Origin of the sequence: Rhodococcus sp. MS13 (genome assembly GCF_013277835.1) — a bacterium.
Lineage (GTDB): Bacteria > Actinomycetota > Actinomycetes > Mycobacteriales > Mycobacteriaceae > Rhodococcus_F > Rhodococcus_F erythropolis.
The window spans coordinates 340,199-397,869 of sequence record NZ_VBTL01000011.1 but is presented as its reverse complement, the minus strand read 5'-3'; the positions used below and the strand labels follow the sequence as shown (position 1 = coordinate 397,869).

The window sequence follows — 57,671 nt, the reverse complement described above, 5'->3', positions numbered from 1 at the left end:
GCACGAAGACATCGAGACCGATGTCCTCCTGCAGACGGATTGTGCGCTCGATCTCTTCCTGGATGCGCTTGTAGTAGTCGTCCCACTCCAAACGCCCCTGGCCGAGTTCGTAACGAGCCTGGCGAATCGCGTCGGTCTGCGGGAACGAACCCAATGTCTGGGCCGGAACCAAGGGCAGGTTCAACCGTTCCTGCTGGGCTTTACGACGCTCCTCGTACGGTGCACGCACACGATCTTCGGGCTTGATCGCGTTGACCCGAGCACGGACAGCGTGCTTGAGCTTGAAGTGCACCTTCGTCGGACGCTTACGCCACTTGTCCGAAGGACCTTCGGTGAGTGCCTTCGCCAGGGAGACGACCTCGCCGACCTTCTGCTTCGCAAAAGCCAGACGGTCTGCGACGTCTCCTGGAATGTCGTACTCGGAGAGCACGTCGTACGGCACGTGCAGCAGCGACGACGACGTGGAGACGACGAGGTCGGGCACAACGTCCTTGAGTTCGTTCAGGTACGTCAAGGTGTTGAACCGGTCGACGCGCCAGACGTTGCGACCGTCGACGACGCCCGCGTAAATGCGCTTGCGCTTGATGTTCGGCACCGCGGCCAGTTCCTCGGCCGTGATCTTGCCGTGCACCAAGTCCAGACCGAAGGCCTCGATCTTGGTGGGCGCCAAGATGTTGAGGGCTTCGCCGAACTTGCCGTACGGACCCGTCACCAACAGGCGTGGGCGGAGCGGAGCCGTCGACAGCTTCTCGTACGCACGTCCAAGAGCGGCTAGCTCCTCGGGGGTGCGGTCCTCGGTCACCGAAGGCTCGTCCAACTGAACACAGGTGGCACCGGCCTTGGCGAGCTGCTCGAAGAGCTTCTCGTACTCGGGCAGGAGCGCGTCCAACAAGTCGAGCGGGGTGAAGTTCGGATCGGACTTCTCGGTGGCAGGTCCGACCTTCGAGAGCAGAAGCAGCGAGACGGGCCCCATGATGACGGGGCGCAATTCGATGCCGCGCGCCTTAGCGCGTTCGAACTCGTCGAGAAGTGCCTCCGAGTTGAGCGAGAACACCGTGTTCGCGTCGATCTCGGGCTGACGGTAGTAGTAGTTCGTGCCGAAGAAGCGCACCAGCTCGAGAGGCGGGAAGTCCGGGCGACCGCGGGCCATCGTGAAGTAGAAATCGAGCGGATCGAGGGCGCCCTCGAGCGGCTTGAACCGCTCCGGCACTGCGCCGAAGAGCAGCGCATTGTCGAGGACGTGATCGTAGAAGGAGAAGGTGTTGCCCGGAACCTGGCTCAGTCCCGTCGCAGCCAGTTCACTCCAGGTCGATTCCTGGAGTTCCTTGGCGACCGCGAGAAGTGCGTCCTTGTCCGAAGTGCCGTGCCAGTAGGACTCGAGGGCGCGCTTGAGCTCACGGCGCGGCCCGATGCGCGGATACCCCAGGACGCTGGAGCCGAATGCTGCAGTGCTGCTGGACATGCGGTCGACCTTTCTAACCGAGGGGCGCGAGCGCCCTGTGCGCGTTTATGGAGTCTCTACACTCCACAAACGCGCACAGGGGCTTTGGGCCTTAGCTTGCCTGCTTGGTGGAGCGACCGTTGTCGGCGTATTCGTAGAAGCCCGCGCCGGACTTCTTGCCGGTCAATCCGGCTTCGACCATACGCAGGAGCAGCGGCGGAGCGGAGTACAGCGGCTCCTTGAACTCTTCGTACATGGAGTCGGCGATGGACTTGACGGTGTCGAGTCCGACCAGGTCCGTCAGAGCCAGCGGACCCATGGGGTGCGCGAGGCCGAGAACCGTTGCCTTGTCGATGTCTTCCTTCGTAGCAAAGCCCGACTCGACCATGCGAATCGCCGAGAGCAGGTAGGGCACCAGGAGTGCGTTGACGACGAAGCCGGAGCGGTCGGCACTGCGGACGACCTGCTTGCCGAGGATGTCGCTGGCAAAAGCCTCGGCGCGCTGCGAGACGGAGGCACTGGTCTTGAGCGTCGTCACCAATTCGACGAGTGGCAGAACCGGGACCGGGTTGAAGAAGTGCATACCGATGACTCGCTCGGGACGCTTGGTCGAGATGCCGAGCTTCATGATCGGGATCGACGACGTGTTGGATGCGAGAACCGCATCCGGGTCCGTCACGACCGCGTCGAGCTCGGCGAAGATTTCGCTCTTGATCTTCTCGTCTTCGACGACGGCCTCCACGACGAGCTGGCGGTCCGCGAAATCTCCCAGATCGGAGGTGAAACGCAGACGCCATGCGGCCTGCTCACGCTCACGTTCTGTGATCTTTCCGCTGCTCACACCGCGGTCGAGCGAACGCAGGATGCGTGAACGCCCGGCTGCTGCAAGCTCGCGAGTCTGCTCGAAGACCAGAACATCGACATGTGCGCGGGCGCACACCTCGGCGATTCCGGCACCCATGATTCCGGCGCCGATAACGCCGACGCGCTGAATTTTTTCGCTGGTCACGTCAGCTCCTTGTTTGTCTCGTGGAGTTTGTCTGGTGAAGGTGTTGTAAAAGAAGCACTTCGAACTGCGTCGACGCTGGTGGCCGACGCAATCGGAACTGCCTTGAAGACGAGAGAAAGTAGTGCGGTGATACAAGCAGGGGAGAGACCCGAAGCCGAGCCTCTCCCCCACCCGAAGTCAGTTCTTAGTGGAACTGGCCCTCTTCGGTGGAGCCCTTGAGAGCTGCCGTCGAGGTGTTGGGGTCAACGGTGGTGGCGATGGTGTCGAAGTAGCCGGCGCCAACCTCACGCTGGTGCTTGATGGCGGTGAAGCCACGCTCTTCGGCAGCCTTGAACTCGCGCTCCTGCAGGTCGACGAATGCCGTCATGCCTTCGCGGGCGTAGCCGTAGGCCAGGTCGAACATGCCGTAGTTGAGCGAGTGGAAGCCTGCCAGCGTGATGAACTGGAACTTGAAGCCCATCGCGCCGAGCTCCTTCTGGAACTTCGCGATGGTCGCGTCGTCCAGGTGCGCCTTCCAGTTGAAGGAAGGGGAGCAGTTGTAGGCCAGGAGCTGGTCCGGGAATTCGCTGCGAACGGACTCGGCGAACTTCTTTGCAACCTCGAGATCCGGCACGCCGGTCTCCATCCAGATGAGGTCTGCGTACGGTGCGTAAGCCTTGGCGCGAGCGATGCAGGGCTCGATGCCGTTCTTGACGCCGTAGAAGCCTTCAGCCGTGCGGGTTCCGTCGAGGAACGGGCGGTCACGCTCGTCCACGTCGGAGGTGATGAGGGTTGCAGCCTCAGCGTCGGTGCGGGCGATGATGACGGACGGAACGTCCGCAACGTCGGAAGCCAGGCGAGCCGAGGTCAGGGTGCGGATGTGCTGCTGCGTGGGGATGAGCACCTTGCCACCGAGGTGGCCGCACTTCTTCTCCGAAGCGAGCTGATCCTCCCAGTGGACACCGGCAGCGCCGGCGCCGATCATGGCCTTCTGCAGCTCGTAAGCGTTGAGAGCGCCACCGAAGCCGGCTTCGGCGTCGGCAACGATCGGAGCGAGCCAGTTGCTGACGGAGGTGTCGCCCTCGGTCTTGGCGATCTCGTCGGCGCGCAGCAGTGCGTTGTTGATGCGACGAACGACGGTCGGAACCGAGTTGGCCGGGTAGAGGCTCTGGTCCGGGTACGTGTGGCCCGAGAGGTTAGCGTCGCCGGCAACCTGCCAACCGGAGAGGTAGATGGCCTTCAGGCCGGCGCGAACCTGCTGCACAGCCATGTTGCCGGTAAGTGCACCGAGGGAGTTGATGTAGTCCTCGTTGTTCACGAGATCCCACAGGATCTCGGATCCGCGACGAGCGAGGGTCTGCTCCTCGACGACGGTGCCCTGGAGCTTGACGACCTGATCGGCCGTGTAGTTACGAGTAACGCCCTTCCAGCGAGGGTTGGTGTCCCAATCCTGCTGGAGCTCAGCTGCGGTCTTCGGGGTGCCGGTGGTCGACATCAAGACTCCATCTCTTTGATCTGCTGGTCCGGCCTGTTGTGAGCAGTACGTGCGTACTACTTCACATACTTGCCAGGCCCTTCTTGTGTACTTACCGAGAATGGCACATCGAAAAAGTGCCGTCTACCTGTTGCTAATGCCAATCTTCGCTACCTTTTCAACACACTTTGCTAAGTCTGTGAAGATTCCTACACGGCTGGTACTACCCAATCGGACAGGTTCCGTACTGGCGAGTAGCAAAGAAACCGCAGGCTGTGAACGAAATGCACTCAACTCCGCCACTTGCAAATTCCGGCAGTTCGCGCGGCACTCGGAACAGGCCCATCCGCTACTTCGGAGCCAACTTCACGACTCGCAAGTGACCGCAATCACTTCGTGGCAACAGGCTTCGCTCGGGCAATTCCAGGGATCCACCCGTCGGAAAGCCACAGACAACCCATTCGCCGGCCATATGCTGTCGAACCATGACTTGTCGTTCGACGCCCCCGACCGGGCGATAAAGCGGTGCCGGACAACTATCAGCGGCCACCGAACAACCAGGCATGGTCGCAATCCGGTCCACAGCCGCCGCAGTTGGGCTACCGGGCCGCGCCGCAGTCGTATCCCCCGCCCCAGGGATTCCCGCCTGCACCGCCACGTGGAAATCCGCCGCCGCGTCGGCCCGGCTGGGTGATTCCGGTATCCGTAATCGGAGTCATCACTGTGTTGGCTCTCTTCGGCGGGCTTGCCTGGGTCCTCTGGCCGAAGGACGTCCCAAACTCAGCCGCCGGTGGCGCGGCCCAGACCACCATCACCGCCGCGAACACACCCGGCACCACGACAACCGCTCCCAGCACGACATCCCCGACGACCACACGCGCCGCGAACTTCCCGGCCGGTGCGTCCGCCTGCCCCGGCGGGCAGCCGGCCGGAAGTTACAAGGAGTCCGCGACAAGTGGGGGCAAAACTTCGTGCGAGTTTGCCGAGGCAGTTCGGATCGCCTACGGAAACTCCGGTGCCGCCGGTGCCTCCAGCACCGTGTCCGCACGTAGTCCGGTGACCGGCAAGGAGTACACGATGGCATGCAAGGTGACCTCCGGCATCGTCACCTGTACCGGCGGAGACAACGCGGTTGTGTACTTGCGCTGACGGGCGCAATTGCGGCATCGGCAACCCGGCGCGTGTCGTTCCAGTGTCGCACTTACGGATCCTCCGATAGCGTGACCGCATGCCTCTGTACGAGTTTCGCTGTACCGGCTGCGGCCCGCTCGAGCGGTCGTTCGCGATGGCCGAAGTGCCCCAGTCGATCAGCTGTCCCCAGTGCAGTCTCGAGTCGAAGCGTGTTGTCTCGTCTCCCCGTTTGAGTCACAGCTCGTCAACTGCGATGGGTCTACTGGACAGCACTGCCCGATCAGCTCACGAGCCTGCCGTGGTCAGTGGGTCACTACCCGGCCGTGGCCGACAATCTGCCCCGACGACGTCCAATCCGTTGCACCGCAAGCTACCTCGCCCCTGACCGTCCTCACCGCGCGTCCTGGCCGTGAGTCCCGATCCGACCCGAAAGTCCTGCCGCCACGAGTTTTCCGTTTCTTCGAGAATGAGGAGTGCATATGCCTGAACTGCTGTTTCCACTCGATTCCGCCAAGAAATTCACCGACCAGGCGATCGTCGGCCACAATCGGTGGCACCCGGACATCCCGGCGGCGGTGACGGTGAAACCCGGTGATGCGTTTCGTGTCCATTGCCGCGAATGGTTCGACGGCGCAATACACAACGACGACTCGGCCGACGACATTCTCAATGCACCACTGACCACGGTCCACACGCTGTCCGGCCCCTTTTCCGTCGAAGGCGCGAAGCCCGGCGACCTCCTGATCGTCGACATCTTGGATATCGGGCCTATCCCCCAAGAAGATTCGGGTCCGTTGGCCGGCCAAGGCTGGGGGTACACGGGCATCTTCCCTCGGAACAACGGCGGCGGCTTCCTCACCGAACAGTTCCCCGACGCGTACAAAGCCGTCTGGGATTTCTCCGGCCAAACGGCGACGTCGCGTCACATTCCGCACGTCTCGTTCACGGGCATCGTCCACCCGGGACTCATGGGCACGGCTCCGTCGGCAGCCTTGCTCGCCAAGTGGAATGCCCGCGAGGGCGCCCTCATTGCCACCGATCCCAATCGGGTTCCCCCGCTTGCACTTCCGCCCGAGCCCCGCGATGCAGTACTGGGAACCTTGACCGGTGACGAGTACACACGCGTAGCCGGCGAGGCGGCTCGCACCGCTCCCCCGCGTGAGAACGGCGGAAACCAGGACATCAAGAACCTCACCAAGGGCAGCCGAATCTTCTATCCGGTGTTCGTGGACGGTGCGAATCTGTCGGTCGGCGATCTTCACTTCTCCCAGGGCGACGGTGAGATCACTTTCTGCGGTGCCATCGAGATGGGCGGCTTCATCGATCTTCGTGTGGACATCATCAAGGGCGGAATGGATACCTACGGCGTTTCCGAGAACGCCATCTTCATGCCGGGCAACACGGATCCGCAGTATTCCGAGTGGCTTGCGTTCTCGGGCACTTCCGTCACGTTGGACGGCGAACAGAAGTACCTGGATTCACATCTGTCCTACCAGCGTGCGTGCCTGCATGCGATCGAGTACCTGACCAAGTTCGGGTACGCGCCGGAGCAGGCGTACCTGCTGCTGGGTGCGGCACCGATCGAGGGCCGCCTGTCTGGCGTCGTGGATATCCCCAACTCGTGTTCGACGGTGTATCTCCCGACTGCGATCTTCGACTTCCCCCTCGCACCCTCGTCGAGCGGACCGTTCCAGATCGATCCCGGAATCGGCGCTCCGCGTTCGGAGAACAGGGTCTAGGCCTCCGGCCCCGTGAGTGGTTGAGGAGTGTGAGGACTCCTTAACCACTCACAGGGGGTACCGGTGCGAATTCTGCAAACCCACCTTTGCGAAGCCGGACTGTCACTCGTATCCTGGGAAAATGTCGAAAACCTTTGTCGGTGTCCGGCTCCGCCAACTGCGGACCGAGCGCGGGTTGAGTCAGGCTTCGCTGGCCAAGACGCTGGAGATCTCGGCAAGCTATCTCAATCAGATCGAGCACGACGTCCGGCCACTCACCGTGCCGGTCCTCCTGCGAATCAGTGAGGTCTTCGGTGTCGACACCACCTTCTTCTCCCCACAGGACGACACGCGCCTGATCGCGGAAATGCGTGAAGTTGCCCTCGATCAGGAGATGGGCATCGACGCCGACGCCCACGAAATCGCGGAGATGGTCTCCACGCACCCGGGCCTGGCCAAGGCGATGGTCAACATGCATCGCCGCTTCCGCAACACGACGGCGCAACTCGCCGCAGCGACGGAAGACCGCTTCTCGGACGGCAGCGGCAGCGGTTCGATCACCATGCCGCACGAGGAAGTGCGCGACTACTTCTATCAGCGGCAGAACTACATTCACGATCTCGACACCGCGGCCGAAGAACTGACTGCCCGGATGCGCTTTCATCGCGGCGACGTCGCCGGCGAGATCGCCAGACGCCTCGAAACCGTCCACGGCGTGCAGATCGTTCGACGAGTCGACCTGGGCGAGAACATACTTCATCGTTACGACCCGGATACCAGGGTCCTGGAAATCTCCGCACGGCTCTCCGGCGGGCAACAGGTCTTCAAGTTCGCGACAGAACTCGCGTACCTCGAGCACGGCGATCTGCTCGACTCGTTGGTGGCCGAAGGCAACTTCACCAGCGAAGCGTCGGTCTCTTTGGCGCGACTTGGATTGGCCAACTACTTCGCGGCGGCCACCGTGCTCCCCTACAGCCAGTTCCACGACGTCGCCGAGGACTTCCGGTACGACATCGAGCGCATGTCCGCCTTCTATTCCGCGAGCTACGAGACGATCTGCCACCGCCTCTCGACTCTGCAGCGCCCCAAACTTCGCGGGGTTCCGTTCATGTTCGTCCGTGTCGACCGTGCCGGAAACATGTCGAAGCGTCAGTCCGCCACCGGATTCCACTTCTCCACCAGCGGCGGTACGTGCCCGCTGTGGAACGTCTACGAGACGTTCTCGTATCCGGGCAAGATCATGCCCCAGATCGCACAGATGCCCGACGGCCGCCGATACCTCTGGGTTGCTCGCACGGTCGAACGTCGAGCGGCTCGATACGGACAGCCCGCAAAGATCTTCGCCATCGGATTGGGATGCGAGATTCGACACGCCCACCGACTCGTCTACAGCGACGGTCTGGATCTGGACGAGTCGAATCCGGGAACGCCGATCGGCTCGGGCTGCCGTGTCTGCGAACGCCTCAACTGTCCGCAGCGTGCCTTCCCGCCGTTGGGTAAAGACCTCGACATCAGCGAGCACCGGAGTTCGATTTCGCCTTACGTGATTCGCTGACCGCGCTAACGCACGTAGTTGCGTAGGAACGCGACTGTGCGATCGAACGCGATCATCCCGTCCACGGTATCGAGGTCGAACTGATATTCGTGGTCCAGCGCAGGCTCGTGATCGTCGGGGTAGAACAGTGCGTCTACTTCGACGCCCAGATCGGCGAGCCGTTCTGCCATGGGTTTCGACTGGCTGGCGGTCAGTGGGTCGACATTTCCGCCGGTGATGAACGTCGCTGGAAAGTCCGAGGTCACATGGCCCAGTGTCGACATCTGACCCACTGCAGTCGACCCGTCGAAGTCCCTCGTTCCGAGATACCCCCACAGCGACTGCTTGTCGACGCCCCAACCGAAGTACTTCCCCTGCGACAGCAGGGGTTTCAGATCGAAGACCCCACAGTCGAGGACAACTCCGCGTATCTGCTCGGGACGTAATGCCGGCTCCACACCCATTTCCGACGCGTAGTCAGGGCTGGTCATGACCGTCGCCAACTGACTGGACAACTGCGCGCCTGCCGAATCTCCCGCAAGAAAGAGATTGTTCGAATCGACATGCAACCTGTCCGCATTGCTCACGATAAATCGATACGCGTCGTTCAGTTGATTCACTGCGGTGGGGTAATACGCATCTGGTCCCAGTGAGTAGTCCACCGAAATCACTGTGAAGCCTTGATTTGCCAACAGTTTGTAGTAACCGTCGGCATCAGTTCTCGATCCTGATATCCAGCCACCCCCGTGCACCCAGACCACCGTGGGTAGCGCCGAAGAGGACACCGACGGGTAGTAAACGTCCAGTTGTGCATCGTCGTCGCCGTCGCGGTACGACTGATCGAGAATCGAGACGATTCCTGACGGTGCATGCCTGTCGAGTTGTGCGTGAGTCGCTTCGGAGCCACCCGCTGACATCCACCGTACGAGGAGAACTCCTGGCCACGGACTGACGATTGCCGCGGTTACCCCGGACAGCAGAATGACGACGAATACCGCCGCGATTCCGCCAATGCGCCTTCGCCGTCTGTCGGGGGAAGACGCGCGCACAACAACTCCTGGGGTCGGATCGGATTCACCCAGGCTAGACCAAAAGGACTAGTCGAGAATTCCCCGGCAACACACCCGCGGCGCTTTGTCTGAAATGACCATTTCTTCAGCGTCTCAGCATCATCCGACAACTAGCGGGTGTGTGCGTCGAGAAACTGAACCGTGCGATCGAGGGCAGTGAGACCGTCGGCATTGTCCAGATCGAACTGATACTCGTGACCGAGCGCCGGAACGTGATCGGCCGGATAGAACAGTGTGTCGACCGCAACTCCCAACCCCGTCAATTTGTCAGCCAACGGTTTCGACTGAGAATCTGTCAAAGGATCCGCGTTGCCGCCGCTGATGTAGGCAGGCGGAAATTGAGCGCTGACGTAGTTCAAGGTCGACATCTGATCCGCTGCGTCGGTACTCATGAAGTCACGCACGCCGGTATACGCCCAGAGGGACCGATCAACCCCCCAACCGATGATGCCGGGTCCGCCGACCATGTTCCCGACGTCGTAGATTCCACAGTTCAGGATTACTCCACGTAACTGATCCGGCCGCAGCGACGGGACCACGCCCACACGGTTCGCATACGCGGGATCAGTGACGAGAGTGGCGAGCTGACTCGAGAGTTGCGCTCCCGCAGAATCACCGGCGAGAACGACCGTCGTCGGATCAACATGCAGCCGTTCCGCATTCGCGACGACGTACGCGTGAGCGTCGTTGAGCTGCCGCACCGCTGTCGGATAGTGGTGCTCAGGTCCGAGTGAGTAGTCCAGGGACACAACGGTGTAGCCACGAGAGGCCAGCAACTCGTAGTACGGCGCGTAGTTGGACTTGCTTCCCGAGATCCAGGCACCGCCATGAGTCCAGATCACCGTAGGCAATGCGGTCGTCGTCGCTGCGGGAAAGTAGACATCCAGGTATGCGTCGTCGTCTTCGGCGCGGTACTGCTGGTCCTTGATCGAGTCGACGCCTTCGGGCGCGTGCTTCTCGAGCGCCTCGGTGACTTTCACGGCATCACGATCGAAGACCCATCGTACGGTGAGTGCGCCAGGTCTCGGGCTCAGAACGAAGGCCAGAACCACGGCTCCGACCAGAACGAACACAATTGCCAGAGCCCACAGCAAGCGCCTGCGCCACCGATGCGGTGAAGGGTTCGTCATCGGGTTTCCTTCACTCTCGGCAAAATGTCCGGATCAGCGTAACGCGACGCCGGTACTGTCAGGCGCGATCAGCCGAGTTCAGCGATCCGCCGCTGCGCGAGTGCCTTGACTTCGCCCTTGGCTACTTTGCCGCCTGCCGCCATCGGCAATTCGGCGACCGTCATCACGTACTCAGGTATGTACTCGCGGGTCACTCCTCGGCTCTGCAGCCAGGCGGTCAGGTCCACCGAACTCAGATCGTCATCGGCGGACACGACGACCGCACAGACCTTCTCACCGAACAGCGGATCGTCGACTCCGACCACGGCGACCAGTTCCACCGAAGGATGCGCGCGCACGTACTCCTCGACCTCGACCGCGGAAATGTTCTTGCCGCCTCGAATGATGATGTCGGCTTTGCGCCCGACCACACGCACCCGCCCGGTCTCGTCGATCTCGACGATGTCGCCGAGAAGCATCCAACCGTCGTCGGTGTACAACTCGTCGTTTGCATCGACGTCGCCCCAATAACCCTGGCACATCAGCGGGCCGTTGACCGCAGGCTGACCGCGACGGACGGAGCCGGTCACTTCCTTTGCCGCATCGTCGAATACACGAACTTGCATGCGATCGATGACGTGGCCGCACGTCTTCAGTCGGGTATCGGAACCGTCCGAAACCGTCGTCACCGAGACGGCGCCGGTTTCGTTTGATCCGTAGAACTGCAGGACAGCCGCTCCGGTACGTTGTTCGAAGGCCAGTGCCTCCGAATACGGCACGGCTTCACCACCGGTGAACATGAAACGAAGTGACGAGAGATCGGCCGATTCCGCGGCCTCCGAACGCAACAGCATCTTGAATTGTGTACTCACACAATTCAAAGCAGTCACCCGTTCGCGCTCGATCAACTCGATCATCACCGAAACGTCGAAGCGTTCCATGACGACATTGCGAGCACCGAGTAGCGCCGGCAGGAAATGCGAAGTCCAGAGGCCGAATCCGAAAGGTGCCGGAACCGCGCCGAGGAACACCTCATCCGGACCGATCGCCGCCGCCTCGGCGGCAATCTCGGAGAAACCAACCCAACGATCCTCGGTTTGTGTGACCAGTTTGGGTAGGCCCGTTGTGCCGGACGTCGAGTTCAGCATCGAAACGGCTGACGTGACAAAACACGGACTGGTTGCGGGGAACTGCTTTAGCTCGACCGGCAACGAGGTGAGTTCGCCGTTTGCACTCACGCGTTCGAAACTCACGTCGGCGCGTTCGTCGGCGAAGACGACGTCCAGTCCGGGATGCTCTGCCCGCAGACTCGCCACGAGTTCGGCGGTATCGACGCCGCGCAGCGTGCGAGTGGTGACGAGTACGGAGGCTTCCGAGCGGGCGATCAGATGAGAGATCTCGCGAATGCCCGAGCGCGAACCGATTCCGACGGCGACGCGGCCGGTACGAAATGCTGCGCAGAGAGCCGCATGGAATACAGCGGTGTCGGGGAGCAACACGGCTACATGTCCGTATCCCTCACCAGCTAGATCCAGCGCCGACGCGATCGCATCGGCAGCCGCGTCGTACTGTTTCCACGACACCCTCGATTCCGGAGTGACGAAGGCGGTTTCGTCCGGGATGGTCTCAGACCAATGCCTGACCATTTCGCTGATGCTGACGCCGGCGAACCGGTCCGGATTCGTGGCGAATTCACCGACGGTGAAGTCGAGTGTCTTCGTTTCAAGCATGATCGTCGATCATCTCCCGTCGGCGCTGAGTACGCCCATCGATTGTTTGTACGCGTTGTCCAGTGTCGCTGCGGAATCGCATTCGCGGACGAGTTCGCCGCGCTGCATGACATATCCGCGGTCGACAACCGAGTTCAGTGCAGTAAGTGCCGGTTCCGTCACGATGACGGTCACACCCTCGGCGGCCAGACCCCCGACCAGCGCTCGCAGCTCCGCGACGATTTTCGGTGCCAGTCCTGTCATCATCTCGTCGAGGAGCAACACCTTCGGGGTTTCCAGAAGGGCCCGCCCCAGAACCAACATCTGCTGCTCACCACCGCTGAGGACCCCGGCATAACTCTCGGAGCGTTCACGCAGGATCGGGAACCTCTCGAAAGCTGTTTCCACGGCTTCGGCTTTCAATCCCAGCAGGTCTGCGCCGACGCGTAGGTTCTCGCGAACGGACATTCGCATGAACAGTTGCCTGCCTTGGGGTACGTAGGCAAATCCGCTGCGGACACGATCCAGTGCCGATAATTTCTGGATCTCTCGACCATCGAATTTGATTGTCCCGGTGGCGGGAACCGAGCCGTAGATGGATCCCGCCAAGCTGGTCTTGCCCGCACCGTTCGGCCCGACGATCGCTGTCACTTCACCGGCGGGGGCGACAAGGGAGACTTCCCGGACGGCGACAGCGGATCCGTATCGAACTGTGACTCTGTCGAGTTCGAGCATGTCAGGCGCCTTCCTCGTATTCGGAACCGAAATAGACTTCTCGCATCGCGTCGCTGGCCAAGCACTCCTGCGGTGGTCCGTAGAACGCCACTGATCCGAAATTGAGCAGCACGATCTTGGTGGCGAGCGCCGCGATGAGATCGACGTTGTGATCGACCAGGACTACTCCTTTGCCCTGCGCGGCAATCGATCGCACGGCACCGGAGATGGCAGCGATGCCGTCGTGATCCGCGCCGGCAAACGGTTCGTCCAACAGGAGAACATCGGGTTCGGTCGCCATCGCCCGCGCCACCTCGACCAGACGCTGCGCCCCCAAACTGAGATCCCCGCAAGCACTCTCGACGTCGGTGACCGAGTATCGCGCAGCAATCTCCCGGGCCCGCTGTGCTGTCCGGTCCCAGTTCTCGAAAGGTCCTTTGATCGCCCACCACAGCGAGTGCAGAGGTGAGGTGATCTTGTGCCCGTACAGTCCCGGGATGATGTTGTCGACGGCGTCGAGTTCCGCCGCGAGCTGCGGATGTTGAAACGTGCGCGAGAGCCCTTGCCGTGCACGGCGCTCCGACGGCCCGGTCAAGGCAGCACCCGCGAGCGCGACGGTTCCGGAATCTGCTTGCTGTGTGCCGAAGATGCAGTCCACCAGTGTGGTCTTGCCTGCCCCGTTCGGGCCGACCAGTCCGATCACCTCTCCCGGTCCGACGCTGAACGAGACATCGTCGACAGCGCGGACGCCGCCGTAGGACTTGTGGAGCCCGCTCACTTCGAGTAGCCGAGTCATCGATTGCCACGCTCCTTGTACAGACGGTTCATTCGACCCAGAACGTTCTGACTCCACCCGATCACCCCACCAGGCGCGACGATGAGGATCACCAGGACGGCTCCGGCAAGCAGGAGTTCGCCACTTCCCTGGTACCCGGGCATGTTCAGCGTCACGATCACCACGATCAATGCACCGAGCGGAGCACCCCACGCCGAACCGCGACCGCCGATGATCGGCATGAAGATTGCAAGGAAAACAATACTGAGAGTGAAGGTTTCAGGAGTGACAGCTTGCACCGACACGGTGAAAAGCGATCCGCCGGTCGACGCGATCGCGGCACCGATCGCCAGCGCCACGACGGTCAGGTGCGCAGGATTGACGCCGGAAGACCGTGCGACATTACGATTGTCGCGGGCAGCTTGCAACATCAGCCCCCACACCGATTTCCGGAGTCGATCGACAGCGACCGCGATCAGACACACGAACAAGATCGCGAACACGACCAATGCGTAGCGCGGTGGCTCCCAGCCGAACATCGTCACAGTCTCGACACCCGAGATCCCGGCCGATCCGCCGGTGAAACTCGGTCCGTCGATCAACCAGTGCTCGAAAGCGATACCGAACAACAAGGTCACCGCGGCAAGGTAGAAGCCGGAGAGTTTCTGCGTTGCCAAGCTGAGAAGTACTGCAACCGCTGCAGCGGCGAGGGCGCCGAGAATCCATCCCCACCACATCGACAACCCGGTCCGAACCGAGATCAGCGCAACGGCATACGCGCCGATCGCCGCATACGCGCTGTACGCCATCGACAGTGATCCCGCGAGCACGAATGGCACGTACATGCCGAGTGCGATCAGCGAATACGTCGCAGCGAGGAACACCAGATCCTGCCGGTACAGACTCGGCCCCATCCACAGCAGCACGGCAGCAACCACGACCACGGTGATCAGCGCTTCTCGTGACACGGCGAGCATCCTCGTCCGGGGACCGCCGGATGTAGCGGGCGGATTTGACGTCAGCGGACTGGTAGAAAGCGAGGCCATCAGACGCGAACCTTCCTCGAGAGCAAGCCTTCCGGACGGAAAGCGAAGAACACCAGGGCAATCAACAGAATCGCGGTTTGAGCAGCACTCGCACCGAAGTAGTACGGGGCGAATACCTGGACGACGCCCAACACCATTCCGCCGATCAGCGGAGCCCAACTCCGGCCGGTACCACCGATGACGAGTGCGATGAATGCCGTCAGCGTCCATGACAGACCGCTCGTGAACTGAACACCGGCCTTGGGAGCGAACAGAAGTCCGGCGACGGCGGCAATCACACCCGCGAGGGTGAACGCGATGAGGCGTACCCGATCCACCGGCAAGCCCAGGACGCGGGCGGCATCCGGACTGTCGCCGACGGCGCGAAGCAGACGGCCCGAGGTGGACCGGTTCAGCCACAGTCCGATACCGACGAAGATCCCGGCAGTTCCGACGACGAGTACAACGGTCGAACTGTCGACGGTGGCACCGAGCACCGATATCGGATCGAAGTCGAAGATCTTCTGCCCGGGAAGTGGTGTGCGGCCGAAGACAGTGCCGGCGAGCTGCTGGATCCCGAACAGTACTGCGGTCACAGCCACCAACGCCGGTAGTTCCCCACGACCCGATCGCTTCTGAACCTGTTTGACCACAAGCTTTTCCGTCAGGATCGACAGCGCCACCGCTACCGCGATCCCTAGCGGCATGGCAATCCAGAGAGCGAGCCCGTAATTGATCGCGACCCAACTCGACGCCATGGCCGCAGCCATCGCATACGGACCCATCGCAAAATTGAAGAAATCGGCGCCGACCACCACGAGATACATTCCGAGGGCTATAAGTGAAAAGAATGCACCGATCTCGATGGCAGCGAGCCACAGTTGTGCGTCTGTCATGTCAAGGCTCCTCGGTTATCCACACGGGGGTTGGTAGGAATCCCACGGATGGGCCGGCTTGTTGTCCTCACCGAATTCGACGAGCACCAGTCCGCAGAGGCTGTCCGGAGCCAGGTGATCCTGCGAGGAGAACGACAGTGTCAATCCGTCCTGGCCGAAGCTGGCGGGAAGTGCCGAAACCTGTTGAAGAGCATCACGAACGGCCGTCCGATCTCGGTGGTCGCCGGCAATTTCGATTGCCTCGGCCAACATCATGACGGCGTCGTACGCCTGTGCGTCGTAGGCAGTCAGTTGATAATCAGGCCCCTTCACCGCCTGCACCTTGCGACGCAGTTCGGCGGTTCTCGGGTTGTTCTCACTGAGCGAGCCCATGTACACCATGCCGCTCAACGCCTTCGGGTCCGCCAAAGCCCAAGATGCGGGCTGGTTCCCGATGGAAGCGAGCGAGAAGCGTTGCGTCTGTGGGGTGATCTTCGACAGGGTGTTGTGCGCGAGGATTTCGAAGTGCCCGCCGATACTGGCGACCAGAATCGCGTCCGGTTCGGTTTCCGCGAGACGTGAGACCTGTGCGGTGATGTCCGCGGCATCGACCGGCGCCTTTTCAACGCCCGTCACTCTCGCGCACTTCTCGAGCGCCGGCCGCAGGGTCTTGATGATTCCGTCGATGGACGCACTCGCGTCACCGAGAATTCCCAGGGACTTGTACCCCATCTTCTCGAAAGCCCCGCAGTACACCTGGGCGTACTGCTTCAACGAGTTCGGAATCATGAACGAGTAGTCGTTGTCGGGCGCCGAGGCAAAGGCGTCGCTGAGAACGACCGGAGCTATCGCGGGAATCTTCGACTGCTGGAGAATCGACTTGGCCTGCAGCACCGACCCGCTGCCGGTGGCGAGGATGACCGCACTTGATCCGTGATCGACCAACTTCCGAATGATCGACGGGGTCTTGGTGGGACTGCTCTCGTCATTCTCGACAACCAATTCGACCTGCTTGCCGTTGATTCCGCCGGCCTGGTTGATCAGGTCGACAGTCATACGCACGGTCTTGCCGGCGATCGTGCTGTACGACGCACCGGGCCCGGTGGAGTCCTCGTCCAAACCGATGACGATGGTGTCTTCGGGAATGACACCGGCAGATGCGCACGCGCTCGCCCCGAGGACCACTGCCGCGCAGACGGCAATCGCCTTTCCGAGTCTCACATCAATCTCCCGTCCAAACTCTGCTTGGTAAATCAAACAAGCGCTTGATTTACGAGTGTGGACAGAAGTATGCACTGGGTCACACCGATAGTCAAAATTCGAACTACACGCACAGGAACTGCGGTGTTACGGCTTCTGCAGCTGCCGGATCGAGGAGCTGAGTTCGCGAATGACGGACTTCAATTCGTCGACGTCCGAACGGAGTTCGGCCATTTGGGAGTCCGAACGGAGTTCGGCAAATTCGGAGGCAGGAGATACGGTCTGCGCTTCCTTCTTCGCCGTGCGCCGCGCAATGCGTGCCACCGGCTCGCCGTCGACGGAACGTGCGGCGAAGCCGTCCAGGAAAACCGAAATCAGATTGCGCTGCAGATCATCCGCCAACTCGGAAAGCTGCGGGCGATACTGCGCGACGGTGGACCAGACGGATTCACGCAGGAGACGGTGAAACTGTTCGGGATCGATGTCTTCCCGAAACTCCGCGTCGGCAATTCCGCGAGCGATAGCCGATCGCCAGTAGCTGTGTGCCTTCTGAACCAGGATGGTGATGGGCGCGTCCGCCGGTTGCGACGAAAGTATGGCTTCTCCCTGATAGACCTCCGTGGCATACGGGTGATCCACCGCCGAGGCAAAAGACACCGAGACCATCGTTGCCAGGCGATCTCGGGCCGAACCTCCCGGCTCGATCGAGTCTTCGTACCTGACGTTGAGGTCTTCGAGAAACCGGACGACGATCTCGTTGGCTATCGCATCCTTGGAGTCGAAGTAGTGGTAGAGGCTGCCGGAGAGAATCCCGACTTCGTCGGCGATGTCGCGTACCGTCGTCGCGGCGATTCCGCGCTCACTGAACAGCTTGGCCGCATGAGCGAGTATTTCGTCCCGTCGGGTCGAGCGCACGAGAAGATCCTTCCGACGTTCCGATCGTCAAGCGAGTGCTTGATCAATTTCTCGTCGATGCTAACACCGCACCCTCGCTGACCTGCGGTGTGAGGTCCTGGACATCCAATCGAAACACCGGACACACACTTGTCACCGACAGTCATTCCACCGCAACAACTTCCACCTACTCTGTGCACTCGACGAATACAGCGTTGTATACGCACTCCGGATACAGATCTGTCAGAGCCATTGTCTGCCAGAGCCATCGACACGAAAGGCCCGTACATGCGAACCTTCTCGAAGCGCACCCTTGCCGCGCCGGCCGCTCTCGCCGCGCTGGGCTTGGTTCTCACCGGCTGCGGAAGCAAGGCGACAGACACCGCATCGGGAGATTCGACGGCTACGTCGTGCGTCGACACCTCGGGGGACACGATCAAGGTCGGTTCTCTGAATTCACTCTCGGGCACCATGGCCATCAGTGAAGTGACGGTCCGCGACTCCATCTCGTTGGCGGTGCAGGAGATCAACGATTCCGGCGGTGTGCTGGGCAAGAAGATCCAGATCGTGGCAGAGGACGGCGCGTCGGAGCCGACAGTGTTCGCCGAGAAGGCCGAGAAACTGATCAGCAGCGATTGCGTCGCAGCAGTTTTCGGTGGCTGGACTTCCTCGAGCCGCAAGGCCATGCTGCCGGTGTTCGAGGACAACAACTCCCTGCTCTACTACCCGGTCCAGTACGAGGGGCTGGAAGATTCGAAGAACATCTTCTACACGGGTGCAACGACCAACCAGCAGATCATCCCGGCTCTGGATTATCTGAAGGAGAAGGGCGTCAAGTCGCTGTATCTGGTCGGCAGCGACTACGTGTTCCCGCAGACCGCCAACCGCATCATCAAGGCCTACGCGGCAGCGAACGGCATCGAGATCAAGGGCGAGGATTACACGCCATTGGGTTCGACCGACTTCTCCACCATCGTGAACAAGGTCCGCACAGCCGACGCCGATGCCGTGTTCAACACACTCAACGGTGATTCCAACGTCGCGTTCTTCCGTGAATACTCGAATGTCGGCCTGAAGCCCGCCGACATGCCCGTCGTCTCCGTCTCCATTGCGGAGGAAGAGGTCGGCGGTATCGGAGTCCAGAACGTCGAAGGCCAGCTGACGGCGTGGAACTACTACCAGACCATCGACTCCCCCGAGAACAAGAAGTTCGTCGAGGCGTACAAGGCGAAGTTCGGCCAGGACAAGCCCACGTCCGATCCGATGGAAGCGGCATACACCTCCGTCTACCTCTGGAAGAACACAGTCGAGAAGGCCAACTCGTTTGCGGTCAAGGATATTCAGGACAACGCCGACGGTGTGACCTTCCAGGCACCCGAAGGACTCGTCACCATCGACGGCGACAACCATCACATCACCAAGACTGCCCGAATCGGCGAAATCCGTTCCGACGGACTGATCTACACGGTCTGGGATTCGGGACAGCCGATCGAGCCGGATCCGTACCTGAAGAACTACCCCTGGGCCGAGGGACTCGGCAGCTGATCGACGAAAGGCGGAATTGACGGAATCGACGAGTAGAGAGGTGGAGCGTCTGTCATGGATGTTGTGATCGGACAGTTGTTCACGGGTTTGAGTATCGGATCGATTCTCCTGTTGGCAGCGTTGGGATTGTCTCTCACGTTCGGGCAGATGGGTGTCATCAACATGGCACACGGCGAGTTCATCATGGCCGGCTCGTACACCGCATACGTAGTGCAGCAGGTGATCTCGAATGCAACGGGATCGTTGATCATTTCTCTGCTCGTCGGTTTTGTCGTCGGCGGACTGATGGGTGTCGTGCTCGAAGTGGTACTGGTATCGCGGATGTACCACCGACCCCTCGATACCCTGTTGGTGACATTCGGCGTCGGATTGATTCTTCAGCAGTTGGCGCGCGACATCTTCGGCGCGCCCGCAGTCAATGTTTCGGCGCCGAGCTGGCTTTCGGGCGGGGTCGATATTTTCGGCGCCGTGGTACCGAAAACCCGCATCTTCATTCTGGTGTTGGCGATCGCAGCGGTGATCGCGCTTTCGGTCGCACTGAAGCAGTCGTCGATGGGTCGACGCATCCGGGCCGTCGTGCAGAATCGCGATCTGGCCGAGACGAGCGGAATCTCTTCTCGTCGTACGGACATCACGACCTTCTTCCTCGGTTCCGGACTCGCCGGCGTCGCGGGTGTCGCGTTGACACTCATCGGTTCCACCAGCCCGACCATCGGCCAGTCGTATCTGATCGACGCCTTCCTGGTTGTTGTCGTCGGCGGTCTCGGTCAGATGAAGGGAGCCGTGATCGCAGCCTTCGCCCTCGGCATCTTGAACTCGTTCATCGAGTACTCGACGACGGCGTCGATCGCGAAGGTGATCGTGTTCGTCATCATCGTCGTCTTCCTTCAAGTTCGGCCGCAGGGCCTGTTCGCAGTCAAGACGAGGAGCCTCGTATGAGCATCCTGAACAATTCCCGAATTCGGGTGTGGGGCGGTTTTGCACTTGCCGCGATCGTGCTGTTCGCCATCGCTCCGGCTGTGCTCTCGGACTTCAGGCTGTCACTGTTGGCCAAATTCCTGTGCTTCGCCATAGTCGCTGTCGGCATCGGCTTGGCTTGGGGCAGAGGCGGAATGCTCACGCTCGGCCAGGGCGTCTTCTTCGGAATCGGCGCATACGTGATGGCGATGCACCTCAAGATCGCCGATGCCGAACTCAAGGGCGACGCGGTACCGGACTTCATGTCCATCGCGGGCAAGACCGAACTTCCGGGATACTGGCAACCGTTCGCCTCGCCATTCGTGGCGATCTTCGCCATCCTTTTCCTGCCGGCCGCTGTTGCCTTTCTCCTCGGACTCGGTGTGTTCAAGCGGAGAGTCAAGGGCGCATACTTCGCGATCCTCTCGCAAGCACTCGCCGCGGCTTTCGCGATCCTCTTGATCGGCCAGCAGTCGATCGGTGGCAGCAACGGCCTCAACCGCTTTCGCACGTTCTTCGGTTTCAACCTCAACGATCCGGCGAACAAGCAGATGTTGTTCTTCATCGCCGCCGGAGTTCTTCTCGCATCGGTCGCTCTGATTCGCCAGCTGATGAACTCCCGATACGGCGAACTCCTCGTCGCCGTCCGCGATCAAGAGGAGCGCGTACGTTTCCTCGGATACGATCCGGCGAACATCAAACTGGTCGCCTACGTGACCGCGGCGTTCCTCGCCGGTATCGCCGGTGCGCTTTTCGTTCCGATCGTGGGCATCATCTCCCCCGCCGACGTCGGGATCGTTCCGTCAATCGCCTTCCTCATCGGGGTCGCGATCGGTGGCCGCGCAACGCTTCTGGGTCCGGTACTCGGTGCGATCGGCGTCGCTTGGGCGCAGTCGACATTCTCGGAGAAACTCCCTTCGGGATGGATCTACGCACAAGGGTTGATGTTCATCGTCGTGGTCGGGTTCTTCCCGGCAGGTGTGGCCGGATTGTTCGCCCTGATGCGCCACCGCAAGAAGCGTGAGACCCCGGCCGACCCGCCGGTCAAGGTCTCCCAACCCGAACCAGTGGAGGTGTCGTCATGACCAACACAACCGCCACCAGCGAACCCACACCGGCACTGGGCGGCAACGCCGGAATGTCGTCCGAGTACCTCGAAGTACGGAACCTTTCGGTCAGCTTCGACGGTTTCAAGGCCGTCGACGGCGTCGACTTGACCCTCATGCAGGGCGACCTCAGGTTTCTCATCGGCCCGAACGGGGCTGGAAAGACAACGCTGGTCGACGCCATCACCGGACTCGTTCCCGCGACGGGTTCGATCACGAAGTCCGGCGAGCAACTACTCGGCAAGAAGGTTCACAAGATCGCCCGCCTCGGCGTCGGGCGAACCTTCCAGACGGCAAGCGTCTTCGAAGAACTCTCGGTGCTGCAGAATCTCGACATCGCGGCGGGAGCCGGTCGCTCGGCGTGGAACCTGCTCCGAAGGCGCAAAGGTGTGCTCCCCGAGATCGAGGAGGCTCTGGAGACAACCGGCTTGGAGCACCTCAGAGACACTCCCGCGGGCATTCTGGCGCACGGGCAGAAACAGTGGCTCGAAATCGGAATGTTGTTGGTGCAGAACTGTTCCGTGCTACTACTCGACGAGCCCGTCGCTGGGATGAGCCTGGAGGAGCGCGAGGAGACCGGAAACCTTCTGCGTCGCATCGGCGGTGCACGAACCGTCGTCGTGGTCGAGCACGACATGGACTTCATGCGATCGTTCGCCACGTCCGTCACAGTGCTCGCCGCTGGGAAAGTACTCGCCGAAGGAACTGTGGCGGAGGTTCAAGCCGACCCCAAGGTGCAAGAGGTCTATCTCGGCACAGCCGCTGCCGGAACCGATCTCGGCGCCGACACCGAACCGACCCCGGAGGACTGAATCATGCTCGAGCTCGTCGACATCCGCGCCGGCTACGGACGCACCGAAGTAATCCACGGCGTATCCTTACTGGTTCCCAGTGACGGGGTTGCGGCAGTCATGGGTCACAACGGTGCGGGTAAAACCACCTTGCTGCGCGCCGCCGTCGGTCTGATCAAACCTACGCGGGGAAAGGTACTTCTGAACGGTGAGGACATCACCGGACTACGACCGAGCGCCCGCGTCGCTCGCGGACTTGCCTACGTACCGCAGGGTCAGCAGTCGTTCGGACAACTGACAACTGCCGAGAATCTTCGGGTGGTCGCCGACGGGCGCAAACGCGGAAAGGCACTCATCGCAGAGGCATTGGATCTGTTTCCCGCGCTCACCACACTCCTCGACCGTCGCGCAGGACTTCTCTCCGGTGGGCAGCGACAACAACTTGCCATCGCCCGCGCCTTGATCACCGAGCCCAAGATCCTCATCCTCGACGAACCAACCGAGGGCATTCAGCCCAACGTGGTCGCCGAAATCGAAAGAACCGTCATGGAACTCACCGAGCGCGGCGATCTCGGTGTCCTCCTTGTCGAGCAGCACATCGGTTTCGCGCTCCAATCTGCTCAGCATTACAGCATTCTCGCGGCCGGACACGTGACCTCGACCGGTGAGGGCGGCACCACGTCCACCGAGGCGGTTCGTCGAGCGATGGCAATCTGACATGAGTGTGCGGCCGCCGCTGCGCGAACAGGTTTACCGGTCGATCCGAAACGATCTGATGTCCGGTCAGATCGCGCCCTCGGAACGACTGGGCGAGGAACGCCTGGCCCATCTCTACGGTGTCTCGCGAACACCGGTGCGCGAAGCGCTCGCAAAGTTGGAATCCGACGGGCTGGTCGAGCGCGACGAACATGGACTCTTTCCGTACCGACCGCACCTCGACGAGTTGGGTGGACTCTACGAGCTGCGCATACTCCTCGAGGTGCACGGGCTTCGTCGGGTACTCGACGGTGAGGCCCCCGCTCATGATCGAGACGCGCTCGGTTCCGAACTCGACAAGTGGTACGCATTTCTCAAACAGATGCCGGTACCGGACGCCGGTTTCGTGACGCTCGACGAGGAGTTCCACATCGCGCTCCTCGCCTCGTCCGGAAACCACGCGTTGGTCGACGCCTTGCAGGCCGTCAACTCGAAGCTGCGCCCCGTGAGGATGTTCGACTACCTGACTCCCGATCGTATGAAGGCCACCGTGGAGGAACATATCTCCGTCGTCGAACTGGTTCTGGACGGCAAGATTCCGCAAGCACACGAGGCACTGGTATCGCACATCGACATCTCTCGTGCGGTTGTCCTCGACCGTGCTCGTCAGGCCCTCTCGTTGGCCGCCATGGCCAATGCCGTGCGTAACTGATCAGCGTCGTGTCGCTGACTTCAGGGTGACGACTTCGGTGACGTGGTCTCTCGTCAGGGGGATCCTGAGGTACTCCCCCGGTGCGGTTGGCTTCGGGCCGAGTTCAGAACCGGGGACCGTACCCGTTGTGCCGTCCGAGCATTCGACTGCAACTTCGCTCGTGTAGTCCGCATCAGGCGCAACGTCGCAGGTGAGTCCGTCATCCGTGGTGAAGGCGGAGATACTCGAACCGACGGGCCCCTGGATTACTGTCCCGATTGGGTCCGCCGGAGCCGGTGTACTCGTGGTTGGTGTAGCCGTCGTTGTCGGCGTTGCTGTCGATGTCGGCGTTGCTGTCGATGTCGGGATTGCTGTCGGTGTCGGCACAGACGCGGTGGTCGTCATCCCTGCCGTGTTCTCAGCTGCCGTGGTCTCAGCTGCTGTGGTCTCAGCTGCTGTGGTCGAAGAAGTCGTCGATGACGGGGGTTCGCTCACCGAAGTAGGCGTCGGGCTGACCGCACGCGCAGCAAATCCGGTTGGGAGGCTCAGCGGCGTGACCGGGTATGTCGCGGTGCCAATTCCGCATTGAGCCGTTACAAGATTGAACGTCACGTTTGTGGTGCCCAGTATCTGCGCCCCCAGAATCGCAAAAGCTGCCATCGAAAGACTCACGCTCAGCGTCGATTGCGCCGTTGTTGCCGTGGACGTTCGCGTGCTCACGAGCTTGATGTTCGTGTATTGAATCGTCGCCAAGCCAGCGGCGTTCACAGTGGCGTCCGCCCCTGTCACCGTCACCGATCCGTTCTCGGCAGGCTGTGGAATCGTGAGGACGCGAGATCCCACCGTCACCTGATTCGTGGGGCTACTCGCCGATACCGATGCCCTGTTCGAGGTATCGCACGCAGCCCCTGCCGTAATCGGCGATGCCACAGTGACTATCGGCGCACTTACCAGATCAATCCCCAGTAGGGACAGCAAGTTCACTGTCACGGTCATCGAGGTGAGTGTCGACGTCGCATCGGTATCCGAAACAATTGCCGACTGGCAGCGGCCGCTCGCAGGCTGCCCGACCGAGTAGGCAGCGCACGACGAGATCGATCCGGTCCGGGACAACGAGTTGACACCCAGCAGCTTTGCAACCACCAGATTGGTTGTGTCCAGGTCCTTTCCAATCGTGTTCTGTTGTGAGACACCTTCGAACATCGAACTGCCGAAAAGATCTATCACGATTCCGCCACTGGACAACCCGAGCCCGCCGGCGCCTCTGCCGTACCCACTCGTCGTCCATGAACCGGTGGAAATCGGACCGGTCACGTATTCGGAGTCTGTCCACGCCGCTTCGGTCTCTCCGAACAGTGGGTTACACGAGAAACCGGAGCCCAGAACAACCGCAACTGCCAATACGATGACTGAGAACAGGTGGCGACGCTTCATTGCCTCCCGCCGTCCGGCGGTAGAAGAACCTGAATGGGTTCGGTTTTCGGTTCGGCCAATTCGGCATCATCGTCGTCATCGGTATTGCGCGGCCAGAATACCGCAACCACCAAAGCGGCCATGGTCAGCGTGATCGCCCCCAGAACAAGAGGATTCGAGAAGTAGACGATCACCCGCGCCAATCCCGGAACGTGCCAGAGCACCTTTCGGACCGTGGTGACCTCGTATACCGCGGGATCAGCCGAAGCGTTGGCATCACCCTTGAGATCGAGAATCGTGATGCCGTTGTCCTGGGTACGAGCGGAGACGACCCGGTGGGTCACCGGCAGTTCGGACACTCCCCGATCGACGGTGACGACGTCGCCCACCTCGACGGAATCTGCCGGTACTTCCCGTACAACTGCCAGAGATCCGGTCGGAATGGTCGGCGACATCGATCCGGTCTTGAACATGATCAGTGTGATGTCGAAGGCGACGGCACAGATCACCAAAGCGATACAAACAACCCCACCGGCAGCGAGAACCTGAAGGATGCAGTCCCCGATGATCGTGGGGACCGAACGCTTCTTCGTCCGGGCATGTGTTGCCCGGGCATGTGTTGGCATTGCAGCTCCTTCAGGGTGTTGCACTGAACTGCCAAGTGGGAGTTGCCGTTTTACCGATCAACGCCGAGTTACTCCAATTAGCCGAGGTTCCGGGCAGCGAAATCTCGAAGCACAGCGCCACCGCGGCGCCCGGGGACGCTCCACCGGCGGGTAGCGCGATGGCCCCGACTGCGGAACCAGTTGAGAGCGACGGAAACACCGTCGCACTTCCCACCACGAATTGTGGTGTTCCCGTGGAGAAGGCTGACGCATCACAGGTCGTCGACTTGACCACCCGATACCGAAGCGCCGACGCCAGAGTGGAGTCGCCGGCAACCGTGGCCGCCTGCAGAGTGACGGATGCTGCCGGCGAGACCGGCACTGTTCGAAGAGATATCGGGCCGTACGAGAACGCACCGGGGCGAATCAGGAGCGCCGAGGGTGTGTACGTGAAAATGCCAGGGGCACTGGATGCATGCGACGACCATCCACCGCCGACGTTCGACTCGATTCCGAAGGTTCCGGTGCGAAACGATGCATCGCCCATCGTGCTGTCCACCCAACTGGCAGCCACGGTGGTTGCACCGATACCCAGGACGAGTCCCGAGGCCGCCAGTGCGTACACCTGACGCATTCGCCGTGTGACCACGCAGGCGTCAGGGGGTGGACTGGCCGGTGAACTGCCAGAGCAAGCGCCCGGTGTCCTTGCCCGACACGATCGAGGGGTCGACTCCGGCGGGCAGCGTGACCGCGAAGCACAGTTCGACCGGCACACCCGTGCCTAGCAAGGCGACATCCGAACCCGAACCTGCCGTCAAGGCCACCGGACTAGCTGTCGTGCCCACCCATGCTGTGCCTGCTCCAATTCCCGCCGCCGTGCAGGCCGTGGAGGAGACACCTCGATACACCGAGTACCGCAGGGCGGGTTTGAGATCGGCATCACCGCCCGTCGCACCGAGTAGTTGTACCGTCGCGCCGAAAGTGCTGGCCGTGGGACCGATCCGTAGCGCTACCGGCGCATATACCGTCGTTCCGGGTGCGAGTGTGTTGAATCCCGTGCTGAATTGGAAGTGGCCGGCGGAAGCGTCGACTTGATACTCACCCCAGGTCGTCAGTCCGTCGAAACTGCCCTGGAGATTCCAACTTCCCGTCTTGAACTGCGCGTCGCCGAAAACATTGTCTGTCCACGCTGCCAAGGTGACAGCGGCGCCGATACCGAGGACAAGTCCTCCGGCTAGTAATGCACGTACTTTGCGCTTGTTTACAGCCTTCCGATCAGTGGCCATGCTGGTCTCGATTCACTTGGAATGCGAAAGAACCTCCGATTCGGGAAATCTAGCCCCCACTTTCACCCGAAATATCCGAAATGACCGAAATTGAGACAAAGACTTGACGCCTTCTCCTCCTCGCCGCCATCTGTGGGCGTTGACCAGGGGGAAATAGGAAAGCCGGCCAGATGGTTGCACCTTCCAACGACGCTTGCGTTCTATTCGCTGAGAAAGGCTCCACCTCCATGGCCGTACCACTTTCCATCCTCGACCTCGCCCACATCGGGGACGACGAAACCGCCAAAGACAGCTTCGACGCCAGCGTGACCTTGGCGCAGCGTGCCGAGGAGTGGGGCTACAAGCGAATCTGGTACGCCGAGCACCACAACATGGGTTCCATCGCGTCTTCGGCAACCAGCGTTCTGATCAGCCACGTCGCCGCGAACACCAGCAAAATCCGCCTCGGCGCCGGTGGAATCATGCTGCCCAACCACGCACCGCTGACGATCGCCGAGCAGTTCGGCACCCTCGAGACTTTGCACCCCGGTCGAATCGATCTCGGTCTCGGCCGCGCGCCCGGTAGTGATCAGAAGACGATGCAGGCTTTGCGACGAGACCCGAGTTCTTCGGACAGCTTCCCGCAGGACGTACTCGAGCTTCAGGGCTACCTCGGCGACACCTCGCGCGTCCCCGGAATCAATGCCGTTCCCGGTAAGGGCACTCACGTTCCGCTCTACATTCTCGGATCGTCACTGTTCGGCGCCAAGCTCGCCGCGATGCTCGGCCTGCCGTATGCATTTGCCTCGCACTTCGCCCCCAACGCCCTGCGCGACGCAGTCGCAATCTACCGACGCGAGTTCAAGCCGTCGGAGCAGTTGGCGGAGCCGTACGTCATCGCCGGCGTCAACGTCATCGCCGCCGACACCCATGAGCAGGCTCAGCAGGACTTCCTCGCGGCCAAGCGTTCGCGCGTCAGTCTTCTTCTCGGGCGTGGACGCAAATTCACGGACGACGAAGCGGACATGCTGCTCGACTCCCCCGCCGGTCAGCAGGTTCTGCAAATGACCAAGTACAGCGCCATCGGCACGCCCGCCGAGGTGCGTGCGTACCTCGACGAGTTCACCGAGCATGCGCAGGCCGACGAGCTGATCACGGTGTCGACCGGCACCAACCGCGAGGCATGGTTGCGCACGTTCGAACTCCTCGCCGACGTGAGCGATCTGGTGCCCGCCTAAGCTGCCGGTATGGGCGATCCATCCCGTCGCGGGTTCATCTCGGTACTGGCCGTACTACTTTCGACGGGTTGGGCCGCCAACCACTTTGCTTCGCTCATCCCGGTTCTCCGGGTGGACGAGGGCCTTTCGCATACCGTGCTCGACGGTGTTTTCGGTATCTATGCGCTCGGACTCCTACCCGGCCTGTTGACCGGTGGAGCAGTGTCGGACCGCGTCGGCCGAGCTGTAGTCGTCCTTCCCGGAGCACTCATAGCCTCGCTCGGAACCTTGATTCTTCTTCTCTGGCACGACGCGCCCGGGCTCATGGTCGGGCGCCTCGTAGTCGGTATCGGTGCCGGTCTGGCAATCGGCGCCGGTACCGCGTGGGCAGCTGACCTTCGCGGCAAGTCCGGAACCGTGATGGCGGGCGTCGTACTCACCTCGGGTTTTGCACTGGGACCACTGTTTTCGGGTCTGTTGGCACAATTTGCCGCCTTCCCACTCGCTACGCCCTTTGTCGTCTCGACCGTCTTGTCGGTGGGTTCGGTTGCCGCGGCAGCTGTGTGGAGTCGTACTCCTGCTCCCACCAAAGCTGCGACGTTCACACAGATTCCCGACCGCGCAGAGCGGTCGGGAACCGGTGTGAAGGCCGCACTGCTCTGGGCACTTCCGTTGGCGCCATGGGTGTTCGCCAGCGCAACAGTGTCTTTCGTGACCATGACGGCCAGGCTCGGGGACCGCTACTCAGGTCCTCTCCTTCCGGGTTTCGCCGCGGCGCTGACTCTGGGTGCTGGAATCCTGGTTCAAACCGCTGCGCGCCATCGCAATTGGGGTCCTCAGGCCGGCACGACAGGCGCCGCACTGGCGGCACTCGGATACTGCCTGGTCGCAGTCGGCGGCGCGCACCCCGCGCTCGGGTTGTTCATCGTCTGCGCGCTCGTCCTCGGTACGGCCTACGGACTGTGTCTGCGTGAGGGACTGCTCGACCTCGAGTCGCTGGCTCCCCCGGCCTCGCGGGGCGCTTTGACCGGGATCTTCTACGTCGGCACCTATCTCGGATTCGGACTGCCGGTGCTACTGGTTGTCATCGAACCCACGATGGGCCCGTCACTGCCGTTGGTGATCCTCGCCGCTGTTGCCGCCGTCGTTGCCGTGGTCCGATTCCGCCGATTGCGGTCGACCCAGGCTTCCACGTCACATCCGCGTCTCGAAGCCGCATCGGTCTGAACACCCGTTCGGACGGAGTTGGCGGTACTTGCAGTCGCAGCTACCCGGCGGTGTTAGCGTCGGAGGACCAGAAGGTAACTGCGTAGGGACACAGCACATGGGCAAGAGCGAGGCGGGCAAGGCCGAATCGGCCAAGAGCAGTGGCGACGATCTGACGGGTCGGCGCATCCTGATCACCGGCGCTGCCCGCAATATCGGTTCTTCGCTGGCCAGACGCCTGTACGACCGTGGCGCGTCCGTGGGACTGCTCGGCCTCGAGCCGGAACTTCTCGAGCAAGTCGCCACTTCCTGCGGCCGCGCGCCGTGGCAGTTGTGCGATGTCGCCGACCCCGAGCAGGTATCTCGCGGCGTCGACTACATCGCCGAGAAGCTGGGAGGCATCGACGTCGTCGTGGCCAATGCCGGCGTCGAGGCGAACTCGTCGATCCTCGGCGGAGACGTCGAAGACATGCGTCGCGCAGTCGAAGTCAACCTCATGGGCACGTACTACACCCTGCGCGCAGCCGGTCCCCACATCAGTCACGAAGATGGTTACGCCCTGGTGGTCGCCTCGGCCCACGGCGCGGCGAAGCACCCGTTCCGCGGACCGTTCGGTGCTTCGCGCGCCGGTGTCGAAGCGTTGGGCGACGCGTTGCGCCTGGAAATGAAACACCTTGGTACCAAGGTGGGCGTCGCGTATATCGGAGACATCGACACCGATACCACCGCACTCTCTTTCGACGGCGCTCGCGGAACCCTCGCCAGCGCCGGCACCACGACCGTCGCTGACGCCGTCGACGCGTTCGAGCGCGGTATCGTCGGCCGGAAGTCACGCGTACACGCGCCCCGCCGCAGCGCTGCGGTTCGCCACATCGCGCAACGAGCTATCGACCTCCGTCCCTCTCACATCCGTGGAGTCGCATGAACCCCCGCATCCCGCCCGGCCGATTCAAAGACCTCGGTCCGATCAACTGGGGAATCTGGCGTGTCCTGTCGAAGGCTGCCGGAGCACCCGATGCGCATCTGTTCAGCACCTTGGGGCGCACGGGTGGACTCTTCCGCGGTTGGCTGCACTACTCCGGCTCACTCATGCCCGGCGGCAAGATCTCTCGCCACGACACCGAACTGATCATCCTGCGGGTCGCGCACCTGCGGGACTGCGGTTACGAGATGGATCACCACATCAGGCTCGGCCGCAAAGCCGGAATCGACGCAGAAGAACTGGCCCGAATCATCGAGGGCCCTGGCGCTTCCGAGTTGAGTCCGCGTCACCGTGCGATCTTGACTGCGGTCGACGAGTTGGTCACCACCAAGGACATCACCGACAACACGTGGGGAACGCTCTCGCAGCATCTCGACGATCGTCGGTTGATCGAATTCACCTTGCTGGTCACTCAGTACGACGGCCTGGCCACCACGATCGGAACCTTGCGGGTTCAGCGCGACTTCTCCTGAAGTTCCGCGGCGGCCGTAACTCAGCTCTTACCCGAAGACATCTGGACGAAACACCTGATCAATAGCGTATACAGGTATGTCGACAGGGATGAATACGGCGCCGGAGCCACTGCGTGAGGTGGTCTACCGGGAACTACGCACCGAACTGGTCAACGGGACCATCGGGTTCGATCAGCGCCTGACGGAACCGAAACTCTCCACGCGTTTCGGCATTTCTCGCACACCAGTACGGGAAGCGTTGACGATGCTGTGCGCCGATGGACTCCTACGCCGGGAAGAATACGGGTTCTCCGCCGTGCGCCCGAGCATCCCGCGGATCCGAGACCTGTACGAACTCCGAATCACTCTGGAACTACAAGGAATTACCCGGGCGATCGCAGATCCGACGATCCGGCGCGACCGAACAATCCTCGACGACGAATTGGTGCGGTGGCGTGCCCTGGCTCTCGATCCGCCCGCTCAGGAACCGGGGTTCGTCGAACTGGACGAGGAATTCCACGTCGCCGTACTGAGGGCGTCGGGAAACAATGAACTGGTCGCGTCGCTGCTGTCGGTGAATTCCCGTATCCGGCACGTTCGGATGTACGACTTCATGGTCAACGGCCGCATCGACACCTCGATCGCGGAGCACATTCGAATCCTCGACGAACTACGTGCCGGCAATCTGCCCGAGGCCCGCACGCTTTTGCACCAGCACATCGGCGAGTCTCTCGACGTCGTCCTCGACCGGGTGACCCGCGCGATCACCGCGCTCTCACTCGCCAACATCACGGACTGATCGGAGCAGTACACACCATGACCATCGCAGCAGAAGTTTTCACCCCGACAGCCCTGGTCGAGCAGGCATTCCAGCGGATCGAGGAAGTAGATCGCCCCGAAGTCTGGATCACGTTGCGCCGCAAGGAAGATGTGCTTGCCGATGCCGCCTCGGTCGAAGCCAGAATCGCCGCGGGCGAGCATCTTCCCCTGGCTGGGCGTCTGGTCGCCGTCAAGGACAACGTCGACGTCGCCGGTCTGCCGACCACAGCGGCGTGCCCCGAATTCGCGTATGCGCCGGACGAAACTGCCAGTGCCGTTGCACGGTTGATCGAGCACGGAGCTGTTGTTCTGGGGAAGACCAACCTGGACCAGTTCGCCACCGGGCTGGTCGGAACGCGTAGTCCGTACGGAGCCGTTCGCTGCGCCTGGAACGAAGAGTTGATCTCGGGCGGTAGTAGCTCCGGATCCGCCGTCGCTGTCGCGCTGGGGATTGCAGACATCGGAATCGGCACCGACACCGCCGGTTCCGGCCGGGTACCGGCGGCATTTCACGGGATCTACGGACTGAAGCTTTCGCTCGGCGTCATTCCCGTCCACGGAGTAGTGCCCGCCTGCATCGACTACGACGCTCTGACGGTGTTCGCCGGCGACCTCGAATCGGCAACCGCGGCAGCGGCAATCATGGTCGGCCACGAACCTCGAGATCCCCGCAGCCGCGTCTGGCCTTCCGACGTTCGTCTCGCGGCGGCGCCGAATCCCCGCGTCGCGGTCCCCCGAATCGAGGATCTCGCTCAACTTAGCCCGTCGTATCTGGCAGCATTTCAGGACACTGTGACAGCTCTGGTAGCCGGCGGCGCCGAGACCGAGACCGTCGACATCTCCGGGCTGCTCGACGCGGCCCGATTGCTCTACGACGGCGCCGTGGTGGCGCAGCGGTACGCCGCTGCCGGCGAGTTCCTCGAAACCCGCCCTGCCGGAGCAGATCCCGCGGTGTCCGACATCGTGCTCGGCGCGAAGCACCCCACCGGATACCAGCTAGTCGACGATCTCGACGCTCTCACCCGCGCCGAGGCAGCCGCCCGGGCACTCCTCGCCGGGTTCGACGCCCTGCTGCTTCCCACCACCACCGAACATCCGACGATCGCCACCGTGACCGAGGATGCGTTCGGAATCAACCGCCGGATGGGAACTTTCACCAACTTCTGCAACCTGCTCGACATGGCGGCCGTCGCGGCGCCCGGACACTGCACTGCCGAAGATCACCCGTTCGGCGTCATGTTCGTCGTACCCGCTTTCGACGACCAGATCGCCATCGACCTCGCCGCACGACTCGGTGATGTGCCTTCACCCACCCTCGTCAATACCGGAATCGACCTCGCAGTATTCGGCGCTCACCTGCGCGGGCAACCCCTCAACACACAGTTGGTCGACCTCGGCGCGCGGTACGTCGAAACCGTCACGACCTCGGATGCCTACCGGCTCTTCGCTCTCGACACGACGCCCCCGAAGCCCGGCCTGGTACGCCGTGGCCCTGGACTCGGCGCACCGGTCGTCGGCGAGATCTTCCGGATCTCACCGGCTGGCCTGGGAACGTTCCTCGCCGCCTTGCCCGCGCCGATGGCGCTCACCAGCGTCGAGTTATCGGACGGCAGAACGACAGTCGGTTTCAGCTGCACTCATGACGCCGTAAACGGCGCAGCTGACATCACCGGCTACGGCGGTTGGGCCGCGTACCTCTCTCGCTGACAGTCAGGGCTTGCAGATTCGAGTGACGGCCTCGCGCACCACTTCACGGCGGCGCGCGATCTCGTCGGCGTCGACGTTCTGGTTGTCGGCCACACCGGGGGCCACTACCCAACCGAACACGAGGCCGAACAGCATCGTGATCAGGTCCTGGGGGTCCCAGTGCTTCGAGATGAGGCCGTCTTCTTGAGCCTTGCGGATCGTGGCCATTCGCGGAACCCAGCTGGAATGTTCCTCGGCCAGCTTCTTCATCCGTGGTGCCTCACCCTGCAATTGACCCCAGATCATCATCCGTTGAATCTGTGGTTTGGCGAGCATTGCGTCGAACAGTTCGACGGCATGCGCGGGCATGTCTTCACCGGTGAACTCGACGGACTCCATCGCCTGCTCGAAGTCGACGTCGAGCACCGCGTGGAACAACGCGACCTTGTCACCGAAATAGGCGTAGAGGCGCTCCTTACTGGCGTTTCCGTTCTTCGCAATCCGATCGATGCGCGCACCGGCAAGCCCGTAGGTGCCGAATTCTTCTTGCGCAGCGTCGAGGATTCGCTGTTTCGTCGCGGTCACGTCAGTGGGAGCCATAGTGATGATGGTAACCGAACGAACTATTTCGTTTGACTCACCCGAGAAGGCTGGAATACCTTTTTCCAATGACCACCACGTCCCACGTCGACGGCGGCACTCTGCCACCGATCCCGGCTGTCTCCGAGAATCCGAATCATCAACGTCGCTGGCTGGTGCTCTGCATCGTCGCGTTCGCTCAACTCATGGTGGTGCTCGACGGCACCATCGTCTCCATCGCCCTACCAGCAGCCCAGGAGGAACTGGGCATCAGCGACCTTGACCGCGCGTGGGTGGTCACGTCGTATGCCTTGGCGTTCGGTGCGCTGCTGCTCCTCGGCGGACGTATCGCAGACTACTGGGGCCGAAAGCGATCCTTCATCGTCGGCATGGCGGGCTTCGCGGTTGCCTCCGGCATCGGCGGCATCGCGCAGAGCGGTATCGAACTGTTCATCGCCCGCGCCGGCCAGGGCGTCTTCGCAGCATTACTCGCGCCCGCTGCGCTGTCGATGCTCACCACCACCTTCATCGGAGAGAAGGAGCGCGCCAAGGCTTTTGCCGTCTACGGCGCGATCTCCGGCGGTGGCGCTGCCATCGGCCTGCTCCTCGGTGGAGTGCTGACGCAGTACGTCGACTGGCGCTGGTGCCTGCTCGTCAACATCCCGATCGCGCTGATCGCCATCGCTGCAGCCGTCCCGATCGTCAAGGAAACCAAAGCGCACGGCGACACGAGCTACGACCTTCCCGGCGCTGTCCTCATCGCCCTGGGGCTCGGCTCACTGGTCTACGGATTCACACGCGCCGAGCACGGCTGGGGTCAGGCAGACACTTTGCTGTTCATCGCACTGGGCCTGGTCTTCCTCGCCATCTTCGTGGTCGTCGAGAGCCGCAGCAAGAATCCGCTTCTACCGCTGAGCGTTCCGTGGCATCGTGATCGCGGCGCTGCTCTGATCGGCTCCATGCTGGTGGGCGCCGCCCTGCTCGGCGGCACGTTGTACCTGACGTTCTACCTGCAGATCGTGCTCGGATTCAGCCCGGTCATGGCCGGCGTCGGATCGCTGCCGATGGCATTCTTCATCGTCTTGGCATCGACCATCGCAGCGCAGTTGTCCACCAAGATCGGCCCCAAGCCGCTCATGGTCGCCGGCCCGCTGGTGGCCGCAGTAGGACTGCTCATGCTGACCCAGATCGAGGTACACAGCTCCTACTGGACGCACGTGTTCCCCGGCCTCGCGATCTTCGGCTTCGGACTGGGCCTGCTGATGGTGCCGATGCAGAACCTCGCGCTGATCGGTGTTCCCGACCACGACGCCGGCGCTGCCAGTGCCCTGGTCAACGCCACCCTGCAGATAGGCGGCGCACTCGGAACCGCACTGTTCACCACGATCTACGCTTCGGCCAAGTCGGCCTTCACCGCCGACAACGCGGCGCCGATCCCGCCGGAAGGCATTCCCGTCGACATGTCGAATGCGACCATCCCGACCGGGGACCAATTGGCGCTACTCCCCCAGCCGGTGCAGGACTTCGTCGCCTCGATGACGGACTACTTCTTCGGCGCCGAGGTATCCGGATACTCGGCCGCATTCGGTTGGGCGGCAATCCTGTTGGCGATCATCGCACCGGTAGTGCTGGTTCTGGTCCGCGCCAAGAAGGGTGATCTGCCCGCCGAGGGTGCAGTCCACATGGGATAACCCCCTGTGCGCCTTTATTAACCGCCCGCGGTTAATAAAGGCGCACAGCAGGTCAGGCCTTCTTCAACACCTCAGCCACCGGAGTGCTGCTGCGGCCGATCAACTTCTGCAGGTCACCCGACTCGGTGTCCAACGCCCCCTTGGCAATTGCAGCATCGGAATCCGCGAGAATCTCTGCGACCGGGGCAGGCAGGCCGACGCTCTCGAGAATCCCCTTGTATGCGTCCTCGCTCACGAACTGGTACGCGACAGGCTTGCCGGCAAACTCGCTGATCTTCTCGGCCAATTCGGCGTAGGTGAGCCTCTCGTCACCGCCCAACTCGTACACTGCACCTTCGTGGCCATCGGTGGTCGCGACTACTGCTGCGGCGTCGGCGTAATCCGCACGCGCCGCAGCCGCGATCTTGCCTTCCGCTCCCGCACCGACCAGTGCGCCGCGTTCGATCACACCGGCCAGGTCGTTGGTGAAGTTCTCCCAGTACCAACCGTTGCGCAACAGCGCGAACGGAATACCGCTCCGAGTGAGCACGTCCTCGGTCGCCTTGTGCTCGGCAGCAAGCTTCATCGGCGTGTCCTGAGCATTCAAGATGCTCGTGTAGACGATGAATCCGACGCCGGCAGCCTTCGCCGCGTCGATGATGTTGGTGTGTTGCGCGAGCCGTGACCCCACTTCACTTCCCGAGATCAGCACCAGCTTGTCGACGCCCGCCAATGCGGTTTCCAACGCCGAGGCATCGGCATAGTCCGCTTGACGTACAACTACTCCGCGGGCGGCGAGGCTTTCCGCCTTCTGTGGATTGCGGACCACTGCGACGATGTCGGACGCGGCGGTTCCCCGCTCGATCAACGACTCGACTACCAGTTGTCCGAGGTTTCCGGTTGCGCCGGTGACTGCAATGCTCATGCGAACTCCCGATCCAGGTTGAAGCGTAAATGCGTTCTCCAACCATCATGCACTTATTTTTCGTAAGTGCAACACGGAGAGTTAGCGCTATCGGATCGTGCAGTAGTAGCCTGGGTTCATGACCAGCACCGACTCACCTTCACGTGCTGCCCAGACTCCTGATCCGAATGCCGACGTCGTGGACCCAACCCTCGAGGCTGACGTCTTCGCTCGCGGATGCAACTCTCGGGCGGCATTGCAGAATGCAACCGGACGCTGGGGCGCACTCGCGCTGGCGGCATTGAACGAGGGCCCGTACCGGTTCAGTGCCCTGCGCCGACGCGTCGACGGAGTCAGCGAACGCATGCTCTCACAGACCCTGCAAACACTCGAGCGGGATGGCCTCGTGCACCGTGAGGTACTCGAAACCATCCCGCCCAAAGTGGAATACAGCCTGACCGAACTCGGCGCCGACGTCGCCGCAAAGATCACGGCCCTGATCGAACTACTCGAATCGCAGGTGCCGAAAATCGTTGCGTCACAAGCGTCGTACGACGCCCGGAATCAGCTCAACTTGTCCGAGAGCTGAGCGATGAACTCGTCGAATGCGTAGGGAACGCTCAGCACCGTCGGAGCGGACGTAGCCATCGCGTAGTCCATTCCGACCAGACGAACCAGACGGCCGTTCGACACCGAGGTCATGTTCGCGAACGGACCGAAGGACATCAGCTTGTCCAGGTTGGTGCCGTCGGCGTCGACGAGAATGAAGACGTCGGCGTCGAGTGTGTCGATGGATTCCATGCCCACGGACACCGAACTGTCGCCGGAAGTGCACACTGCGTCGACACCGGGCGAGGTCTTCACCCCGAGCTGGCCGAGAAGACGGATCCGCGGGTCGGTGCCGCAGAAGACGATCAGGCCCTCGTCGGTGCGCATTGCATACGTTGCGGTTTTGCCCTGGAACTGTGGGTGATCAGCGGCCTGCTTCTCGAAGTACGCCCCGGTCTCGTCGATCAGCGTCTGGGCCTGCTCCGGCTGTCCGAGCGCTGCACCGATCATGCTCATCTGCTTGTCCCACGCCGTATCCCACGGCTGGTCCGGGAACGCGACGGTCGGCGCGATGTCACTGAGACGCTTGTACTCGCCCTCGTCGATGCCGGAGTAGACGGCGAGGATCACGTCGGGATCGAGCCCGAGGATCTGCTCGAACGGGATATCGGGATTGGTCGTCATGAGAACAGGCTTGGCACCGTTCAGACGCGAAGCGTCCCAGGGCAGGATGTTGTTCTCGATGCCGGCGCCGGAGAAGCTCTCCATGGCGACCGGAACCTTGTTCAGTGCGATCACCGCATCCTGGCCACTCCATCCGATGGTCACGATGCGCATAGGCTCCGCGTCGATCGTCGTCGAACCGTAGGCGTGGTCGACGGTCACGGGGAACGCCCCCGCCTCGGCGGCACCCGAAGCTTCGGTGTCCGATCCGGAGTCACCTGAGGTTCCACAGGCGGAGAGCGTCAGCGCGACGCAAGCCGCGAGCAGTACGGAACGAGTTTTCATGAGTGGTCCTTCGAAAGCCGGATGTTCGACTCGGGACGCTAATGCGTTGCGCGCCTACACCCCGACTCGAAGGCCTCAGATGGCGGTTTCGCAACACAACTCGACACAAAAGACGAAAAACCCCGTGCGTCTTTCCGGTAGTGCGAACTACCGAAAAGGCGCACGGGGCCGAAGGCCCTGCCGTCAGAAGTTGATCATGTGGCCGGCGAGGCCGTGGATCGCTTCCTGCAGTGCCTCACTGAGCGTGGGGTGGGTGTGGACGTTGCGTGCCAACTCGTTGACCGTGAGGTCCCACTTCTGGGCCAAGGTCAGCTCAGGCAGCAGTTCCGAAACGTCCGGTCCGATGAGGTGCCCGCCGAGCAGTTCGCCGTACTTCTTGTCGGCGATCAGCTTGACGAAACCGGTCGGGTCACCGAGACCGTGTGCCTTGCCGTTGGCAGCGAACGGGAAATTCGCGACCTTGACGTCGTAGCCCTCGGCCTTGGCCTGCTCCTCGGTCAAACCGAACGAGGCGACCTGCGGCTGGCAGAACGTCGCACGCGGCATCATCCGGTAGTCACCGAGTGTCTGCGTCTCCGCGCCGCCGATGGTCTCGGCAGCAACGACAGCCTGAGCTTCTGCGACGTGCGCGAGCTGCAGCTTGGCGGTGACGTCACCGATGGCGAAGATGTGCGGGACGTTGGTGCGCATGTAGTCGTCGATCGCGATGGCGCCGCGATCGGTCAACGCGACACCGGTGTTCTCGAGACCGAAGCCCTCCACACGCGGTGCGAAGCCGACGGACTGCAGAACCTTGTCGACGACCACGGTCTCGATCTCGCCGGACTTGTTGTCCTTGATCGAGACGGTGACCTTGCTGCCGTCGTCGCTGATGGACTGCACAGCGGCACCGGTCTTGATGGTGACGCCGAGCTTCTTATACTGCTTGGCGATTTCCTTCGAGACGTCGGCGTCCTCGTTGGGCAGTGCCCGATCGAGGAACTCGACGATCGTGACGTCGACGCCGTAGTTCTTGAGGACGTAACCGAACTCCATGCCGATCGCGCCGGCACCGACGATGAGGATCGAACCCGGAAGGTCACGGGTGAGGATCTGCTCTTCGTAGGTCACGACGTTCTCGCTCAGCGAGGTGCCGGGCAGCAGCTTGGTGTACGAACCCGTCGCGATGATCGCGTTGTCGAACGTGATCGTCTCGGTGCCACCCTTGCTCAGCTCCACGCTGATGGTGTTGGCGTCGACGAACGTGCCCTTGCCGTCGTACTCCGGGATCTTGTTCTTCTTCATCAAGAAGTGAATGCCCTTGACTCGCCCGTCCGCGACCTTGCGGCTGCGATCGAAAGCGGAGCCGAAATCGAAGGACACGTCTCCGGACATGCCGAACGTCTTCGCTTCTTTCGTGAAGATGTGCACGAGTTCGGCGTTACGGAGAAGCGCCTTGGACGGAATGCAGCCGACATTCAGGCATACACCGCCCCAGTACTTCTGCTCGATGATGGCGGTGCTCAGGCCCAGTTGTGCCGCGCGGATAGCAGCGACGTACCCACCGGGGCCGGCTCCGAGGACAACGACGTCATAGTGTGAGGTCACGATTCACCAGGGTAGTCCTGCATCGTTTCGCTGTCCCCAGATGGTCGCATTACCCGTCGGTAGCCCACACTTCTCGGGCAACTCGGGCGAAATTTCCGCCGTACACGGCCTCGATCGACGGCTCGTCGAAGCCCCGGTCGCGCAATACCTGATCAAGTGTCAGCACGCCCTCCGGAGGAGTCCACTGCAGTGGCCCCCACGCGGTGTACGCCTCGGAGAACGACGACGGGTTCTGCTCGATCTCTTCGCGGAAGTCGTCGGCGTCGAAGGAGAAGTCGGAGCCGATCCCGACGTGATCGATGCCGACGAGTCCCACAGCCTCTTCGATGTGGTCGGCCATCGCGGACAGCCGAGCCTGGTCGTCATCCGGTCCGTTGACGCCGAGGAATATGCCCACGCCGTTGATCCCGATGACGCCGCCGGTCTCCGCACACGCTCTGGCCTGATCGTCGGTGATGTTGCGCGGATGCTCCCACAACCTTCGGAGGTTCGAGTGGCTGTAGATCATTGCTCGCTGGGTGATAGCTGAGATGTCCAACCCCGTCTGTACCGAACAATGTGAGCCGTCGACCGTGATTCCGACGCGATTCATCTCGGCAACCAGGTCACGGCCGTATCCACTCAACCCCGTGTCCGCCAGGTCCAAGCAGCCGCAGCCCGCAGCGTTCATGTAGTTATACGTCGGCAACATCGAGCGGACTCCGAGGTCGCAGAAGTACGAGACGTTGGCCAGGTCTCCCTCCAGCGGATTCGAGTCCTCCAGGTCGAAGGCCAGGGCAATTCCGCCCGACTCCTGAATCTCGACGACGCCGTCGACGGTGAAGACAGGGGTTATCTCCGGGAACTCGACCCGCGCCTGCCACGCGAAACTCTTGGCGATTGCCGTCGAGTCCGCGCGAGTCTGCGGCGAGTAACCGACGTTCACCGAAACGTAACTCCCCGCTGGGCGCTGATATCGGAGAAGATCTTCGACAGACGCGTTCGACTGCAGAGGTAGGCAACAATGTTGTTCCCATAGTGGATATGTCCGGTTCACTCACTAATCCCGTCGATGATCAGGGAAATTCACCTGAAACTGGTCGTACGTTCAGCAAATCTCTGGTTCACTGGCGGATAACGCACCGATGCGGTAGAACTTACAAGACTCACACGCCCTGTACCTATCGACAGGGCATGTACCCAGCATGAATTCCCGTACGGGAACAGCAACAAAGGACCGTTCACTCCTGGGCGGATTCGAAGGAATTTTAGGTGGAGGTTTCTGAACGTATGCGTGCTCGCACTTTCAAGCGTGGCCGTCTGGTCGCCGCTGTAGCCGCAGTATCCGTGCTGCCGATGCTGATCAGCCCTGCAGTGTCGTCCGCAGGCGGAGATCCGTCGACCACCACGGCAACTGTTGCCAAGGCAAACACAACGGGTTCCAAGCTCTCGAGCCGCACGGACAACGGGCGCATCGCCACCATCAAGGTGTACTCACCTTCCATGGGACGCGACATTCCGCTCGAGGTCATCCTCCCAGCAGACGGCAGCGAACCCCGCCCGACGCTCTACCTGCTCAACGGTGCAGGCGGCGGCGAAGACCGGGCGACGTGGCAGCGTCAGACCGACGTCAACGAGTTCTTCGCTGACAAGAACGTCAACGTCGTCACCCCGCTCGAAGGTGCATTCAGTTACTACACCGACTGGGTGAACGACGACCCGTCCCTCGGCCGTCAGAAGTGGCAGACGTTCCTGACCCAGGAACTCCCGCCCGTCATCGACGCCGAGTTCAACACCAACGGCGTCCAGTCGATCTCCGCGATCTCGATGACCGCGACCTCGGTCCTCAACCTCGCCATCGCAGCTCCGGGCCTCTACAAGGGCGTCGGTGCATACAGCGGATGCGCCGAGACCAGCACACCGGTCGGCCAGTCCTCCATCGAACTGGTTGTGGGCATGCGCGGCGACGCTGACGTGACCAACATGTGGGGCCCCCTCGACGGCCAGGGCTGGATCGACAACGACCCCGTCGTCAACGCCGAGAAGCTCCGCGGCACCGAGCTCTTCATCTCCACCGGCTCCGGACTCCCCGGCCCGCACGACACCCTGAACAACGAGGCGATCAACGGACAGGTCGGCACACTCGCCAACCAGGTGATCGTCGGCGGCGTCATCGAGGCAGCAGTCAACTACTGCACCCACAACCTCGCCTACCGCCTCAACGATCTCAAGATCCCGGCCACCTTCGACTTCAAGCCGACCGGCACCCACTCGTGGGGCTACTGGGAAGACGATCTCCACAACTCCTGGCCGATGCTCGCTCGTTCGATGGGCATCTGACCGAAATCGTTCCGACTCGACCCCGCTCCCTGCACTTCCTGGAGCGGGGTCGAGTGCTTGTCTGGGCCGATTCGGGGGTTAATTCGGGGGTTAATTCCGGGGCCAATTCAATTGTCAGGCAATCGAATCGCGTCACTTTCTGCGCCCGCTCTGCTTTACTGACACATAACAAAAAGTGAACCTGTTCCAGTAAGGGCTCACAGGCACTTCGATCCGTTCCGGATCCGAAGACATTCAGGTGGAGGATCCGAACGTATGCGTGCTCGAATTTTCAAGCGTGGCAGTGTGATCGCAGCTCTCGCAGTGGCCACGGTGCTGCCGATGCTGATCAGTCCGGCGACAGCTTCTGCGGGCGGTGACACGTCCGGATCGCACGTCGTGAGCAACACCAAGACCGGCGACCGCAAGGTCACCATCTCGGTCTTCTCCCCGGCGATGGATCGCAACATCCCGCTCGAGGTCATCCTCCCAGCAGATGGCAGCGAACCCCGCCCGACGCTCTACCTGCTCAACGGTGCAGGCGGCGGCGAAGACTCGGCGACCTGGCAACGCAAGACCGACGTCATGAACTTCTTCCAGGACAAGAACGTCAACGTCGTCACTCCACTCGAAGGCGCATTCAGCTACTACACCGACTGGGTGAACGACGATCCGGTTCTCGGTCGCCAGAAGTGGCAGACGTTCCTGACCCAGGAACTCCCGCCCGTCATCGACGCCGAGTTCAATACCAACAAGGTCCAGTCGATCTCCGCGATCTCCATGACCGCGACCTCGGTCCTCAACCTCGCCATCGCGGCTCCCGGCCTCTACAAGGGCGTCGGCGCGTACAGCGGATGTGCCGAGACCAGCACTCCCGTCGGTCAGAGTGCGATCGAACTTGTCACAGGTACCCGCGGCGGAGCTGACATCACCAACATGTGGGGCCCCCTCGACGGTCAGGGCTGGAAGGACAACGATCCGGTCCTCAACGCCGAGAAGCTCCGCGGCACCGAACTCTACGTCTCCACCGGCTCCGGACTCCCCGGCCCACACGACACTCTCGCCAATCCCGCGATCAACGGTCAGGTCGGTGCGCTCGCCAACCAGGCGATCGTCGGCGGCATCATCGAGGCAGCGGTCAACTACTGCACCCACAACCTCGCCTACCGCCTGAGCGACCTGAAGATCCCGGCCACCTTCGACTTCAAGCCGACCGGCACCCACTCGTGGGGCTACTGGCAAGACGATCTCCACAACTCCTGGCCGATGCTCGCTCACTCCCTGGGCGTCTGACCCGATTCGTTCTCACTCGACCCCGCTCCAGTGTTTCGGGAGCGGGGTCGAGTGCTGTCGGGAGCGAGCAGTAAGAATGGACGTATGACTTCCGATCAGCAGCCCACCACCGGCGACGACCCCTACCTCTGGCTCGAAGACGTGACCGGTGAGTCTGCACTCGATTGGGTCCGTCAGCACAATGCCGTGACCGAGGAGCAGCTCACCGACAACGAGCGCTTCGATCGACTGCAGAGCGACGTGCGCGAGATTCTCGATACCGACGCGCGAATCCCCTACGTCCGCCGTCGAGGTGAGTTCCTCTACAACTTCTGGCGCGACAGCACCCACGTTCGCGGATTGTGGCGACGCACGACGTTCGATCAGTACGTCACCGACGACCCGGAATGGGACGTCCTGGTCGACCTCGACGCCCTGGCCGAGGCCGAGGGCGAGAACTGGGTCTGGAAGGGCACGCAACTTCTACGGCCACACCGCAACCGTGCATTGATCAGCCTCTCCCGCGGCGGGGCAGACGCGGCGGTCGTTCGCGAGTTCGACATCGACAAGCGCGAGTTCCTCGCTCCCGAGGGCGAGAATCCCGGCTTCTACCTTCCCGAGGCCAAGACCGACATCGACTGGATCGACATCGATACCGTCTACGTCGGAACGGATATCGGACCAGGGTCGCTCACCGATTCCGGATATCCCCGTCTGGCCCAGCGGTGGAAGCGCGGCACTCCCCTCTCCAGTGCCGAGACCGTCTACGAGGGCCAAGCCACGGACGTGGCCATCTCGGCTTCGCACGATCCGACGCCCGGGTTCGAACGAGACTTCGTCACTCGCTCGGTCGATTTCTACAACTCTCAGCATTTCGAAGTTCGCCCCGACGGTGAGCTGGTGCTCGTGGACGTCCCCGAGGACGCCGGGATCTCGATTCACCACGAGTGGTTGTTGATCCGCACCAAGTCCGTGTGGGCCGTCGAGGACACCGAATATCCGACCGGCGCACTGCTTGCCATCCGTTACGACGATTTCCTTGCCGGCTCACGAGCACTGACATCGATCTTCGAACCCGACGCACATTCCTCACTCGAGCACTACACCTGGACACGCGATCATCTGATTCTCGTGGTACTCACCGACGTCCGCACCACGCTGCGCATCCTGACACCGGGCGAAAACGGCTGGGAGGATCGACCTTTCGAAGGGCTTCCAGAACTGACCAGTATCGAAATTCTCGACACCGACCCCGATGTCAGCAATGAATACTTCGTCAACTCGAGTGGATACACCTCCCCTGCAACTCTTTTGCACGGCGTGATCGGCGAAACCGAACCCACTGCCCTCAAGCAGGCTCCCTCGTTCTTCGATGCCGAGGGCATCACCACAGAGCAGTTCTTCGCCACCTCTGCCGACGGCACCCAAGTTCCGTACTTCGTGGTGCGCAGTCCGCGTAACGAGCCCGGCCCCACCCTGCTCTACGGGTACGGCGGATTCGAGATCTCGCTGACGCCGTCGTACAGCGGTTCTCTGGGCCGTGCCTGGCTGACGCAGGGCGGCACCTACGTGGTTGCGAACATTCGTGGTGGCGGCGAGTACGGACCCGGTTGGCACACACAGGTTCTCAAGGCCGGGCGCCACAAGGTGCACGAAGACTTTGCTGCCGTCGCGAGGGACCTCGTCGATCGCGGAATCACGACCCCGGATCTTCTGGCAGCTCAGGGCGGAAGCAACGGCGGCCTGCTGATGGGCATCATGCTGACCAAGTACCCCGAGCTCTTCGGCGCCATCGTCTGCCAGGTCCCGCTGTTGGACATGCGGCGATTCCATCTCCTGCTGGCCGGCGCTTCGTGGATGGCCGAATACGGTGACCCCGATGTCCCGGAGGAGTGGGCATTCATCTCGGAGTACTCGCCGTATCAGAACATCGACGCCGCCGCGTCGTACCCACCGATCCTGATCGCGACGTCCACCCGCGACGACCGCGTCCACCCCGCGCATGCCCGCAAGATGGCCGCACGGCTGGAAGAGCTGGGCAAGCCGGTGCTGTATTTCGAGAACATCGAGGGTGGCCACGGCGGCGCCGCGGACAATGCTCAGCTGGCCTTCAAGACTGCGCTGACCTACGAGTTCCTCTGGCAGAAACTCGGCTGATCTTTCAGCGGTCGCGCAACCACGCGACGACGCGCTCGCTCACAGCGGTGGGATTGCGTATCCAACCGTTGTGACCGAGTGGTTCGTCGATGTGCGTCATCGTCACTTGGGCCCCGGAGAGCTTGTCCACCAGGTTCTTTGCCGACCGGCGTGGAGCGAGATCGTCCCCTTCGATCGTGATCGACAGAACCGGCAAGGTCAGGCGAGCGATCCGCTCCTCGTAGTCGATATCCGCACCGACGGGTTCCATGCGACCGGTCCTGGCGAACCGGGCCCAATCGGTGATCAGTACTTTCGACTGTCGACCGAAGCCGCCGACGTTGACCCGGTCTCCCGGCCAGAAGCCGGCGATGTTGGCTGTCACCGACATCGCGGACGAGCCCAGATAGAGTCCGGGCGCACGGATTCCGGGGAATCCGCGGTGATACGGCGATCCGGAGGCAACCAGGATCAGTCCGCCGAGCCGGCCCCGAATCCTGGACGCGTACATGACCCCGATCTGGCCGCCCATGCTGTGCCCCATCAGAAATGGTGTGCTGGCCGGAAACCGCTCACGCACCACCTCGAACGTCGCCGGACAATCGATCGAGACCAGTTCCTGATATCCGAAAACACTCGACGCGCTCGGGCGCGGTTTGCTGTCACCTTGGCCACGCAGTTCACCGATGGCCGCATTGAAGCCGGCTTCGACCAGGGCCTGCGCCACCGGATCGTAGAACCCGGCGGGAACTCCGAGCCCGGGCAACATCACCACCACGGGTGCGTCGTCGTTCGGTCCGGGAAACAGACGGATCGGGGTCACGGTGCCGTCGGGGAGTTGGATCGGTACGGTCTCCATTCAACTCACACTAACCACCCACGCCGCGGATGGGCAGAGCCCACGCGCCGACTATTCGAGGCTTCCCACGATCAGCGGATCCGGAGTACCCACGATCTCGTAATCCTTGTTGTCGTAATCGAACTGACTGAGCACGTGACGCATCGCGTTTATCCGCGCGCGTTTCTTGTCATTGCTCTTGATGACGGTCCACGGAGCGGTGTCGGTATCGGTGAACCGAATCATCTCTTCCTTCGCCGCTGTGTACGCATCCCACTTGTCCAGAGAAGCGATGTCCATCGGCGAAAGCTTCCACTGCCGAACGGGATCGACCTGTCTGATCGCGAACCGCGTGCGCTGCTCCAGCGGTGAAACCGAGAACCAGAACTTGATCAAGCTGATGCCGTCGTCGACGAGCATCTGCTCGAACAACGGCACCTGGCGCAGAAAACGCTCGTGCTCCTCGTCGGTGCAGAAGCCCATGACCCGCTCGACCCCGGCCCGGTTGTACCAAGACCGATCGAACATCACCAGTTCCCCGGCTGCGGGAAGGTGCTGCACATAGCGCTGGAAGTACCACTGCGTCGACTCGCGAGCCGACGGCTTCTCCAATGCGACGACCCGTGCGCCGCGAGGATTGAGGTGCTCCATGAATCGTTTGATCGTTCCGCCCTTGCCGGCGGCGTCGCGTCCTTCGAACACTATGGCGTGCCGTGCGCCGGTTTCTTTCGACCAGTTCTGCAGCTTGAGGAGTTCGATCTGCAGCAGACGCTTGGACATTTCGTACTCGTCCCGAGGCATCCGTGCGTCGTACGGGTAGCCCTCCCGCCAGGTGTCGACCTCGAAACCGTCCGGCGACGTCAGCAGCACCGGATCGTCGTCGTCATTGTCGTCGACGGTGAAGGCGGCGGTGTCGGCCAGATCGACGGCGGTCGAGAGATCCGCGAAGGCGCTGAGGAACGGTCGGCGTTCTGCTAAATCGGTCACCGCCGACAAGTTAGTCTCCCGCAGCAACTGTTCGGTGAAGCTGGGATGAACTACCGGGGTATGACACGGCGGCCTCAAAAGATCAGGGTGCAGATGGGGGTCGTCCCCGATGGTGCGCGGCGCCATCTCGCTTCAGAATTGAAGCATGACATTCGAAAGCAACACACCTCGCCCCTTCACCCGTTCCAACGACAAGAAAATGTTCGCCGGAGTGTGCGGCGGAATTGCAGATTACTTCGGCGCCGACGTAAATCTTGTCCGTCTACTCGCGGTTATCGCCGCTATTTGCACGGGTGGAACCGCGGCTTTGGTATATCTCGCCGCCTGGATGCTCATGCCGTTAGGTTGAGATTTCCGGCAATTGACATGGCGAGAATTACGCGGCGACAAAAGGTATTTCGGGGCCTACGCGCCAACACGAGCAGGCCCCGAAATCAACAATCTACTTGGCGGCCTTCAACTCTCCACCGCTGAGCGCAGCGAGGGCCTCGAGACCCTTGACGGCCAGGCCACTGACGCTGCCCAACCCCTGACCGATGATCGCACCGACTGAGCCGGCAGCATCCATGACAGATCCTTCAAGCATGACGTTCTCCTTTAGATGTTCAGTGGTTCACTTGGGACGAGCAAATGACGCCGATCAGAAAACTCAGGGAACGACAGGCGGCGTAAAGCTGAGGGTGTCGAGAGATCCGAAGATTCCACCGGCGGTGTCAGCCAGTGAACCGAAGAGGTTTGCACCGACATTGTCCAATCCCAGCAGCATTGTCAGCAAAGCCTGCATCGGTGCACCGTCCCCATTCGGACCACCGAGAATATCCATCAACGAACCCATGTTCAGCTCCTCGCGTAGGTGATTCTTTTTACCGTCGGTGACGATTATCGAACCAGTCCGGCGGTAGACACTCGACGTGTCGACAGTCACATTAATCCGCGAGATAACGACTCGACACCACTACGGACAATTACCTTAATTAGGATGAATTCGACAGAAATTTCCCGAACACAAATCGTCGATTCACCACAAGTTCCGACGCAAGTTGCTCTTTATCGTTCGCCTACCTCACGATTTTGGTCAGAAACTGCCTGCAAAAGCGTCGTGAACCCCACCCGCAACAATTCGACGTAGTGCTCGATATCCGGCATCGTCTCTTGCGAGACGATGACATTGAGCGTCAGAGAACCTCCACGCGCGGCAATGAGGAAGTGGCGCAGAATGTCTCCGTCGACCGGCGCCTGCCCACCGAGAACTGCCACCGCCGGCGCACCTTCGAAAACGTTGCCGTCAACTGATACCGGGACATTGCTGATCGTCGTGTTCTGAATGACCTTGTGCGAAGGGTCCAGCTTGTTGAGCCGACGCGAGAGACCGGTGAGTCTGAGCAGAGCCGCAGGCGAAGTTTCGATGCGCGTGCCGTAACGACGGACGGCTGGGTGTGAACTCCGCCCTTTGGCCCTCAGCGCCGAATCTCTGATTCGTGTCAGCCGCTCGACCGGATCTTCGACGTCTGTGTGCAGATCGACCGTCAACAGCGCCAGTTGGTTGGCCGACTCCCATTCGGCTATCTTCCGCATCGATCGGGGAACCATCGCCGCCAACCCACTGGCCGATTTCTCGCCCTTCTCCGACAGGTATGCGTCGAGAGCACCGGCGACGACGGTCAGGAAGATGTCGTTGACCGTCACGTCCGGAACGGCCGCTCGGATCGCTTTGATGTCTGCGCCGTCCAGCGTCAGGAAATCGATCGTGATGTCTCCACCCAGCACGCCGTTGAATCGGGTCGGTAGGCGGTCGGCCGAGTACGTAGGTAGCTCTCCGGCCTCTTCCGCCTCCCGAACCGTCTCGGCCGCAACCTTTGTCACGGACAGACCCCGGCCGAAGCGGATCGCCTGGCCGGGCAAACCGACGACCGTGCGCCCGATCAAATCCAGCGACGAAAGCCCCGAACCGGCACGCTTCGTCTCCGGTTTCGGCGGACCGGAGAACAGAAGGTTGGTCAGATCGCGGATCGCCAGACCGTCACCGGCCCCGTGGTGGGTCTTGAGCATGATCAGCGTCAGATTGCCAGGTAGCTCGTCGATCCCGCGCACGCCGGTCATGACGTGCAACTCCCAGGGCGGCCGGGAAAGGTCCATCGGCTCCCCGAGCGAGCGCCCGAGCAATTCACGAACCGGGGCCCACCCGGCAACAGGGGCACGATGGACGTGCACGTGATCATCGACGTCGAAATCGGCCGGGACCCAATAGGGATAGTCCAGATCCAGCGGAACTCGCTGGAGTCGACTCGTGAACAGTGGCGAGTACCCGAATCTTTCGGTGATCCACCGAACCGCGTCGTCGTGCGTCATCTCTGCGAGCGGATGGCCCGTAGTGTCGAAGAAGTAGGCGCAGACCATGTGGCTCAGATGTCCGCCGGACTCGTTGTAGACGAACTCCGCGTCTCGCGGTCCCATCTGAGATACCGCGGCTGGCAACGAGTTCCGAAAGATCATGCATGCCCCTCAATTCCGACGCTGAACGAATGTCCGAATTGTAGCGAGCTGACATGCAGATCCTCGGGGTTCTGCCCGGAATCGTTGGGTATCACCGGATCCAGCAATCGGAAAAGGTGCCTGCGATTCCGATCGATCAGGAGGCAACCTCTTGGTCAGGTGAATCCGCAGTCTGCATCGCGGCTGCCGCCGCCAAATCATCGAAACTTGCTCGCAGTAGTTCGATGTAATGATGGAGATCGGGCATGGTCGCGGTATCCGCGATGACGTTGAGGGTCAGTCCCCCACCTGCTGCGGCGACCATGAAATGCCGTAGCCCGTCGCCGTCAACCGGGGGCTGGGTTGCCAGCACGGCTGCACCCGGTGCACCGTTCAACGTCAGCCCTTCAACAGAGAGCGGAATATTGCTCACCATTGTGTGCTGGTAGCGGGGACGAGTGACATCGTGGGAATTCCTACTTCGCGCAAAAGCAATGAATCTCAGCAGGAATGCCGGCGCCGTTTCGATCGCGGCGTCCACACGGCGCGTGGCAGGGTGGGAAGTGCGTACCTTCTCCGAACGCGAGGATTCCGCGATGAGTGCCAATCGTTCCAGCGGCGCCGCAACGGACGTGTGCATATCGACTGACAAGGTCACCAGTTGATTGGCAGACTGCCACTCCTCGACCTTGCGCATCGAGCGAGGCACCATTGCCACCAAGGATCCCCCTGGCGGCTCACCATTTTCTGTCAGATACCGCGACAGCGCACCACCGACGATCGCCAGCAGAACATCGTTGACAGTGGCGCCTGGAACCGCGTGTTTGACCCGACCGATTACGGCACCGGGAAGGGTCAATTGCTGCAGCGTTCCCGATCCGCTGACTTTGCCGTTGAACCTGGTAGCCGGACGTTCGTTGAGGCTCTCGACCCATTCACCGGCCGATTGGGCCGCGTTCGCAGCGCGTTGAGCAGCGCGATTCCCAGGAACGCTCCGGGCGAATCTGAACATCTGGCTGGGAATGCTCGCCAACGATTCGAGGAGTACACGCACCTTCAATAGTCGAGGTACTGGAACGTGTCGGGCGGCTCGCTCTTCGCCTGAGAAGATGGATTCACCCAACATCCGGATTGCTATCCCATCCGCTGCGCTGTGGTGGGACTTGAGCACTACGGCGGTCAGCCTCCCGTCCAGATCGTCGAGACCTTCGATTCCGTTGAAGAAGTGCAACTCCCATGGCGGACGGGTCAAGTCCATCCGTGAAGTCATCAAAGCACTCAAAGGCTTCTCTAGTGACGCCCAACCAGGCTCCGTGAGGTCTGTGACGTGTACGTGGTCACGGATGTCGAAGTCATTGACTGGCATCCAGTACGGATGATCGAGTCCGAGCGGGATACGACCTACCTTGTGGGTGAACATGCGATGGTGGCCGAGCCGTGCGGTCACCCATTCGACTGCTTGCTCGCGCGAGAACTCCGACTCAGGGCGCTGAGAAGTATCGAAGAAATACACCCCTATCAAATGCCCCAGATGGCCGTCCGCCTCGTTGTAGATGAAATCGGCATCACGCGGGCTCAACCGCGCCAACTGCACCGCAAATTTGCTGGGCAATCGCATCGACACTACCTCGTCTCACTGCATCGGTAATCGTGACCGGAACTCGAAACCGAATGATCCCCGAGGCGTACGTCAGCCTCGGGGATCATTCGGACTCGGTGGCGTATTCCAATTCAGACTCCACCAAGAATTTCCTACTTCGGATTCTGAAGCATCTTGCTTCCGGCGGAGGTGAGGCCCGCTGTGTCGATAACCCATTGCACGATCGAAGTCAGGTATCTTTCAAGCATTGTGCATTTCCTTTCATCACACTGGGAAGGACGAAAGCGCGTTCAGGTATTTCCCGATCGTGCCCACGAGATCAACCGACCCGAAACTGACGAGATCGGACAGGTACGTCAATGATCCGTTCAACATTTCTTTCTCCTCTTCGGATTAGGTGCCGGCTATGGAGCCGAGGCCGGATTGGATCGATCCGGCTGACGCAGCGGATCCTGTGACACCCAGTTCAATGAAAGAAGAGATAGCTGCGAAAACTCCCTCGATGATTCCCTTGAGAGCCGCCAAAGGCAACTGGACCGAGTTCGCGTCGATGCTGCCGACCGCGTCGATCAAACTTGCTGTATCCACTGTACTTCCACACTCCTTGGAATTCGTTCGTTCGGGTTCTGAAAAGAAAACAGCGGAGTCCATCAGATCTGCGTGGCCGTTATCCAAACACGCGGGTCTTGACGATTCCGAATTACGGCAGAGGGGGAACCTGCCATCCCAGGTCGATCGACGACATTATCGGCGCGAAAATGATGCCCGCAATGACCGACTTGATCAACCCTCCCATTTCGCCTTCGAGCACATCAGCGACCGATCCCAAACTACCCATCATTCACTCCCACTGTCAGAAAGATCCTCGGAAATTGAAACTATCGATCAGCTGAGTTCGATAGCGGATACCAACGAGCCTGTGCCGGCCTCTACGCCCGGCAGCATCGACCCGCTCCATGTGTTGGCCAGCAGATCGGTGAACAATTGCGCAGTCGCTTGGAGGAACATGACGATCATACTGATTCCCACCCTTTCGTAGGTCTTGGATTACTCATAGGACGTTTACATCGGACCGCTTGCAGTAGCCCACAAAGAACTGGTCCGAGCAGCAGAGAGAAAGATTTTGCAAACCAGGTAACCGATATTCTTCGGGGCGTACGCGCCCTTTCGCGGCTGTGGGGTGACATCAAGGTAGTGCAGAAGAGCCCGATTTGGGGAACTTTCGGCTAAACATTTTGAAGCTTTCTGAAACCTGTTCCATTTTTGCAGGTCGCGGGCCCGAGCCGGCCACAATTTCTACTGAAATCCATCAACACACCGCACTCAATAGCTTCGGCAACGCGGCACTACACACTGCAACGTATCTGCCGACGAGTGCAATCGATCTGTCTACCAATACCGTTCGACTACGCAATCCGAAGGTGAAAACGTCCCGCGAAAGTACTAGTACTAGAGGACGTTTCAACTCCGACGCACCGACAAAAGTGCTAGCTCTCAACCATCCGAGTCCGAACGGCTATGACTGCCAATAAGATTGAATCCACGTTGCTGGATCACCAAATGATCTGAGCACAGGAATGTCTGTGGAGGAAACCAAGTCCACAGCCGCGCACCACAGCTGACCGAGAGACGTGACCGCCTGTGCCAATTTGCACGGACGGCCACGTTCTCGCCGCATATCACCGCCGCGACCAATTAGACTAATTCACGACGGAGACAGAGCATCCAATGTTAGTGAAGCGTGCCGGCGCCCGCATTGAGTGCCGGGTAACTTCCAACCGCCCCCGTGATGTCGTCAGACGGAACGCAAGAGGTAGATGCACTGACTGGAATCACAACGGCTACTCCGTTCGCCTTGAAGCTGAAGTAGTTATTCGCAAAGTTACCGAACTCGGCCGCGGTTCCCGAAGTAGAGAGTTTTACATCGAACACCGGAGACGTCGTCACAACGGTGATCTGAGGTGCCTTGAATGTCGTGCTCGGGCCGACTCCAAACTTCCCAAGAGTAATAATTCCGCCTGAAGCCGAAACAGTAGGACTACCCGAACTGATATTCGTACCCGAACTCGTCTTGGTCGCACTTGTCAACGTCGCGGTATTGTACGAGAGCTTGTACTGAATATCACTCAATCCCTTGAAAGTATAACCCGGGAACGAGCTCGGCGTAGTCTGGTCCCCGAATTGGATTGTGTAGGTATTCGGCTGACCGGCCGGCGCAACGACCGTATGGTCAACGGTGACAGAAAGGTTTTCCAACTGCGCAACATTTCCAGGTGAACCGGCCCAACACGCGTTCTTAAAGCTTGTTGTCGTGGGCCCCGCTGTTGCCGACGCCGGAGCAACGGCCGCGAACACCAAACCTGCTGATGCAGCTACCGCTGCGAGACCAATCGTAGTACGTCGCGCCAGTGATACAGTCATGTTCTTCACTCCTATTTCCTCGTAAGGCGGTTTGATCGAACTGCCTGTCCGACGCGGTTACGCTCGCAGCGTTCCGTGTCGTCAGTTCCCCCTACCCGCGGATATCCCGGGTGGAAGTCATCGACTCATAGCCGAGTCGGAAATGGCAACAGATGCAGTCACCCACTCCGAGCCTTTAATCAACACGCAGTGGATCCATTCATTAAACTCACCTGTATCGTGAAGAATTTAACAACAATATTAGATAAGCTTCACCATCCGGCCGAAGACGCCAGAGATAAATATTCCATTATATGCGCTGAGCAACGAATCGTTCCCGCAAATATTTCAATCACGATTTCGGGAAATTGAAATTTGCAACCCGTAGCGAATAGTACTTGTATACACCAAAAGGCGTAGACATGAAGCCATCTGCTTCGATACATTTCAATTGCTTCAGACCGGAACTTTCCTCCTCGATGCGCAATACTGTAACCCAGATCACTGCAACATGTATCAGTTTTGTGAAGATTGTCGGAAATATTCTATTTTAGTTGCATTTTTCCACCAAAAGAACTAGTTAATTTCACACTAAAGCCTTACTTAATTCAATCATTTGTTGGATATGTTGGCACTAAAGTTTTAGCACTAAAGAACTTGTCCAACGGTCGTGAACCGATGCGATTGACCGCCGTTAGGATGCCGTCTCCAGACAAGCAAAAGCCCGGCCCACCGAATGGTGGGCCGGGCTCTAGGAGCTAGGTGGAGATGGACTCAGAAGTCCATGCCGCCCATGCCGCCGGTCGGATCGCCTGCAGGCGCTCCGGCCTTCTCGGGCTTGTCAGCGACAACGGCTTCGGTCGTCAGGAACAGAGCCGCGATGGACGCTGCGTTCTGCAATGCCGAGCGGGTGACCTTGACCGGGTCGTTGATGCCTGCAGCGAGCAGGTCGCCGTACTCGTTGGTCGCAGCGTTGAGGCCGTGACCTGCGGGCAGGTTGGAGACCTTGTCCGCAACAACGCCGGGCTCGAGGCCTGCGTTGAATGCGATCTGCTTGAGCGGAGCGGACAGTGCAACGCGAACGATGTTCGCGCCGGTTGCCTCGTCACCTTCGAGCTTGAGGTCGTCCAGTGCGGGAGCTGCCTGGAGAAGTGCAACGCCACCACCGGCGACGATGCCCTCTTCGACGGCTGCCTTTGCGTTACGCACTGCATCTTCGATGCGGTGCTTGCGCTCCTTGAGCTCGACCTCGGTAGCAGCGCCGGCCTTGATGACTGCAACGCCGCCGGCCAGCTTGGCCAGACGTTCCTGCAGCTTCTCACGGTCGTAATCCGAGTCGCTGTTCTCGATCTCGGCGCGGATCTGGCTGACACGACCGGCGATTGCGTCGGCGTCGCCGGCACCCTCGACGATGGTGGTCTCGTCCTTGGTGATGACGACCTTGCGTGCCTGGCCGAGGAGCTCGAGGCCTGCGGTCTCCAAGGAGAGTCCGACCTCTTCGCTGATGACCTCGCCACCGGTGAGGATGGCGATGTCGGCGAGCTGAGCCTTACGACGGTCACCGAAGCCGGGAGCCTTGACGGCAACAGACTTGAAGGTGCCACGGATCTTGTTGACCACGAGGGTGGAGAGAGCTTCGCCCTCGACATCCTCGGCGATGATCAGGAGCGGCTTGCCGGACTGGATGACCTTCTCCAGCAGGGGCAGCAGGTCCTTGACCGTGGAGATCTTGGAGCTGACGAGCAGGATGTACGCGTCTTCGAGGACGGCTTCCTGACGCTCTGCATCGGTGGCGAAGTACGCCGAGATGTAGCCCTTGTCGAAGCGCATGCCCTCGGTGAGCTCGAGCTGCAGGCCGAAGGTGTTGGACTCCTCGACCGTGATGACGCCTTCCTTGCCGACCTTGTCCATAGCCTCGGCGATGAGCTCACCGATGGACGGGTCGCCGGCGGAAATACCGGCGGTAGCAGCGATCTGCTCCTTGGTGTCGATCTCCTTGGCGGTCTCGAGCAGGCGAGCTGTGACAGCCTCGACAGCCTTCTCGATGCCGCGCTTGAGGCCGAGCGGGTTCGCGCCGGCTGCGACGTTGCGCAGGCCTTCACGGACCAGAGCCTGTGCGAGAACGGTAGCGGTGGTGGTGCCGTCGCCAGCGACGTCGTCAGTCTTCTTGGCGACCTCCTTGACGAGCTCGGCGCCGATCTTCTCGTACGGGTCGTCGAGTTCGATCTCCTTGGCGATGGAAACACCATCGTTGGTGATCGTGGGGGCGCCCCACTTCTTTTCGAGAACGACGTTGCGACCCTTGGGGCCCAACGTCACCTTGACAGCGTCGGCGAGGGCGTTGAGGCCTCGCTCGAGGCCACGACGTGCCTCTTCGTCGAACGCGATGATCTTTGCCATTGCGAAGTGATCCTCCGGATAGGGGGTGACACACAAGGTGACCGCTCGTCGGGTCACCTCATCGGCACAAGGCGACCGTTTGACCAGTCACCTCATTACACGGGCGACCGATTTGCCTGGTCACCCATCTACGCCTGTGGTCTAGTCAGTGCCCGCGACGGACGACCGGGGGTGTCTATGGTTCCCGGTCTCACTGCCTCGACCTGGCACTCACGGTTCGCGAGTGCCAACTGCATTTTTAGCACTCGAGCGTGCCGAGTGCAAGGTTGAGCCTCAGCCCGCGATGCAGAACTGTCCGTTACTCAAATTGACCGCAAACGAGAGCACTCCGACGCAGTCGACGCCGTTGGCATCGGCCGTAGCGCCCGCTCCGTAACCGGCGATGGCGAAGGTGACGTTGCCGTCAGCCGCCCCGGCCCGCGCGATACCGCCGCCGAGCGCAAATGCCTGCGCCTGACCGTTACCGCGAGAAGCCCCCAGCGCGGTTCCGAAGCCGTTTGCATATGAATTGGAGTAGCCGTTGTCGGCGGCGACGCTCACAGCGGTACCGCTCTCGGCAGCACCGGCCTGCGAACGGCCGGCTCCGACGGACTGCGCGCCGCAGCTCGCGGTCTCGGAGACCTGGATGTCATTGGCCGACGGCGGCGAGACACACGTGACGGGGGCTGCCGAAGCAGCTCCCGCACCGGTCAGCGCCAGCCCGGCGGCGAGCCCCATACCTACAGTCATCACAGCCCCTGTTCTCGCCAGGCGGCCCCCCAACCGACTACTGGAAATTCCGCTGACTCGAGAGGATGAGCGACGGAACCAGACTGACGAGATCAAGGGCATAGAAAACTCCTTCGTGGAACAAGTTCATTGGATTCGGGCGCGAGAGTACCCGCTCGAGTGAAGTCCGTCACCCCCGCCTGGTCAAGCCTCGAGGACGACCCCGAGAAGGGCCGGAAGATCCGCGACCGAATCGATGACATGATCAGGCTTCTGAACCGACAGGTCGAGCACTGTTTGCCGAAACTTGCCTGTGCGCACCAGAACTCCGGTCAGGCCGACCCGCTGTGAGGAGAGGACGTCCCCGATCAGGTCGTCGCCGACCATCACCGTCGCCTCAGGTTCGACATGCATCAGCTCCGTGGCTGTCAGGAACCCCGTGAGAGACGGTTTACCCACTGCGGCGATATTTACACCTGCCACTTCCTCGAAGCCCGGCAAGTACGTTCCGGTGTCGATCCGAAGGCCGTCTACGGTCTCCCACATCATCCCGCGGTGCATCGCGACGACGGGCACACCGGCGAGCAGAAGTTCGAGCACTCGGCTCAGCGCCTCGTGGCTGAACTCCGGGCCGGCGCCGCCGAGAATCACGACCTCCGGATCGGCGTCGTCGAATTCGATTCCCTCGAGATCGGCAGACACGTCACCGTGATTGAGGACCCACGCCCGCGCGTCCGGGTAGGTCGCCCGCACGTACTCCCCTGTGAGCCTGGCGGCAGTAACTATCTGGCTCGCCTCGACCTCGATACCGGCGTCGCACAACCCCTGCGCGATGAGCGTCGAACTGCGCGAGGTTGTGTTGGTCAGAAATCCACAGGCCAATCCGCGCCGCCGAACTTCGCGTACTGCTTCCCCTGCTCCCTCGATCGGCTGCCAGGACGTGAGCAGGACTCCGTCGATATCGAACAGAACACCTTCGATGTCGGCCATTGCACCAGCCTATATTCGCCATCGAGGTCCTGCCGAGGCGTCGTAACCCGAAATCCGTCGATCGCTCAGTAGGCTCCCACCCATGGACCTGCGCGACGACGACCTCTTCTCCGTTGCCGGTTCTCTGGCCGAATTGCTCGGCGCTCCCGTCACGATCGAGGACGAGAACTCGACTGTCCTCGCGT

General features: G+C 61.3%; 56 protein-coding genes (2 of these 56 running past the window's edge). 23 read left to right on the top strand and 33 right to left on the bottom strand.

The features are described from left to right. The 3 genes from metE to aceA form a co-directional block, all read right to left on the bottom strand. Positions 1-1,462, bottom strand: the 5' portion of a protein-coding gene (gene metE, locus FEZ59_RS23565; RefSeq protein ID WP_019744430.1) for a 5-methyltetrahydropteroyltriglutamate--homocysteine S-methyltransferase. It extends 845 nt beyond the left edge of the window; the window shows 1,462 of its 2,307 coding nt (coding positions 1-1,462); it begins with the start codon at positions 1,460-1,462; its stop codon lies off the left edge, out of view. A 91-nt stretch (positions 1,463-1,553) separates the two neighbouring features. Then, entirely contained in the window at positions 1,554-2,450 is an 897-nt protein-coding gene (locus FEZ59_RS23560; RefSeq protein WP_003941541.1) for a 3-hydroxybutyryl-CoA dehydrogenase, read from the bottom strand. Between the two features lie 184 nt (positions 2,451-2,634). Further along, on the bottom strand, positions 2,635-3,924 hold the full coding sequence (gene aceA / locus FEZ59_RS23555; protein ID WP_003941533.1) for an isocitrate lyase: 1,290 nt from the start codon (positions 3,922-3,924) through the stop codon (positions 2,635-2,637). A gap of 504 nt (positions 3,925-4,428) precedes the next feature. Here aceA and FEZ59_RS23550 point away from each other — a divergent pair. The 4 genes from FEZ59_RS23550 to ramB all read left to right on the top strand — a co-directional run bounded on the left by FEZ59_RS23550 (position 4,429) and on the right by ramB (position 8,307). Continuing rightward, on the top strand, positions 4,429-5,052 hold the full coding sequence (locus FEZ59_RS23550) for a serine/threonine protein kinase (protein WP_223257988.1): 624 nt from the start codon (positions 4,429-4,431) through the stop codon (positions 5,050-5,052). A 79-nt stretch (positions 5,053-5,131) separates the two neighbouring features. Next, positions 5,132-5,419, top strand: coding sequence for an FmdB family zinc ribbon protein (locus tag FEZ59_RS23545; protein WP_019744434.1), 288 nt, complete (start codon positions 5,132-5,134; stop codon positions 5,417-5,419). Positions 5,420-5,513: 94 nt separating this feature from the next. Then, complete coding sequence (gene fmdA / locus FEZ59_RS23540) at positions 5,514-6,773, top strand: formamidase (protein WP_019744435.1); 1,260 nt, start codon at positions 5,514-5,516, stop codon at positions 6,771-6,773. A gap of 121 nt (positions 6,774-6,894) precedes the next feature. After that, on the top strand, positions 6,895-8,307 hold the full coding sequence (gene ramB / locus FEZ59_RS23535; RefSeq protein WP_019744436.1) for an acetate metabolism transcriptional regulator RamB: 1,413 nt from the start codon (positions 6,895-6,897) through the stop codon (positions 8,305-8,307). Positions 8,308-8,312: 5 nt separating this feature from the next. On the opposite strand, the gene FEZ59_RS23530 is transcribed toward ramB, so the two are convergent. From FEZ59_RS23530 to FEZ59_RS23490, 9 genes are all read right to left on the bottom strand, one after another. After that, positions 8,313-9,335 (bottom strand): alpha/beta hydrolase fold domain-containing protein, encoded by a 1,023-nt coding sequence (locus FEZ59_RS23530; RefSeq protein ID WP_172933287.1) that lies wholly within the window; start codon positions 9,333-9,335, stop codon positions 8,313-8,315. A gap of 131 nt (positions 9,336-9,466) precedes the next feature. Continuing rightward, on the bottom strand, positions 9,467-10,486 hold the full coding sequence (locus FEZ59_RS23525; protein ID WP_020968896.1) for an alpha/beta hydrolase: 1,020 nt from the start codon (positions 10,484-10,486) through the stop codon (positions 9,467-9,469). A gap of 68 nt (positions 10,487-10,554) precedes the next feature. Next, entirely contained in the window at positions 10,555-12,195 is a 1,641-nt protein-coding gene (locus FEZ59_RS23520) for a class I adenylate-forming enzyme family protein (RefSeq protein ID WP_020906734.1), read from the bottom strand. A 9-nt stretch (positions 12,196-12,204) separates the two neighbouring features. Next, on the bottom strand, positions 12,205-12,909 hold the full coding sequence (locus tag FEZ59_RS23515; RefSeq protein WP_172933286.1) for an ATP-binding cassette domain-containing protein: 705 nt from the start codon (positions 12,907-12,909) through the stop codon (positions 12,205-12,207). 1 nt (position 12,910) lies between these two features. Then, complete coding sequence (locus FEZ59_RS23510; protein WP_046378188.1) at positions 12,911-13,684, bottom strand: ATP-binding cassette domain-containing protein; 774 nt, start codon at positions 13,682-13,684, stop codon at positions 12,911-12,913. Next, on the bottom strand, positions 13,681-14,640 hold the full coding sequence (locus FEZ59_RS23505) for a branched-chain amino acid ABC transporter permease (protein ID WP_223257992.1): 960 nt from the start codon (positions 14,638-14,640) through the stop codon (positions 13,681-13,683). Before FEZ59_RS23505 ends, FEZ59_RS23510 begins: the two co-directional genes overlap by 4 nt. Before the next feature lie 68 nt (positions 14,641-14,708). Next, a complete protein-coding gene (locus FEZ59_RS23500) occupies positions 14,709-15,584 on the bottom strand; it encodes a branched-chain amino acid ABC transporter permease (RefSeq protein ID WP_046378187.1) in 876 nt (291 codons plus the stop codon). A gap of 15 nt (positions 15,585-15,599) precedes the next feature. Next, the gene (locus FEZ59_RS23495) at positions 15,600-16,784 is read right to left on the bottom strand and encodes an ABC transporter substrate-binding protein (protein WP_021343387.1); all 1,185 of its coding nucleotides are present in this window, start codon (positions 16,782-16,784) and stop codon (positions 15,600-15,602) included. Positions 16,785-16,910: 126 nt separating this feature from the next. After that, positions 16,911-17,678 carry a TetR/AcrR family transcriptional regulator gene (locus FEZ59_RS23490; RefSeq protein WP_133728568.1) on the bottom strand — a complete coding sequence of 256 codons (768 nt, stop codon included), beginning with the start codon at positions 17,676-17,678 and terminating at the stop codon, positions 16,911-16,913. A gap of 267 nt (positions 17,679-17,945) precedes the next feature. On the opposite strand from FEZ59_RS23490, the gene urtA reads away from it, so the two are divergent. Genes urtA through FEZ59_RS23460 form a run of 6 tightly spaced genes read left to right on the top strand, consistent with a single transcriptional unit; the run spans position 17,946 to position 23,464 of the window. Beyond that, positions 17,946-19,202: an urea ABC transporter substrate-binding protein gene (gene urtA, locus FEZ59_RS23485; protein WP_019744446.1), complete on the top strand. Its 1,257-nt coding sequence runs from the start codon at positions 17,946-17,948 to the stop codon at positions 19,200-19,202. 54 nt (positions 19,203-19,256) lie between these two features. Further along, positions 19,257-20,141: an urea ABC transporter permease subunit UrtB gene (gene urtB / locus FEZ59_RS23480; RefSeq protein WP_003941514.1), complete on the top strand. Its 885-nt coding sequence runs from the start codon at positions 19,257-19,259 to the stop codon at positions 20,139-20,141. Further along, positions 20,138-21,244 carry an urea ABC transporter permease subunit UrtC gene (gene urtC, locus FEZ59_RS23475; protein WP_021333894.1) on the top strand — a complete coding sequence of 369 codons (1,107 nt, stop codon included), beginning with the start codon at positions 20,138-20,140 and terminating at the stop codon, positions 21,242-21,244. The genes urtB and urtC overlap by 4 nt, the downstream gene beginning before the upstream one ends. Continuing rightward, positions 21,241-22,077 carry an urea ABC transporter ATP-binding protein UrtD gene (gene urtD, locus FEZ59_RS23470; RefSeq protein ID WP_019744448.1) on the top strand — a complete coding sequence of 279 codons (837 nt, stop codon included), beginning with the start codon at positions 21,241-21,243 and terminating at the stop codon, positions 22,075-22,077. Before urtC ends, urtD begins: the two co-directional genes overlap by 4 nt. Positions 22,078-22,080: 3 nt before the next feature. Further along, a complete protein-coding gene (urtE, locus tag FEZ59_RS23465; RefSeq protein WP_003941544.1) occupies positions 22,081-22,773 on the top strand; it encodes an urea ABC transporter ATP-binding subunit UrtE in 693 nt (230 codons plus the stop codon). Between the two features lies 1 nt (position 22,774). Next, complete coding sequence (locus FEZ59_RS23460) at positions 22,775-23,464, top strand: GntR family transcriptional regulator (protein ID WP_020906727.1); 690 nt, start codon at positions 22,775-22,777, stop codon at positions 23,462-23,464. On the opposite strand, the gene FEZ59_RS23455 is transcribed toward FEZ59_RS23460, so the two are convergent. Genes FEZ59_RS23455 through FEZ59_RS23440 form a run of 4 tightly spaced genes read right to left on the bottom strand, consistent with a single transcriptional unit; the run spans position 23,465 to position 26,747 of the window. Next, positions 23,465-24,877, bottom strand: a complete 1,413-nt coding sequence (locus FEZ59_RS23455; protein ID WP_207105599.1) for a hypothetical protein — start codon at positions 24,875-24,877, stop codon at positions 23,465-23,467. It abuts the gene before it with no gap. Next, entirely contained in the window at positions 24,874-25,482 is a 609-nt protein-coding gene (locus tag FEZ59_RS23450) for a signal peptidase I (RefSeq protein WP_030535532.1), read from the bottom strand. Before FEZ59_RS23450 ends, FEZ59_RS23455 begins: the two co-directional genes overlap by 4 nt. Before the next feature lie 10 nt (positions 25,483-25,492). Then, positions 25,493-26,110, bottom strand: coding sequence for a hypothetical protein (locus FEZ59_RS23445; RefSeq protein WP_020906724.1), 618 nt, complete (start codon positions 26,108-26,110; stop codon positions 25,493-25,495). Positions 26,111-26,117: 7 nt separating this feature from the next. Then, positions 26,118-26,747, bottom strand: a complete 630-nt coding sequence (locus tag FEZ59_RS23440) for a SipW-dependent-type signal peptide-containing protein (RefSeq protein ID WP_019744453.1) — start codon at positions 26,745-26,747, stop codon at positions 26,118-26,120. A 227-nt stretch (positions 26,748-26,974) separates the two neighbouring features. Here FEZ59_RS23440 and FEZ59_RS23435 point away from each other — a divergent pair, with 227 nt between their 5' ends. The 6 genes from FEZ59_RS23435 to atzF all read left to right on the top strand — a co-directional run bounded on the left by FEZ59_RS23435 (position 26,975) and on the right by atzF (position 33,109). Further along, complete coding sequence (locus FEZ59_RS23435) at positions 26,975-27,964, top strand: LLM class flavin-dependent oxidoreductase (protein ID WP_020906723.1); 990 nt, start codon at positions 26,975-26,977, stop codon at positions 27,962-27,964. Positions 27,965-27,973: 9 nt separating this feature from the next. Then, entirely contained in the window at positions 27,974-29,170 is a 1,197-nt protein-coding gene (locus tag FEZ59_RS23430) for an MFS transporter (protein ID WP_172933284.1), read from the top strand. A 97-nt stretch (positions 29,171-29,267) separates the two neighbouring features. Then, positions 29,268-30,074, top strand: a complete 807-nt coding sequence (locus FEZ59_RS23425; protein WP_166810654.1) for an SDR family NAD(P)-dependent oxidoreductase — start codon at positions 29,268-29,270, stop codon at positions 30,072-30,074. Further along, positions 30,071-30,604, top strand: coding sequence for a carboxymuconolactone decarboxylase family protein (locus FEZ59_RS23420; RefSeq protein WP_019744457.1), 534 nt, complete (start codon positions 30,071-30,073; stop codon positions 30,602-30,604). The genes FEZ59_RS23425 and FEZ59_RS23420 overlap by 4 nt, the downstream gene beginning before the upstream one ends. A 76-nt stretch (positions 30,605-30,680) precedes the next feature. Next, the gene (locus FEZ59_RS23415; protein ID WP_242459918.1) at positions 30,681-31,382 is read left to right on the top strand and encodes a GntR family transcriptional regulator; all 702 of its coding nucleotides are present in this window, start codon (positions 30,681-30,683) and stop codon (positions 31,380-31,382) included. 17 nt (positions 31,383-31,399) lie between these two features. Next, positions 31,400-33,109, top strand: a complete 1,710-nt coding sequence (gene atzF / locus FEZ59_RS23410) for an allophanate hydrolase (protein WP_172933283.1) — start codon at positions 31,400-31,402, stop codon at positions 33,107-33,109. 3 nt (positions 33,110-33,112) lie between these two features. Here the strand turns inward: atzF and FEZ59_RS23405 are convergent, their stop codons facing one another. Then, positions 33,113-33,688, bottom strand: coding sequence for a TetR family transcriptional regulator (locus FEZ59_RS23405; protein WP_019744460.1), 576 nt, complete (start codon positions 33,686-33,688; stop codon positions 33,113-33,115). Between the two features lie 68 nt (positions 33,689-33,756). On the opposite strand from FEZ59_RS23405, the gene FEZ59_RS23400 reads away from it, so the two are divergent. Further along, complete coding sequence (locus FEZ59_RS23400; protein WP_003941517.1) at positions 33,757-35,358, top strand: MFS transporter; 1,602 nt, start codon at positions 33,757-33,759, stop codon at positions 35,356-35,358. A 52-nt stretch (positions 35,359-35,410) separates the two neighbouring features. Here the strand turns inward: FEZ59_RS23400 and FEZ59_RS23395 are convergent, their stop codons facing one another. Beyond that, a complete protein-coding gene (locus FEZ59_RS23395; RefSeq protein WP_172933282.1) occupies positions 35,411-36,262 on the bottom strand; it encodes an SDR family oxidoreductase in 852 nt (283 codons plus the stop codon). A 118-nt stretch (positions 36,263-36,380) separates the two neighbouring features. Between FEZ59_RS23395 and FEZ59_RS23390 the strand changes: the two genes are divergently transcribed. After that, on the top strand, positions 36,381-36,830 hold the full coding sequence (locus FEZ59_RS23390) for a helix-turn-helix domain-containing protein (protein WP_007735410.1): 450 nt from the start codon (positions 36,381-36,383) through the stop codon (positions 36,828-36,830). Here FEZ59_RS23390 and FEZ59_RS23385 read toward each other — a convergent pair. The 3 genes from FEZ59_RS23385 to FEZ59_RS23375 all read right to left on the bottom strand — a co-directional run bounded on the left by FEZ59_RS23385 (position 36,806) and on the right by FEZ59_RS23375 (position 40,421). Continuing rightward, positions 36,806-37,798 carry an iron-siderophore ABC transporter substrate-binding protein gene (locus FEZ59_RS23385; RefSeq protein ID WP_172933281.1) on the bottom strand — a complete coding sequence of 331 codons (993 nt, stop codon included), beginning with the start codon at positions 37,796-37,798 and terminating at the stop codon, positions 36,806-36,808. The genes FEZ59_RS23390 and FEZ59_RS23385 overlap by 25 nt on opposite strands. Positions 37,799-37,981: 183 nt before the next feature. After that, positions 37,982-39,385: a dihydrolipoyl dehydrogenase gene (lpdA, locus tag FEZ59_RS23380; RefSeq protein ID WP_172933280.1), complete on the bottom strand. Its 1,404-nt coding sequence runs from the start codon at positions 39,383-39,385 to the stop codon at positions 37,982-37,984. 49 nt (positions 39,386-39,434) lie between these two features. Beyond that, positions 39,435-40,421: a membrane dipeptidase gene (locus tag FEZ59_RS23375; RefSeq protein ID WP_172933279.1), complete on the bottom strand. Its 987-nt coding sequence runs from the start codon at positions 40,419-40,421 to the stop codon at positions 39,435-39,437. 233 nt (positions 40,422-40,654) lie between these two features. Between FEZ59_RS23375 and FEZ59_RS23370 the strand changes: the two genes are divergently transcribed. The 3 genes from FEZ59_RS23370 to FEZ59_RS23360 all read left to right on the top strand — a co-directional run bounded on the left by FEZ59_RS23370 (position 40,655) and on the right by FEZ59_RS23360 (position 45,112). Continuing rightward, on the top strand, positions 40,655-41,704 hold the full coding sequence (locus tag FEZ59_RS23370; RefSeq protein WP_021343370.1) for an alpha/beta hydrolase family protein: 1,050 nt from the start codon (positions 40,655-40,657) through the stop codon (positions 41,702-41,704). 255 nt (positions 41,705-41,959) lie between these two features. Then, on the top strand, positions 41,960-42,976 hold the full coding sequence (locus FEZ59_RS23365; RefSeq protein ID WP_060939303.1) for an alpha/beta hydrolase family protein: 1,017 nt from the start codon (positions 41,960-41,962) through the stop codon (positions 42,974-42,976). An 84-nt stretch (positions 42,977-43,060) separates the two neighbouring features. Beyond that, positions 43,061-45,112, top strand: a complete 2,052-nt coding sequence (locus FEZ59_RS23360) for a prolyl oligopeptidase family serine peptidase (RefSeq protein ID WP_029254801.1) — start codon at positions 43,061-43,063, stop codon at positions 45,110-45,112. 4 nt (positions 45,113-45,116) lie between these two features. Here the strand turns inward: FEZ59_RS23360 and FEZ59_RS23355 are convergent, their stop codons facing one another. Together FEZ59_RS23355 and ppk2 are read right to left on the bottom strand one after the other, a co-directional pair. Next, complete coding sequence (locus FEZ59_RS23355; RefSeq protein WP_020906717.1) at positions 45,117-45,950, bottom strand: alpha/beta fold hydrolase; 834 nt, start codon at positions 45,948-45,950, stop codon at positions 45,117-45,119. 51 nt (positions 45,951-46,001) lie between these two features. Next, a complete protein-coding gene (gene ppk2 / locus FEZ59_RS23350; RefSeq protein WP_024487730.1) occupies positions 46,002-46,916 on the bottom strand; it encodes a polyphosphate kinase 2 in 915 nt (304 codons plus the stop codon). 145 nt (positions 46,917-47,061) lie between these two features. Between ppk2 and FEZ59_RS23345 the strand changes: the two genes are divergently transcribed. Then, positions 47,062-47,265 (top strand): PspC domain-containing protein, encoded by a 204-nt coding sequence (locus tag FEZ59_RS23345; RefSeq protein WP_003941534.1) that lies wholly within the window; start codon positions 47,062-47,064, stop codon positions 47,263-47,265. Positions 47,266-47,358: 93 nt separating this feature from the next. Here FEZ59_RS23345 and FEZ59_RS23340 read toward each other — a convergent pair whose 3' ends face one another. The 10 genes from FEZ59_RS23340 to FEZ59_RS23300 form a co-directional block, all read right to left on the bottom strand. Then, positions 47,359-47,502, bottom strand: a complete 144-nt coding sequence (locus FEZ59_RS23340; RefSeq protein ID WP_003941503.1) for a hypothetical protein — start codon at positions 47,500-47,502, stop codon at positions 47,359-47,361. 63 nt (positions 47,503-47,565) lie between these two features. Continuing rightward, a complete protein-coding gene (locus FEZ59_RS23335) occupies positions 47,566-47,841 on the bottom strand; it encodes a hypothetical protein (RefSeq protein ID WP_003941513.1) in 276 nt (91 codons plus the stop codon). Between the two features lie 122 nt (positions 47,842-47,963). Then, entirely contained in the window at positions 47,964-49,409 is a 1,446-nt protein-coding gene (locus tag FEZ59_RS23330) for a wax ester/triacylglycerol synthase domain-containing protein (protein ID WP_172933278.1), read from the bottom strand. A 136-nt stretch (positions 49,410-49,545) separates the two neighbouring features. Beyond that, positions 49,546-51,006, bottom strand: a complete 1,461-nt coding sequence (locus FEZ59_RS23325; protein ID WP_080910030.1) for a wax ester/triacylglycerol synthase domain-containing protein — start codon at positions 51,004-51,006, stop codon at positions 49,546-49,548. A 375-nt stretch (positions 51,007-51,381) separates the two neighbouring features. Continuing rightward, complete coding sequence (locus FEZ59_RS23320) at positions 51,382-51,576, bottom strand: hypothetical protein (RefSeq protein WP_020723597.1); 195 nt, start codon at positions 51,574-51,576, stop codon at positions 51,382-51,384. Between the two features lie 297 nt (positions 51,577-51,873). Further along, positions 51,874-52,005, bottom strand: coding sequence for a hypothetical protein (locus tag FEZ59_RS30325; RefSeq protein WP_255246887.1), 132 nt, complete (start codon positions 52,003-52,005; stop codon positions 51,874-51,876). A gap of 714 nt (positions 52,006-52,719) precedes the next feature. Next, positions 52,720-53,418: a hypothetical protein gene (locus FEZ59_RS23315; protein WP_042951134.1), complete on the bottom strand. Its 699-nt coding sequence runs from the start codon at positions 53,416-53,418 to the stop codon at positions 52,720-52,722. Positions 53,419-54,162: 744 nt separating this feature from the next. Next, entirely contained in the window at positions 54,163-55,788 is a 1,626-nt protein-coding gene (gene groL, locus FEZ59_RS23310) for a chaperonin GroEL (RefSeq protein ID WP_003941476.1), read from the bottom strand. A gap of 273 nt (positions 55,789-56,061) precedes the next feature. Continuing rightward, a complete protein-coding gene (locus FEZ59_RS23305; RefSeq protein ID WP_019744475.1) occupies positions 56,062-56,619 on the bottom strand; it encodes a DUF6764 family protein in 558 nt (185 codons plus the stop codon). A gap of 81 nt (positions 56,620-56,700) precedes the next feature. Then, a complete protein-coding gene (locus FEZ59_RS23300) occupies positions 56,701-57,486 on the bottom strand; it encodes an HAD-IIA family hydrolase (protein WP_019744476.1) in 786 nt (261 codons plus the stop codon). Between the two features lie 82 nt (positions 57,487-57,568). Here FEZ59_RS23300 and FEZ59_RS23295 point away from each other — a divergent pair, with 82 nt between their 5' ends. Further along, positions 57,569-57,671 carry the 5' portion of a PucR family transcriptional regulator gene (locus FEZ59_RS23295; protein WP_020906710.1) on the top strand. 1,043 nt of this gene lie beyond the right edge of the window, so the window shows 103 of its 1,146 coding nt (coding positions 1-103); it begins with the start codon at positions 57,569-57,571; the stop codon falls past the right edge of the window.

Bases quoted from the DNA above. Each gene is read 5' to 3' on its own strand.
- FEZ59_RS23440 (WP_019744453.1), bottom strand. From the start codon at position 26,747: ATGGCCACTGATCGGAAGGCTGTAAACAAGCGCAAAGTACGTGCATTA.
- atzF (WP_172933283.1), top strand. From the start codon at position 31,400: ATGACCATCGCAGCAGAAGTTTTCACCCCGACAGCCCTGGTCGAGCAG.
- urtC (WP_021333894.1), top strand. From the start codon at position 20,138: ATGAGCATCCTGAACAATTCCCGAATTCGGGTGTGGGGCGGTTTTGCA.
- FEZ59_RS23325 (WP_080910030.1), bottom strand. From the start codon at position 51,006: ATGCGATTGCCCAGCAAATTTGCGGTGCAGTTGGCGCGGTTGAGCCCG.
- ramB (WP_019744436.1), top strand. From the start codon at position 6,895: ATGTCGAAAACCTTTGTCGGTGTCCGGCTCCGCCAACTGCGGACCGAG.
- FEZ59_RS23510 (WP_046378188.1), bottom strand. From the start codon at position 13,684: ATGACTCGGCTACTCGAAGTGAGCGGGCTCCACAAGTCCTACGGCGGC.
- FEZ59_RS30325 (WP_255246887.1), bottom strand. From the start codon at position 52,005: ATGATCGTCATGTTCCTCCAAGCGACTGCGCAATTGTTCACCGATCTG.
- FEZ59_RS23405 (WP_019744460.1), bottom strand. From the start codon at position 33,688: ATGGCTCCCACTGACGTGACCGCGACGAAACAGCGAATCCTCGACGCT.
- urtB (WP_003941514.1), top strand. From the start codon at position 19,257: ATGGATGTTGTGATCGGACAGTTGTTCACGGGTTTGAGTATCGGATCG.
- FEZ59_RS23385 (WP_172933281.1), bottom strand. From the start codon at position 37,798: ATGAAAACTCGTTCCGTACTGCTCGCGGCTTGCGTCGCGCTGACGCTC.
- FEZ59_RS23360 (WP_029254801.1), top strand. From the start codon at position 43,061: ATGACTTCCGATCAGCAGCCCACCACCGGCGACGACCCCTACCTCTGG.
- urtA (WP_019744446.1), top strand. From the start codon at position 17,946: ATGCGAACCTTCTCGAAGCGCACCCTTGCCGCGCCGGCCGCTCTCGCC.
- FEZ59_RS23425 (WP_166810654.1), top strand. From the start codon at position 29,268: ATGGGCAAGAGCGAGGCGGGCAAGGCCGAATCGGCCAAGAGCAGTGGC.
- aceA (WP_003941533.1), bottom strand. From the start codon at position 3,924: ATGTCGACCACCGGCACCCCGAAGACCGCAGCTGAGCTCCAGCAGGAT.
- FEZ59_RS23505 (WP_223257992.1), bottom strand. From the start codon at position 14,640: ATGCTCGCCGTGTCACGAGAAGCGCTGATCACCGTGGTCGTGGTTGCT.
- FEZ59_RS23395 (WP_172933282.1), bottom strand. From the start codon at position 36,262: ATGAGCATTGCAGTCACCGGCGCAACCGGAAACCTCGGACAACTGGTA.
- FEZ59_RS23460 (WP_020906727.1), top strand. From the start codon at position 22,775: ATGAGTGTGCGGCCGCCGCTGCGCGAACAGGTTTACCGGTCGATCCGA.
- FEZ59_RS23345 (WP_003941534.1), top strand. From the start codon at position 47,062: ATGACATTCGAAAGCAACACACCTCGCCCCTTCACCCGTTCCAACGAC.
- groL (WP_003941476.1), bottom strand. From the start codon at position 55,788: ATGGCAAAGATCATCGCGTTCGACGAAGAGGCACGTCGTGGCCTCGAG.
- FEZ59_RS23450 (WP_030535532.1), bottom strand. From the start codon at position 25,482: ATGCCAACACATGCCCGGGCAACACATGCCCGGACGAAGAAGCGTTCG.
- FEZ59_RS23545 (WP_019744434.1), top strand. From the start codon at position 5,132: ATGCCTCTGTACGAGTTTCGCTGTACCGGCTGCGGCCCGCTCGAGCGG.
- FEZ59_RS23415 (WP_242459918.1), top strand. From the start codon at position 30,681: ATGTCGACAGGGATGAATACGGCGCCGGAGCCACTGCGTGAGGTGGTC.
- FEZ59_RS23340 (WP_003941503.1), bottom strand. From the start codon at position 47,502: ATGCTTGAAGGATCTGTCATGGATGCTGCCGGCTCAGTCGGTGCGATC.
- FEZ59_RS23305 (WP_019744475.1), bottom strand. From the start codon at position 56,619: ATGCCCTTGATCTCGTCAGTCTGGTTCCGTCGCTCATCCTCTCGAGTC.
- FEZ59_RS23370 (WP_021343370.1), top strand. From the start codon at position 40,655: ATGCGTGCTCGCACTTTCAAGCGTGGCCGTCTGGTCGCCGCTGTAGCC.
- FEZ59_RS23355 (WP_020906717.1), bottom strand. From the start codon at position 45,950: ATGGAGACCGTACCGATCCAACTCCCCGACGGCACCGTGACCCCGATC.
- FEZ59_RS23525 (WP_020968896.1), bottom strand. From the start codon at position 10,486: ATGACGAACCCTTCACCGCATCGGTGGCGCAGGCGCTTGCTGTGGGCT.
- FEZ59_RS23365 (WP_060939303.1), top strand. From the start codon at position 41,960: ATGCGTGCTCGAATTTTCAAGCGTGGCAGTGTGATCGCAGCTCTCGCA.
- FEZ59_RS23400 (WP_003941517.1), top strand. From the start codon at position 33,757: ATGACCACCACGTCCCACGTCGACGGCGGCACTCTGCCACCGATCCCG.
- urtD (WP_019744448.1), top strand. From the start codon at position 21,241: ATGACCAACACAACCGCCACCAGCGAACCCACACCGGCACTGGGCGGC.
- FEZ59_RS23430 (WP_172933284.1), top strand. From the start codon at position 27,974: ATGGGCGATCCATCCCGTCGCGGGTTCATCTCGGTACTGGCCGTACTA.
- FEZ59_RS23500 (WP_046378187.1), bottom strand. From the start codon at position 15,584: ATGACAGACGCACAACTGTGGCTCGCTGCCATCGAGATCGGTGCATTC.
- FEZ59_RS23300 (WP_019744476.1), bottom strand. From the start codon at position 57,486: ATGGCCGACATCGAAGGTGTTCTGTTCGATATCGACGGAGTCCTGCTC.
- urtE (WP_003941544.1), top strand. From the start codon at position 22,081: ATGCTCGAGCTCGTCGACATCCGCGCCGGCTACGGACGCACCGAAGTA.
- FEZ59_RS23390 (WP_007735410.1), top strand. From the start codon at position 36,381: ATGACCAGCACCGACTCACCTTCACGTGCTGCCCAGACTCCTGATCCG.
- FEZ59_RS23515 (WP_172933286.1), bottom strand. From the start codon at position 12,909: ATGCTCGAACTCGACAGAGTCACAGTTCGATACGGATCCGCTGTCGCC.
- fmdA (WP_019744435.1), top strand. From the start codon at position 5,514: ATGCCTGAACTGCTGTTTCCACTCGATTCCGCCAAGAAATTCACCGAC.
- FEZ59_RS23420 (WP_019744457.1), top strand. From the start codon at position 30,071: ATGAACCCCCGCATCCCGCCCGGCCGATTCAAAGACCTCGGTCCGATC.
- FEZ59_RS23455 (WP_207105599.1), bottom strand. From the start codon at position 24,877: ATGAAGCGTCGCCACCTGTTCTCAGTCATCGTATTGGCAGTTGCGGTT.
- FEZ59_RS23520 (WP_020906734.1), bottom strand. From the start codon at position 12,195: ATGCTTGAAACGAAGACACTCGACTTCACCGTCGGTGAATTCGCCACG.
- FEZ59_RS23330 (WP_172933278.1), bottom strand. From the start codon at position 49,409: ATGATCTTTCGGAACTCGTTGCCAGCCGCGGTATCTCAGATGGGACCG.
- FEZ59_RS23435 (WP_020906723.1), top strand. From the start codon at position 26,975: ATGGCCGTACCACTTTCCATCCTCGACCTCGCCCACATCGGGGACGAC.